Source organism: Candidatus Paracaedibacter symbiosus, from assembly GCF_000757605.1.
Classification (GTDB): domain Bacteria; phylum Pseudomonadota; class Alphaproteobacteria; order Paracaedibacterales; family Paracaedibacteraceae; genus Paracaedibacter_A; species Paracaedibacter_A symbiosus.
The window spans coordinates 227,396-285,066 of sequence record NZ_JQAK01000001.1 but is presented as its reverse complement, the minus strand read 5'-3'; the positions used below and the strand labels follow the sequence as shown (position 1 = coordinate 285,066).

The window sequence follows — 57,671 nt, the reverse complement described above, 5'->3', positions numbered from 1 at the left end:
ACGCCTCGGCCTTGCAAGAAACAAAGTGACGTACTAATATGGAGACTTTCCTCCAATTTTATAATGAAATACTCCTGTAAAAAGTGTCTATCTATTTTAAATTAAAATGGCTGTGTCTTGTAGCCTTTATCGTTTTTGCCTTGAAGACCTATCACGATGTCCAGCCGGTAGAGGAATTGTACCGAGCGGTGATACAAGATGCACAAAATTTGAGAATTACGGATCGTCACGGCCAAGCACTCTTTGTGGATTTTCATCAACGTTGGAATCATCACGACCAACAACCACTTCACAAAATTCCTAATTTTTTACAACAAAGCTTGATATTTTCGGAAGATAAAAACTTTTTTTCACACCATGGGGTTGATTGGCAAGCAAAGGTAAGCGCTCTCTGGCAAAATATCAAAGCCAGACATGTTGTGCGTGGGGCTAGTACCATTACAGAACAGGTTGTGCATCTTTTGACTGCTCGACCACGCACAATATGGTCCAAATGGCTAGAGGTGATTGAGGCCACTTTGCTGGAGCGAAAAGTTTCAAAAAACCATATTTTAGAGTTTTATATAAATCAAGTTCCCTTTGCTTCTAATCGTCATGGCATGATTCAAGCGGCGCGTTATTATTTTGATCGCGATCTTTCCACTTTAACCAAACAAGAAATTTTAGCGCTCATACTTTTGATAAAGGCGCCTTCTAGCTATGATTTAAAAAAATCGGTGACACGGATGGAACAAAAACTTCAACCCTTTGCCCAAAAGCTTGGTACGGCTGGAATTTTATCACCTTCCGAGCAAGAGCAAATTACGACACATTCGCTTACCCTTGAAAAAACAAAAACACCAATCAATGCTACTCATTTTGTGCGTTATTTGCAAAAATATCATCAAACAGATCTGCATCTGCAACGCAATCAAACGATTCGCACAACCCTTGATGCGCCTTTACAAGACTATGCGCAGCGTGTGCTTGATCAGAGGTTGAGATTTTTGAAGCCGCGTCAAGTAAACAATGGATCGGTGTTGGTGTTGGATCATACCTCAGGTGAGGTCCTTGCTTGGGTGGTAGGTGGTGCCAGTCTTGCAAAAGACCAGACCCCAGGAGCCATGATTGATGCCGTGACAGCCCTTCGGCAACCCGGATCAGCCCTCAAGCCATTCGTTTATGCCTTAGCCTTGATAAAAGGATGGAACTCGACGACCATGATTGACGATGCGCCACTCAGTGGTCCGGTTGGCTGCGGCATGCATAAGTTTAAGAACTATAGCAATATTCACTACGGGCCTGTGACAGTACGAGAGGCGTTAGCCAATTCGCTCAATGTTCCAGCAGTAAAGGCGATTCAATACGTGGGAGTGGATTGTTTCTTAGATCTATTGAAAAAACTAGGGTTTACAAAACTGCAGCGCGGCGCTGATATTTACGAAGAAGGGTTAGCTTTAGGGAACGGGGAAGTCAGCCTGTTGGAGTTGGCCCGGGCTTATGCAACTCTGGCCGATAAAGGAGCGACGCAAGAACTGAAATTTTTTCTAAATTATGGTCAACATCATCCCCCAGTTCAAGTTTTTTCCCATGCCGTTGCCTCTATTATTGGCGACATTTTATCGGATCCTTGGGCTCGACGCTTAGAGTTTGGCAATGCCAGTGTGATGAATCTCCCCATTCAAACTGCAGTGAAAACAGGCACATCCTCAGACTACCGAGATGCGTGGATTGTTGGCTATAATCATAAATATGTAGTCGCGACTTGGATGGGAAATCTTGATAATACGCCAATGGATGGTATCACTGGATCTATTGGGCCTGCGCTTACTCTGCGTAGCATTTTTGCCTTCCTCAATCGTTCTGAAGACTCAAGCGGTCTTCCATTAAGTCCTGATCTTATTCAGCGCGATGTCTGTATTAAACGCACTCAAATGGGAGAGTGTATTTGGCATTCAGAGCTTTTATTACCTGACGATATAATAGGCGATGCTTTAATCAAAAGAGAAGGGGAAGAGGTTAAAATTCTCAAACCCACACCGGGTTTAAAGATGGCAATTGATCCCCGTGTGCCCGATGAAAAGCAAAAATTTGAGTTTAAACTAACAAGTCTTTCCGATGGAGACCGCGTTGAATGGATTGTTGATGAAAATTTTGTGGCTACGACCTATCAAGCCACTTATTTGTGGCCATTAATTATAGGAAAACATCGTGTTAAAGCCTGTATCTACAAGGGGGATCAAATAATTTATCAAACGCCAGAGGTGGGGTTTTTGGTAAAATAGGATTGTAAAAAAACTTAAGTGATTTTTGTGAAAATTAACGCTATACTTACCATGACGTTTCGTAGGTAGTTTTAGGTATAAATAATGCAAAATAAAGTTGTCACAGTATTAGGTGGTTCAGGATTCATTGGCCGACATGTGGTGCAACGATTGGCCGCGCAAGGGGCGTTGATTAAGGTTGGCTGCCGCGATATAAATCAAGCCATGCATCTTCTTCCCATGGGAACTGTCGGCCAAATCAAACTTATTCCCACCAATGTACGAGACACTCCAAGTTTACATAACATTATCAAAGGTTCCGATTGCGTCATTAATCTTGTCGGAATTTTGTATGAAAGTGGCAAACAAAGTTTTCAGGCAATTCACGTAGAGGCAGCCCAAAAAATTGCCGAAATCTGTGAGCAAGAGGGTGTCCAAAAACTCCTTCATTTTTCTGCGTTAGGAGCAAAAAAAGAATCGTCTTCTGTTTACGCAAGAACTAAAGCCGAAGGGGAGGTTGCAGTCAGAGCCGCATTTGAGGATGCTATAATTTTTAGGCCGAGCGTAGTTTATGGTGCGGAAGACCGTTTTTTCAACCTTTTTGCTGAAATGGCTACCCTCTCTCCTATTTTGCCGCTTATGAGCGGCGGGCATACAAAATTTCAACCCGTTTTTGTGGGGGATGTGGCTGAAGCTGTGGTAGCAGCGATTTTCTCTGATATTGCCGAAAAAACTTATGAGCTTGGTGGCCCAACTATTTATACTCTTAGACAATTGATACAGTTGTTGCTCAAAACAATTAACCGCTCTAAAATACTCCTTCCTATCCCTCGAATGATGGGATATGGAATTGGTCTCGCTGCCCAACTTTTGCCAAATCCACTTATCACTGTAGATCAAGTGCGTCTGTTAAAATCTGATAATGTGCTAATGAATTCAGAAGCAGGGTTTGCCGCTTTTGGGATTAAACCTAAGGCAATTGAAGCAATTCTGCCCACATATCTGCGGAGATTTCACAAAGATTAGGTATTCCCTTATGGTAACTGTCTGCGACCTTTACTCTTCTCTATGGACGTGTACTGAGAGCGAAACTACTTCGGCTAAAAATGCCTCTCAAACTCATCTTTTACTGAATGTGGAGTGAGAGAAGCTAGCGTATCATAACTATCTGTGGATCAAAAATAAGGACTTTCATGACTGAAAACCCTGTAAAAAGGGAGAGGGTATTATCCCCTTCGACCCTATAAACTTATCTTTATAGAATCTCAGGGGATTTTTATTAAGAACTAATCTTCGCCATGGGATTTTGTATAACCCGCAACGCCGTCAAATTCGTTTAACTTTTCAATATGAGACCAACGGAAATGTGGTTCAACTTTTTCAAGAAGCTGGATAATTTCTGCATCTTTCACATCTTGATGTGATTCTTTGGAGACAAAACGACAACTAAAACAATCAGTTAGATCCGAAGCTGTATTTCCTTCACTTGGATAAACCTTAACACCACGATTAGAAATCATTTTTAATTTCATCTGGCTATTTGCCGCTGCAGCCTCAAGCTCTTTAGCAAACTGAATAACAGGCTTACCTGTCTCGATAAAAAGGTCGATCCCATTAACAACCCGCTTGTGCACGCGGACGAAATCTTGATCGTTGCGAACGTGTGGCAGTTTAATCGGATGATAGTCACGATCTTTATATCCAGGATATGTTTTATCAAGGTTGCGGATGATGGCATCAGTAAATTCGGTAGTGGAAGCTGCTCCTTTATCACCCAAGATATCACGGGTCAAAATTTTATCAACAGCGAGAGTTGTTAATAATGCATTTTCGATCATTTTGGCAGCTTCAAATTCACCCAGATGGCGCAACATCATGACACCTGAAAGCAAAACAGCTGTTGGGTTGATAGAGTTTTTGCCGGCGTACTTAGGGGCAGACCCATGAACTGCTTCAAAAATTGAGAATTTATCGCCGATGTTGGCGCCCGGAGCAAATCCAAGCCCCCCAATCAAAGCCGACCCCAGGTCACTTAAAATATCGCCGTTCATATTGGTTGTCACAATGACGTTAAATTGTTCTGGTTTCTTAACAAGTTGATGGGCACAATTGTCAACAATAATATGATGGGATTCAATATCAGGATATTCTTTAGCAATATCTTCGAAGGTGCGCTTCATCAAACCTTCGGTTTCTTTCATAATATTGGCTTTAGTTGCGCAATGAACGAGTTTACGACCTTCCGATTTGGCAAATTCAAAAGCAAGACGGACAATCTTTTCGCAACCTTTGCGGGAAATCAGCTTTAAACATTGCGCAACACCTGGGCTTTGCATGTGTTCGATGCCAGCATAAAGATCCTCAACGTTTTCACGCACGATCACAATATCAATACCGCGACCGGAATAGGGGGTTTGAACACCTGGAAATTCAGTAATTGGGCGGATATTTCCGTAAGTATCAAACATTTTGCGCAAGGTGACGTTCGCACTTTTCTCACCAAAACCAATCGGCGTTTCAAGTGGGCCTTTGAGAGCAACCTTATTTTTAATAATCGAGTCAACGGTTTCTTTTGGAACGCCTGTCCCTAAGCCCTTTTTAAAAACCTCAGCACCTGCTTCACAAATTTCCCAATCAATCTTAACGCCAGTTGCATCAATAATTTTGCGGGTTGCTGTTGTAACTTCTGGACCAATACCATCACCAGGGATCAAAGATACAGTGTGCTTACGAGACATTCTAAAACTCCGTTACCTAAACTATAATTACTTATGAGTATAGATGTAATTGGGCTTCATAAATAGAAAAATTTAATAAACTTAAAATAGTTTTTTATTCGTAAATTTTTTTGGTGTACAGTTTCTATTAAGTGAAAATTAATCATCTAAGATTACATTAGTAGTATCACCAAATGTAAGCATTAATAGTATGGGGGAATAGTTATGTTAAAAGCGTTATTTTTAGGATTAGCCATTGGTACAATGTCCATGATATCCGTATCGGCTAATGAGACAACCAATCCAATGGGGCCAATGTCATCTGCCAATGATATGCAGCCAAACATGGGTGATACACCAATTGAAAATAGGGCCATGCCAGCCGAGCAAGAATACATGATTGAACACGAAAGTAATGATGACAATGCGGCCATGTCAATACCTGGTAATGATGACATGAACAGCGCTATGAATAATGATATGGCAAATAACGGCGTGGATCCTGAGATATCTCAGATGCCAAATCCAGGCAATTAAGCCTTAATCTCATCGGCTAATTAATAAAAAGGAGAGAATGTATCTCTCTTTTTTGTTATGGACGACTCGCAATTTGGTTTTATCTTTAGAATTACACCCGTTTTGACAGCCATATAGCTGTTTTACAAATAAATTTTACTGTTGCAGTGATCGTCTCATAAGCAGGCGCTTGAAGACCTCCCTCATCAATTGCATGGTCTTTGTGGGCGATTTCTTCTTCACGAATTCTAGCAATTGTTGCTTTTAACTCCCCATTTTGTGCGTCAGATAACTCATCCAGCTGCTTTTGATAATGATCTGCGATCACTTCTTCAACGGCAATGGTACAGGCATGGGCAGCTTTTTCACCAAGAAGAGCGGTTGCTGTGCCCAATAAATAGCCCCCAACATGCCAAATTGGCTGAAAAATGGTGGGAGAAATAGAGTGCTCCACCGCCAATTCATTAAAAACTTTAAGGTGTTCTATCTCTTGGGCTTCCATTTCCTTCAAGGTAGACCGAATTGTGCTGTTTTTAAGAACAGCCAATTGACCAGCATAAATACGAGTAGCTCCATGCTCTCCCGCCTGATTGACACGAATGATGCGATCAATATTAGGCTGGGTGAGCATCTTTTCGGACCGCGTCACTTACGTTCTCCCAAACAATCGCTCAAGGGCGTGTTTATCTAACTTTACAAAGGTAGGGCGGCCGTGATTACATTGGGAAGAAGAAGGTGTGGCCTCCATTTGCCTCAATAATGCATTCATTTCTTCTCCGGAGAGCTTACGCCCGGCCCGAATGCTATTTTTGCAGGCTTTATCTGCCAAAATCTCATGAATCGTCTGTTTCATTGAGAGCGCCGTATCTTGATCTTTCAATTCAGAAACCATGTCGTGGATTAATTGTTTAAGATCAGATTTATTGAGTAACATCGGAATTTCACGAAGCACAAGCCCTGTTTTTCCAGCCACTTCAATGGTAAAACCGAGAGAGTTAAAGTTAGCTAGATGTGGCTGAAGCAGACTCATATGTAACTCAGACAATTCAATAATTTCTGGAATTAACAGAGCCTGACGTTTAATCAGACCACTTGCAAAATCTTGTTTCATCTTTTCATAAACCAGACGTTCATGCGCGGCATGCTGGTCAACAATCACCAGGTGATCTTTTGTTTCAGCAACAATATAGGTCTCATGAATTTGAGCCTTGGCATGCCCGAGGTAGCTGGCATTATCCTGTTCTGCAACCTGGTCCATCTGAGGCTGCGGCATAGCAGCAATAACTGTGGGCGCTTGTAAAGGTGCAAGTAATTGCTCACTAAAAGAATCAAAATCCTGTATTTTTTCTGGAATTGATAGGCGCGCTTGGTTAGGTGAGGAAGACCCAGCGGTGGGTCGAATAAATCCACCGCCATCACGTCGTGGCATGGGAGACGTCGCCGCTGGCACTGAGCTTGGTACTACGGGGGCCGTAAATGCCTGGATAATACCAGAAGACAAAACGGTTGAACTTTGATTTGAGGTGCCTCGCAAGACTTCGCGAATCGCGCTGATCACAAAGCTACGCACTGAATTCGGATCGCGGAATCTGACTTCTGCTTTAGCGGGGTGGACGTTGATGTCGACTTCGTCAGGGGGACAAATCAAGAATAAACATAAGGAAGGATAGCGATTCCCAGCCAATACATCCTGGTAGGCAACTCGAATCGCTGTTGCTAGAAGCTTGTCCTTGACTGGCCGGCCATTGACAAAGAAATATTGGTTGCTGGCAGAGCTATGGTTATAAGTTGGGATGCTGACCCACCCTTTAAGGGTAAGATCCTGACGTTGCGCCCCAATGGGGCAACAGTTAGCGTGAAAATCTTTGCCGAGCACGCCTTCAATACGGTTAATTCCCTTTATAAAGGATAACACGCGACGTTCCCCATCCGTGACAGTGAAGTCAATTTCCGGATTAATAAGGGCTAACCGTTCAATGATATCAACGATGTGGGAAAGTTCTGTTGCGGCTGCTTTAAGGAATTTTAATCGTGCTGGGGTTGCATAAAACAGGTCACGTACCTCAATTTTTGTGCCCACATCGCCGGCTGCTGGCGCCGCTTCAGATTTGGCGCCACCTTCAACCACAAGCTCCCAAGCTGTCTCACTTCCTTGTTGGCGAGAGGTGATTTTGAGGCGACTTACAGACCCGATGGAAGGGAGTGCTTCGCCGCGAAAACCTAAAGTTTGAATGTTAAATAAATCATTATCAGGAATTTTTGATGTTGCATGGCGTTCCACACATAATGCCAAATCTTCGGCTGACATACCACCGCCATTATCAATGATACAAATATAAGTTTTACCACCGTCCCGCAAAATGATATCAATTTTGGTAGCGCCAGCATCGATTGAATTTTCGACTAACTCTTTAATAGCCGAAGCAGGCCGTTCAATGACTTCCCCAGCAGCGATCTGGTTGATTAAGGTTGGATCAAGAAAACGCACCTTCATTGAGATACCTCTTTATTTAAAATAGCCATGTCGTCCTTATGGCGAGGAGCATTACTCCATGGCGATCTCCTTGCAAAACTCTAGGCGATTGCCACGGATTTTTCAAGGGGTCGTAATGAGGAATGAAGAAGCAGGCCATTTCTTATCCCTGTTGCAGATAATGACGAGTAAGGAGTTTACTTTCCTCAACCGCTGGTTGATCGAAAGGATTCACTTCCAGTAAGTGAGCCATAGCCAAGGTTTCAACAACATAGTGCATCATCAAGGCTCCCATCACTTCTTCATCCAGCTTGTTTAGATGCAACACCCGCGTCGGGCAATTATTATTCACAAGCGTGTCAATGGTTGCTTGTTGTTCCGCCTGCATCAATTGGCCCATGGTTTTGCTCTTAAAAATGGTAAGCGTGCTGTGTTCAAAATCATGGTCACCCACCTTAAGTTGATTATCCGAATGCTCCATAGTGACCACAGTGAAAAATTTATCTTTTGGACCATCTAAATAAAGTTGCAGCTGAGAATGTTGATCCACTGTGCCAATGGCGCGGATAGGGGTTGTGCCTTTACCATCTTTGCCGATGCTTTCAGCCCATAATTGTCGATACCACATGGCAAAAACTGCCAATCGATCCACATAAGGCATCAAAACCGATTGATTAATATCATGACTTAATAATGCTTTTTGGAGGAGGGCACCCAACAATGGTTTGCAATCTTCAGGCTCTGTGGTGTTGGAAATTTCATCCAAAACATAACGGGCGCCGGCGCGAATTTTATGAGCATCCAAGCCGCAAATGATAGCAGGAAGCAGCCCAACCAGGCTAAACACAGCAAAACGCCCGCCCACATCCGTCGGATGATCCAAAGTTTGACATTCATGGCGCACCGCCACTTCACGAATTGCATTCTCGTGTGGCTCAGTAATAATCAAAAAATGATTTTTAATTTCAAGCTCTTGTTGTTGCCAGTGCTGTAAACAAACAAGCAATTGCATTAGCGTTTCTGCGGTATTACCAGACTTTGAAATCGCAATCACCTTAGCGGTTTTTGGATCAATTGCCGTAAAAAGCTTGAGGAATGTATCGGGATCCACATTATCATGAAAATGAAGACGCGGTGCCCCTGCGGTGGTCAATGCATAAAGTGATTGCCCCCCCAAGCTTGAGCCACCCGTTCCCAAAATAATGACGTCTTTAAAGTTGCTTTTGATCTCAGCAGCTAGGGACGCAATAGTCGCAATATCATTATCTTGATCAACGAGTTTGAACAGGGGCAATTCACCACGCAATTTTTTTAAGTAATTAAGCGTATTGAGGCCAATATTATTGCTGCTTTTTTGCGCCTGCAAGTTAATAAGTTTTTGATAATACATTTAATTGACTTTCTTATCAGGAAACACAGTAGTTGTAACTGCTGACCCTTTGCCTAAAACCGCTTGAGCGGCCTTATTGACTTGATCTAAGGTAACAGATTGAATATAGCTTGGCCATGATTCAATTGCTTCAATATCAAAGCCAAAAGCAAGCCCAGAAAAAGCCTGAATCGCGCCATCATTGCCATCACGGGCAAACGCAAGGTCAGCTAGAAGATCACGCTTTGCGGCTTTTAACTCGTCCTCAGTCACACCATTTTTCAAAACGTCGGCGATAATTTCGGCAGTTGCTTGCTTTAACTCTTCGAGAGCTCTCGTCGGATTTAAGGTCGCACTCACGGAAAAGTACATCGGATCAAGGCTACGCGCTGTATAGCTGGCATCAGCATCAATACAAACTTTCTTTTCATCGACAAGCACGCGATAAAGACGACTAATTTCATTGCCGCCAAGGATTTGTGCCAAGACTATTAACGGATAATAATGTTCTTTGCCAAGGCTAGTATGATTCGGAGCTCTGTAATTCCAGTCAACATTAGTATAGCTAACACGCGGATTTTGCACGCTTATATTTTGTTCAATGCCAGAAAAATCGGGTTCTTGCACACGCTTTCTCTCTGGAATTGTACCCTTTTTAAGAGGCCCAAAATGTTGTTTGATGATCGGCAAAATCTTTTCCATGGTGACATCCCCAGAAATAACCAAAATCGCATTATTAGGTTTATACCAAGTTTGGTAATGCTGTCTGGCCGCTTCATTGGTATAAGCCTCAATATGGTGGGGATAGCCAATAGGGGGTATGCCATAAGGATGATAGCGATACATAGCGCGCCAAATCACTTCAGTGGCATTCCCCACCGGATTATTGTCCATGCGCATTCGGCGTTCTTCCATGACGACTTTTTTCTCTGCCTTGGTTTCTACCTCATCAAAAATGAGATTCTCCATGCGGTCAGCCTCATACTTAAGGACCTCCGGCAAATGTTCACCGGCAATACTGCAGGTAAAAGCAGTAGCGTCAAAGGAAGTATAGGCATTAATAATCCCACCCTTGCTGGTGATTTTTTTTTAAATTCACCAGTGGGAACATTCTTAGTTCCCTTAAACATTAAATGTTCAAGAAAGTGAGAAAGTCCAACCATTTCAACAGGATCGTCTGCAGTGCCAACCTTATAGTAAATGCTAAGTGAGACAATTGGAGCTAGGTGATTTTCCACAATTACCACTTGCAACCCATTATCTAATGTTGTCGTTTTGGGCTTGTAAATTGCCGCCATTGAAGCGTCACTACTCAAACTTGCCATCATTAAGACTGCCGTAATAAACTTGCTCATTGGGATTCTCCTGCTTTTAATCCTTCTGGTTTCCCAACGACGATAAAACTAAGTTTTTCAGGATTTAATAATTTTTTGGCCACGCGATTGACGTCTTCTAAAGTTACCTTTCGAATTATATCATTGCGTTCGTTAATAAAATTCGGTCTCATCCCATCCAGTTGATGCATGCGCAACATCGCTACAATTTGAGCTGTGCTCCCAAAGGCAAGGGGGTAAGAGCCAATCATTCTTTCTTTGACGAAGCTAAGCTCCGCCGCGGTGACACCCTCTTTTTTAACTTTTTCCCATTGTTCTCTAATAATACTAATAACTTTTTCCACAGAAGCGTTTTGCGTGGCCGTGCTCCCGATGATATAGGCTGTGTGATCATTCCAGGAAAGAGTCGCACTCACCCCATAGGCAAGGCCACGTTTTTCACGGACTTCGTTCCATAATCGTGACTCAAAACCACCATCACCTAAAATTCGCATCAAGACCATGGCGGCGTAAAAATCTGGATCATGTCGACCAATACTCGGCTGGTAGAACAAAATCGCACTTTGCGGAATATCCATTTCTTTGATAAATACGTCGCCTGGTGAGATGGGCTCTAGATTTGCGATGGTCTCAGGCACTGCTTTTTCAGGCAAGTTGGTAAAGGTTGAATCGAGAATTTCGGAGAGTTCTTGTTGATTAATCGCCCCAGCTACCGTCAGCGTCAATTCGTCTTTAGTAAAACGATCAGCCATGTATTTCTTAAGGTCTGCCGGCATGATTGTCATCAAATCACGCAAATTTTCTTCAATAGAATGGCCATAGGGGTGGTTGGGAAAAGCCCTTTTATTCATGAGATCACCACCAATGGCGCGTTCAGAATGGAGAGATTGATTCAGAATTGTCAATAATTGTTGTTTTACACGTTCCATTGGCTCGGACGCAAAACCAGGCTCCGTCAGCATTAGCTCAATAATCCGAAAAGCTTGCTGGATGGAGGTTTTAGGGGCCCTGAATGCAATGATAAAGTCATCGCTTGATTGATCAACACTCAAGTTAATATTGTGTTCCAGAAGATACTTTTTAAAGGTGGCAGAATCATACGGACCGCATCCTTCATTAATGATACCTGAGAGGAAATTAGCAAGCCCAATTTTGTCCTTGGGATCTGATTTACTGCCTGCGTTTTTGAAGCAAATGGAAACACTAAGCACAGGAATATCTTGATTTTCAACCAGCCACACCGCAAGGCCTTTTGCCGTTTTAAAATCAGTCACTTTAATTTGACTTGGCTGAAGGGTTTGATTTTCCTGAACCTGCGCGGGTTTTTGCGTCATAGAGTAAGCCTCTGTCATTCCTGTTGAAATTCCAAGTGCAATTAAAGAAGTTTTTACAAGCATTAATGCTAGACCTTTGGGTAAAGAGTTGATCGTTATACTAAGCGCCGCTCAAAGCCTAGACTCATTATCGCGAACCTTCCTTAGAAGGTATGGCAATCTCCTCGAGCATAAAGCAAAGAGTTGCCACGTTACTTGCGCTTCGCGATAACGAGTCTGAGTGGTAATGAAAGGCCACAAAAAACCGAGTCTAAAAATTAATCCTTTGATTCTGTAGCCTTTTGTTCCTTTTCATAGGTTTTGGGGGCAGCAACCTCCTCGCGATAATCTTCCGCCTTGGTTCCCTGAGATAGGTTAGAAGAAGCCTTATTACCAATATTTTTTAACTTGCCAAGTAATGTTTGCTCTTCTTCAGCTTCCTTGTTGACTTCAGAGCGAATGTTTGGATCTGCCTTTGACGTTTTTGAAGCCTTTTCTAAAATAGATTTCTCAGCATCATTCGCAGTTTTTGTCAAGGTAACCTTTTGCCCCACAACTTTTTCTTGAGCATATTCACGATGATTTACGGCCCCTGGGTTTTCAGCACCAGGCTTTGGTACCGGCAGATTAAAATTTGGTGGCATGCTCAACGGTGGGTTTGTTGGGACCCTAAACTCATCGGCCTGATAATGATCTAGACCAAAGGTATTGCGTACACGGTCACATCCACCTAAAGCTGTGCCTGCAACTAAAAGAGTTAGGCTTAATATAATCTGTTTATTTTTTGTCATGAGTTTTTCCATAACTAAGCTTCATTGTTATTGTCAGTTTTTATGCTAAAAAGCATCTGACAGACTAATAATACTGCGCCAATCACGATTCCACAATCGGCAATGTTAAACGTATACCAGTGGTAACCAAAGGCATGAAAATCAAGAAAATCAATAACCGCTCCATAAAAAAAGCGGTCAATGACATTTCCCAAGGCACCGCCAAGGACAAGGCCAAAACAAATGCTAGAAAATTTGGAGTCAGCTTGCCAAATCCATAATCCCAGCAAAAAGCTAATACAGCCAGCAACGGCGATCAATGCCCAAACTTCGGAAGAAGAGCCAGCGGCAAATAGGCCGAAACTAACTCCTCTGTTAGCGGCAAGAATAATATTAAAGAAGGAAGTCACCTCAATTTGGTGGTTCCCACTCAAAAACCAAGACAGCACTACTTGTTTGCTGAGTTGATCAAGAATGAGCGTTAAAAGGGTCCCGCTAAAGCCAAGGAATTTAAAGTATTTCATGCGGCGACAACTTCTTCACAGCGATTGCAAACGTGATATTCACTATCCTGAACTTCCGGCAAGACTTTCCAACATCGCTGGCATTTCATACCTTCCGCAGCATTAACGATGACACCAATATCAAGCCCATCTTCCACTGTAAAAGCGGCGGCAGGTGGTTGGGCAATCACTAAATGAGCTGTTGAGGTGATAGTAACTTCCGCCAAATCCACGCCTTGTAACTCTTTTGCCAGATCACTGGGGAGGTAAATTGCGACGGATGCTTGAAGACTAGAACCAATTGTTTTGGCAGCTCTTTCAATTTCAATGGCACCTGTGACAACACTTCGTACTTTGCGAATAGTTTCCCAATACTGGACGATTTCTGGGTTGAGCCACTCTGTCGGAATGGAGGGAAACTGTTGCAAATGAATACTGTCATTCTCCAACTGGTGACGCATAGACCAAGCTTCTTCCGCAGTAAAGCTTAAAACAGGTGCTAACCAATGGGTTAAACATTCAAAAATATGATGCATGACAGTTCGAGTAGCCCGACGTTTATGCGATAACTCATCATCACAATACAAGCAATCTTTACGAATATCGAAATAGAAGGCTGATAAATCCATGGCGCAGAAGGTATGCAGCTGGGTATAAAAACTCATAAAATCAAAGTCTTCTGCTGCTTGATGGAGTTGTTGATTCAACTCAGCCAGACGATTTAATACCCACTTTTCAAGAGGCGGCATGCCCTCATAGCCAATCATTTCTTTATTGCTATAACCGTCCAGCGCACCCAAGAGATATCTCAAAGTATTTCTAAAACGTCGATAAGTATCTTCTTGTTGTTTCAGGATCTCTGGGCCGATGCGCATGTCTTCGGCATAGTTAGCAGAGACAATCCATAGACGTAAAATGTCGGCGCCAAGGGTCTCGATCAATGTTTCTGGAGCAACCCCATTCACCTGGGATTTGGACATTTTGTAGCCTTTTTCATCCAACACAAAACCATGGGTTAAGACTTGTTTGTAGGGTGCTTTCCCATGAACACCACAAGACTCCAACAAGGATGCCTGGAACCAACCTCGGTGTTGATCCGAGCCTTCAAGATAAAGATCTGCTGGCCATTGTTGATCTTCACGACCGCCCAAGACAAACTCATGGCTACAGCCACTGTCAAACCATACATCGAGAATATCCGTCACTTTTTCATAGTCGTTCGGATTGAAATCAGGGCCTAAGAAATGACTATTATCTTCGCTAAACCAAACATCACCACCTTCCTGGCGAATGGCATCTACAATGCGGGCGTGCACACCGGCGTCCCGTAAAACTTCACCGGTTTTTTTGTTGACAAACAAAGTGATAGGCGTGCCCCAAGCGCGTTGACGTGAAACACACCAATCTGGTCTGGTTTCAACCATGGACTTGATGCGGTTTTTTCCTTGGGCTGGGAACCATTTAACTTCCTCAATTGCCTCCAAAGCTTTCTTACGCAAGGATGTTTTTTCCATACTAATGAACCACTGCGCGGTGGTGCGATAGATGAGAGGAGCTTTTGAGCGCCAGGAATGTGGATAGCTGTGAATTAATTTTGCTGCGGCCAACAGGTTGCCATTTTCCTTCAAAACCTCCATGACCTTGGGGGCTGCTTTAAAGATATGAATGCCTGCAAAGTAGGGGACATGATCATAATAGTGACCATCATCAGCCACCGTTTCTGGCACTTCCAAGCCAAATTCGCGGCCCACAGCGAAGTCTTCTAACCCATGACCCGGGGCAGTGTGAACCAAACCGGTTCCTGCATCAGCAGTGACATGCTCACCAGGCAAAAGTGGGACATCAAAAGTATAGCCCTGCGCTGCCATTGGATGGTGACAAATGGTACCTTTAAGTTCAGTGCCCGGCAATTCCGTAACGATTGAATAATCCGTTAAACTAAGATCCTTGATGATATTTTCAAGCAAATCTTTCGCCACAACATAAGATTTTCCTGTTTCATTATTTTTGACCACCACATAAGTAAACTCACCATTATAGGCAATGGCGCGGTTGCCAGGTAATGTCCAAGGAGTCGTTGTCCAGATAACCATAGAGACGCCTTCAAGGGACGTATGACTCGTGCTTTTTACCGGAAAAGCGACATAAATTGAATCGGATGTATGATCCTTATACTCAACTTCAGCGTCGGCGAGGGCTGTTTTTTCCACAACTGACCACATCACCGGTCGTAGGCCACGATAAAGGCTGCCATTTAATAAAAAATGACCTAATTGCTCAACGATTTTGGCCTCGGTTTCAAAATTCATTGTGGAATAATAGTTATCCCAGTCAGCAACGATTCCCAGACGCATAAATTCTTTACGTTGAATATCGATCCATTTCCGCGCAAAATTGCGGCATTCTTCCCGAAATTCAAGAATATGCACATCATCTTTGTTAAGGCCACTCGCGCGATAACCTTCTTCCACTTTCCATTCAATCGGCAGACCATGACAATCCCACCCTGGAACCATAGGGGCGTCATAGCCTTTCATTTGATAGACTTTGTTGATAACATCTTTCAATGTTTCACTTAAAGCGTGACCAATATGAATGTGACCATTGGCGTAGGGTGGACCAAAATGCAAAATAAATTTCTTGTGCTGCTTGGACTTTTCTCTAAGCTTTGGATACAGGTTAATCTTATCCCAATGCGCCAATAGTTCTGGTTCGCGCTTTGCTAAACCAGCTTTCATTGGAAAGTCAGTCTTGGGAAGAAACACAGTATTTTTATAGTCCATCGTTGGTTCCAGTATCACTCTTATTTATTTCATTTACATGTACCTGTAGTTTTACTTGACGCGGGAGGACGGTGTCAAATTTCTTTTCATCATTTCACACAGAAATAAAAAAACCTGACCGACGCCAGGACAAAGATTAACATGTTATCCCGTTTTTCTGAAAAACACATAAAAAAGTAAAATTTAGAAATGATCAGAGATGGGTAGGGAAGGGTAAAGCCAAACAATTGCGGAATCTTGCCTGTAAAACTTAAAGTATTACCTCAGAAAGACTCACATTCTCATCCTTCCCTTTAAGGGGCCTTCTGGTCGCTCGCGTAAATACTCGTAAAGCCCTGCAATCACTTTATTTTCTGCTAATGTTTTTGGATACATGTAATAGATGTCAATCGACTGGCTCAGGACAGCGGGCAGAATAGGAACTAAAGGGACTCTGCTTGTCTGGACGGCCGCATGAGAAAGAGGGCCGATTCCAATCCCATTTTCGATTGCTCGGAAAATGTCGGTGGGGCACTCAATGATCGTTAACTGCTTCCACTGCGGAATATGAGTCAGATACCAATTGATAGGGGCATAAGGAAAAAGACAATCTTTGGTATAAGAGATAAGGTGATGATCGTGAAAATCGGTGACTCTTTCTAAAAATCCTTTTTTCTGAAGATAATCTCGACTGGCATAGAGGCCTATGTCATAGGTTGTCAAATATTTGTAGTCAATATTTTCTTCTTTCTTCGTCACTGGCCTAATATCAATATTTATTTCTCCTAAAGTAAAGTCTGGTGCCTCATTCAAATTTTTAAAAGAGAACGTTAGTTGAGGGTGAGTCTCAATAAAATTGCTCATATCCTCAAAGAACCATAAATTGCTAATAAAAGAGGGAAGAGATAAACCGAAATGTCCTTCCATCTTATCAGAAGCATCATTTAACTTTTTTAGAGAAAGTTCATATTGAAAAAGGATATTTTTGGCAGACTGGAGAAAAATTTCTCCCTTCTTATTAAGAGTAAGTCGTTGCTGCACAACAGAAAATAGCTCGTGCCCTATTTCTTCTTCCAGTTTTTTAATCGATCGAGTGACAGCAGATCCCGTCATGCCGAGTTTTTCAGAAGCTTTTCGAGTAGAGCCTAAAGTCGCCGTGTAATAGAAAGCCAGAAGCCTATCCCAATTCATACCTGATCCATTTTTACTAATACCTGAGAGCAAATGTAGCCTTTGCTTTGAGAATTTACAAGAATATCTGAGGGTTAGAGCGAGGAAACCTTACAAATGCTCAAGAATTTTCCTTCCTTCCCTTCCCTTTATATGAGGAGGTGCTTAGAAAAAATTCCATTGACGACATCCCCACTACTTCCTATGTAAGGGAGTAGTAGAATAATTAAGTAGTAAATATTATGAAGATAAGAAAATTTCTGCCTCTCGCGATTCTCCTGAGCACTCACGCTGGCTTTTCTATGGACGTTGGCCCGCAACTTGTTCTACCCGATGGATTTAGAGTATCGTTGTTGCGTGATACCCAAATTGAAAGAGAGATTCAACAGGACGTACAAAATCATCCATCCAATACTTTGCTAGGTTTGCCATCTGAGGTTCTGCTGCATACTTTATCGTTTTTACCTACGCAAGATTATATGCAAACAAGTCAAACTTCAAGGAAGCTTTATTGGGCAAGCTGTGATAAATATGGTGTCATTGCCCATTTGAAAATGGCTGTTAATGCTATTGATCCCTATGGAACAAAAGCTCAAGAAATCTCACAAGATTTCAATAACTTGTGGAGAACTGATATACAAACAAGTACAGATGAAGGAGATATACAAGAAATAGAAACTTTTGTAGACAAGCATAAAAATCACATTGAAAAACTTCGCCAGGAAGTTGACTATCATTCCAACAGACTTAAAGGAAAGCCCCGCCTATCAACCATTAATATGGCAACATCGCTAAACTTTGATTTTATTATAAGATATGATTTACCTTCACTCTCCCAAACAGGTAATAAAATTATTATAAAGCTCATCCGTTTATTTAAAGAATATTATTTACCCAATCAAGAAGCAGCTGAACCTCATCTTTTACAGGTTGCAGAGTATGTAAAACCAATAATTCCCAACCTTTCTGAGGGCAAGCTAACACAACTTACAAGCGGCAGACATTTGAGAAAAGCAGTGAGACAAGTAAATCAGTACCCCCTCCATCTTAAGCCTTTTTATATGCCAACAACGATTAACGTTTCAACATATACAATTACAACTCAACAATTACAGACCTTTCTCCTGCCTGGATCTATACAGACTATTGACGAAGATGAGGTCCCCAACCTTCCCCCTCCAGTAGAAGACGATGAAGGCTCTCAATAGGGGCTTCCCTATTCAACTGTATAATCATGAGGTTAATATACTATAATAATGCCAGCCCCGTACAAGAGAGGCTCCATACATTATCCTCTACTGCCTAGGTAGATGAAAAAAAATCATTACTCAGTTGTGTTGTCTTTTAATTCAGCGTAGGTAGTAAGAGGCATACGGGGCTGAAAATCTTCGCCTCTTCCAGCGAGCACAGCTTGAGTGCCGGTCAAATTTCATTCGGGTTTTATCCGCTCATTTTTAATATTCCAGGGACTGAGAGAAGTTGTGCCCTTAAGCCCTGATCCATATGACATGATTTTATGTTCCGTATAGATACGTAGACAGAATCCGTGAGTTTCAAGTCAATTTTTATGACGGTTTTTCCCTCTGATGCATTTTGCAGTATACGTTTGAGATGGTTTACATTCAATGCAGGTTCAGCATAAAGGGTTAAGTTGGCTGTGCTGGATTGGATAACTGTGTCAAGAATATCAATGGACTGAGCAATGAGGCGAAAATTATCCCCCTCCACTCGAACCATAGCAGTGATACTAAAGGCTGTTCCGGGGATTAATAGATCTCTATTTTTAGCAAAAACTTCAGAAAACACAGCAACTTCAAAAACGCCATAAGGATCTGATATTTGAAGGAAGGCAAATTTCTGGCCCGTTTTAGAGGTTCTTTCTTGCTTGACAAGGAGGACACCAGCCAGACGCACGTTAGAGCCGTCTTTGCTTTCTCCAATTTCTGTACTTTTCAGAATGGATAGGCGACCTAAAGCATCCCCATAAATATTTAAAGGATGGGATGATAAATAAAACCCTAGCGCATCAAATTCCTTTTGTAGTTTTTCTAAAGTTGACCAAGGATCCGTTGGTGGCAGGCCACTTTTATGATGAGTCATCTTTGTGGTGGCGGCGCCAAAGAGGCTTGCCTGTTGCGTTTTTTTCTCTGCTTGAATCAATTGCGCCTGTTTGAGCAAAAACTCAATACTGGTATATAATTGCGCGCGGTTATCACTCAAACAATCAAAAGCGCCGGCAGAAATCAAATTTTCAAGTAACCGCTTGTTAATGACTTTTCCATCTACGCGGCTGATAAAATCAAAAATATCGGTAAATTCACCATTTTGAGCCCGCTCAGACGCCAACAGCTTCATTGCTTGCTCGCCAACGTTTTTAACCGCCGACAATGCATAGCGCACCCCGTCATTTTCCACCACGAATTCAGCGTCTGATTTATTAACATCGGGCTGATACAAAGGAATCTCAGCGCGCTCAATGTCTTGGCGAAATACGTTGAGTTTGTCTGTATTCTGCATTTCGTAGGTCATGGAGGCAGCATAAAATTCTTTAGGATAGTTTGCCTTCAGATATGCAGTTTGGTAGGTGAGGAGGGCATAAGGGGCCGAGTGTGACTTGTTAAACCCATATCCTGCAAACTTTGCCATCTGCTCAAAGATTTGGCTGGCAATTGCTCGGTCCACGCCGCGCTCAACGGCCCCTTGAACAAATAAGGCCTCTTGCGCATCCATTTCTGATTTAATCTTCTTCCCCATGGCGCGGCGCAGTAAGTCCGCAGCTCCAAGGGTATAGCCACCCAGGACCTGGGCGATCTGCATCACCTGCTCCTGATAGACCATCACCCCGTAAGTTCCCTCCAAAATAGGAACAAGGTCAGGGTGAAGATAGGTCACTTCTTCCTGACCATGTTTACACGCAAGATAACGCGGGATGTCATCCATCGGTCCTGGACGGTAAAGGGCGACAAGAGCAATTAAATCTTCAAAACGATCTGGGCGTAGTTTCTTCATTACGTCGCGCATACCAGCACTTTCAACCTGGAAGATACCCACAGTTTCAACACGGCCCAAAAGCTCAAAGGTGATAGGGTCATCCAGGGGAATTTGCGAAATATTGATATCAATGCCATTTTGACGCACAAGGTCGCAGCATTTTTGAATAACTGTTAACGTTTTGAGACCTAAAAAGTCGAACTTAACCAATCCAGCCATTTCAACATATTTCATACTGAATTGAGTCGCCGGGAGCTCTGAGCGTTCATCTTTATAAACCGCTACCAATTCCGAGAGAGGACGGTCACCGATCACAACGCCTGCAGCGTGGGTGGAGGCATGGCGATAGAGCCCCTCAAGCTTCATGCCCATATCGATTAATTTGGCAACAGCAATGTCTGCTTTTCTTGCATCTTCAAGCGCTGGTTCAATGACCAAGGCTTGTTCCAAAGTCGTCGGGTTAGCTGGATTGTTGGGGATGAGTTTGGAAATACGATCAACCTGGCTATAGGGCATTTGCAAGACACGACCAACGTCCCGCAATACCGCCCGTGCCTGTAATTTACCAAAGGTGATGATCTGCGCTACCCGATCATCACCATACTTTTGACATACATATCGAATAACTTCATCACGGCGATCCTGACAAAAGTCGATATCAAAGTCTGGCATGGAGACGCGTTCTGGGTTCAAAAACCGCTCAAACAATAAACTAAAGCGAATCGGGTCGATGTCCGTAATAGTGAGAGACCAAGCAACCAGTGACCCAGCTCCCGACCCACGGCCTGGCCCGACAGGGATCAACTGACCTTTCGCCCATTGAATGAAGTCTGAAACAATCAAGAAGTAGCCAGGAAATCCCATGGTCTCGATAATCGACAGCTCATGGGCCAGGCGCTTATAGTAAATATCACGCTTTGTTTTTTTGTCGTCTTCCGAATCGGAAGCTAGATAGACCTGAGCTTCCAACCGTGCTTCAAGTCCAACTTCCGCTTTATAACAGAGTTCTTCTGCCTCTGTGCGCCCAGATGAACAAGGAAAGGCCGGTAAGATTGGTTTGTGGGGGAGGGGACGATAGCTGCATCGTTGAGCTATGAGACACGTATTTTCGATCGCTTCAGGAATATCACTAAATAAATCAGCCATTTGCGTGGCTGTTTTAAAGTAATGGTGCGGTGTTAATCGGCGCCTATTGATCTCACTGACAAAAGTACTGGCGGAAATACATAAGAGGGCATCATGCGCTTCATACATATCTTCGGTCGGAAAATAAACATCATTTGTGGCAACAAGGGGAATTTCAAATTCATCAGCAAACTTTAAGAGATCTCCCTCAATTTTTTCTTCTTCTTCCAGACCGTGGCGCATCAATTCTAGATAAAGCCGATCCCCAAAAACATCTTTTAGTTGGCGAAGTTCTGCTATGGCTTGATCGTGCTGCTCTTCATACAATAGCCGCCCCACTGCAGACTTCGGAGAACCAGTAAAAAGAAGTAAGCCAGCATTATGATCAATCAATTTTTGCAGCTGGATTTGCGGATCTTGACCACTTGCAATTTCAAGGTAGGAGATGGAAATGAGATGGAGAAGGTTGCGATAGCCAACCTCGGTTTGAACAATCACCAAGAGCTCATCCATAGGAATTGACGCCGTTTGCGAAGAGCCTTCCCGGGTGATTCGCAAGAGAGCGCCACAAATGGGCTGAATTCCCGAATCAGCGGCTGCTGTTGAGAATTCTAAGGCGCCAAAGAGATTGACTGTATCTGTCACTGCCACGGCCGGCATCTTATTTTTTTGGCAGATCTTTATCAAATCTTTTATTTTTACAGCCCCTTCAGCAAGGGAGTAGGCGCTATGAACGCGAAGGTGAATAAAGTTCATTTAAGTCAAATATATAATTGTCAGTGTTAGAATAGTTTTACTCTGATTGGAGCTCTCGAGTCAAATAGAGTCTATAAAGGTGGCCGTTGCCCATTATATTTTAGGTGCTATTTCTCTTAGAAAATAGCTGCTCAGGCATTATACTCAATCGAACGATAAAATGATGAGATAGAAAAAATATTAGGTGCACAGAATCACCTTGATATTCGGAATTTCTATCATCCCATCTGTGGGCTCCTTTTTCCACTTGACCTCCATAGGGAGAGCCAACTCGCTTTGCCGGCCAAGCAATCCGCAAGCTAACTTTCACGCTCAAAGGAAATGAGGTTGGGAGTGACAGGGTAGGGGCCCATGCCACTTCCAGAAAGACTGGTGTTGTGGATGAAGAATTGATGGGCGTCAAAGTCGTCCAGCTCCCTGAAGAGGGGGGTATAAGTGCCGTCAGGCATCAGTTTCCAGCTGTTGGCCGTGTCATTTAAATTGGCAAACATGATCTGTTGTAGGATTTGTTGGTGCACCGTTTGATTGCTGATGTTAACCATCAACTCCAGCCTGGTGTCAAGGTTGCGTGGCATCCAGTCAGCAGAAGAAATAAAGACTTTGGCAGTGGTTGAGGGCAATAAATCACCGTTACCGAAACAAAAAATACGCGCATGTTCTAGGAATCTACCAACGATACTTTTAACAGAAATATTTTCGGAAAATTTTGGAATTCCTGGGCGTAAACAGCACATGCCACGAACAATCAGAAAAATTTTTACCCCGGCATTGGATGCTTTGTAGAGAGCATCAATAAGAGTCGGATCGGTTAACGAATTCATTTTGGCCCAGACCACAGCTGGCATACCATTTTTAGCGAATTTAATTTCATTTTCGATCAGTTCTAACAGATTTGCCCGCAGGGTGAAGGGGGCAACCCCCACATCATCAAATTTGTCAATGCGAGAATAACCGGTCATGTAGTTAAAAATACAGGCGGCTTCATAACAAAGTTTGGGATCAGCCGTAAGAAGCGACAGGTCCGTATAAACGCGGGCGGTTTTGGCATTATAATTACCGGTGCCAAAATGAGTATACGTTTTAAGTCCGCCGGCCTCTTTGCGGACGATCAGGCATAACTTCGCATGGGTTTTTAAGCCAACAATGCCATAAATAACATGAACACCAGCCTGCTCCAGGTCCTTGGTCCATTTAATATTGGCTTCCTCATCAAATCGTGCCCTAATTTCCACAAGAGCGGTTACCGATTTCCCCGCCTTAGCCGCATCAATAAGAGCGGCAACCACCGGTGAGTTGTCACCAGTTCGATACAAAGTTTGCTTGATGGAGATGACGTTTTTGTCTTTAGCTGCTTGTTTGAGGAACATCAAGATCACTTCAAAGCTTTCATAGGGATGATGGACGACGATATCCTTGATTTTGACCGCCTCAAAAATATCATCGTTATTGTTGCGAATACGCTGCGGCGTACGAGGAATAAAGTCAGGGAAGAGAAGTTCTTTTTTTCCGCAAATACTTACCAACTGTTGAACATCATTAATCCCCAGAACGCCATCAATTACCAACATATCATTGGGGTTCACATCAAATTGTTCGGTGACGTAAAGCCTTAAATGCTCAGGCATTCTCGCATTCACAGCAAGTTGAACAACCTCACCATTAAGACGTTGGGCGAGCGCCTCTTCAAAGTCCATCCGAAAGTCTGAGGTTGAGTATTGCAGCGACATTTCCGCATTGCGGATAAGACGAAATAATCCCTGTGCCAGGATAATGTGATTTGAGAAAAGCTTATGTAAGAAGAGGGTGATTACTTGTTCAATAAAGATATAGCGATCTTCTTCGCCGTGGAGCTGAATGAATCTATCTAATCCCATAGGCAGAGGGATAAAGGCATAGACGGGGCTCATCTGGTCTTTATCTTGTAATTGGACGACCATAGAGATTCCGCGGGAGGGAATCTGCGGTACTGGATGAGCAGGGTCGATTGCCATCGGAGTAAGAACAGGGAAAATGTTCTTAATAAAATAATCTTCGAGCCACTTTTTATCCTCCTCCGACAATTCTTTAGGCGAGATAATGTTGACGCTGTGGGTACCTAATTCTTTACGTAGACTACGCCACTGCTGCACATGGTGCGCAATTTGTTCCATCGCGCGATTCTTAACAATGGGCATCAGCTGATCCATTGCCAGACCATCCACGGATTTCCGATTTTGCTTTAGCTGATGCGTTTTATACAAACGACCTAGGCGTACCATGTAAAATTCATCTAAGTTATTGGCTGCGATGCCTAGAAACCTTGTTCGCTCTAAAATAGGATAGAGTGCGTTTTGAGAGGCTGCGTAAACGCGCTCATTGAATGCCAACCAAGACATTTCAGAATTAAAATAGAGTGATTCTTTCTTTTCGTGCTTCATAAACGTTAATTTTCTCGCCAGCATCCAATTATCAATTTTTAAAATATTAGATAAATTATCTTTAGTATGAGTGTAGGCCAGAAAAAGTTAAAAAATAGTGCAAATTGAGAAAGATTTATTAAGATTATGGTTATGGGTCTCGCGTGGTTAGGAAGTAGTTCCATTGATGCATCAATATTTCTTTAACTTTCTCTTAGTAAGGATCAGCTAAAGTATATATATTATAGTATACTAAAAATACCTGAAAAGTAGAATAGTAGTATTGCATCTTTGGGCTCACTTTTCCCCAGGGATTCCTTAAGGAATCGCCTTTTTTTGTGTCTTGCCCAACTAAAATTGACTACAAATTTACCGGATCTCATCACGCCTTTTCAGGTGTTTTGATTATATTAAAAAAAATAATTAAGAAATAAGTATAAAAAGGTATTGGAATGAGAAAATTATTTATCTTGCGTCATGCAGATACGATGTCAGGTTCTGACGATAAAATCCGCTCTTTATCAAAGGAGGGTTGGAAGGAACTTAAACATTTAAAATTAAAAGGAACGACCCTTTTCAATGGAGTTGACATGGTTTTATGCTCTAGTTCTACTCGGACCAGACAAACTTTGGAGGGGATTGCTGATATCTTGCCTGATCGTGTCTTGGTTAGCTATATTGATGCTCTTTATCACGCCTCCTCCAATACAATTCTTGAAGAAATTAGCTTGGTAGACGATAAATTTAAGAATGTTCTCGTTATTGGTCACAATTCAGGTGTCACAGATTTCATGTATCGTGTGTGCGACTCTGACTCGATCTTTATGGAAAAAACAATGCGTACGGCAAATATTGCAGAATACACTGTTAAAAGCGACACATGGCGCACCTTACGCTTTGGAGATCTCCAATTCATTCGTCTAACAAAGTGATGCTGGGGGGTAAACAGAGTAAACCAGCTTAGAAAATCTCAATTTTCCAACTAGATTAATATATAGTGAATCTAATTGGTGTGGGGGAATATTATAGCACTCAAATTTGAGGTGATTTTTTCGCTTGGCCGACAAAGCGAGTTGGCTCTCCCTGCGGAGACCAAGCGGGAAAGGGAGCCCAAAGATGGGGGATGATAGAAGTTCTCAATATCAATTGGATCCACTATACCTTCTGATTCTTTAATTCTTTTATTTTATCGGTGGCCTTTTTGATTTGATTTTTGTAAAGCTCTCGAGGGTTATTGTTTCCTTGCAATTTGTCGTCGGCAGAAGGAAGAGACAAGAGAAAATTTTGACAATCTCCCCTTGTTGCATTCGGATGCTCGATAATCCTAGCGCGCACCTGCCAGCTTTTTGGCATCATGCCCGCGATAACATAGATTGAAGCTGCTTGTTGGAGGAGCGGAAGGTGTGAAAATTCTGGTGAGGCTAAAATTTCATCATAATAGGTAACTTTGTCGTGGATATTCTGCGGATCAAAAGGACAGTAATAGCTATAATAGACAGCCGTGGATTGAAAAGATCTAGCGGGGTAATCCTCCTTAAAATCTGAAGCAATGCAAGGAGTGAGAGTCTGAAGACAAATAGCAGTAAGAATCCAGGAAAGTTTCATCATCTCTTTTTATAAGCAATTTTATTTTCATCTCATTTTTTATTATTTCAGATTTAAGACACAAATCAATGTTAATTTTTAATAAAATTATTAAAAAGTTCTTTATCTCTTTGCAAGAACAGGTTAAAACCATAAAAATTTAACTAAAAATAGTTTGGCTCTCTCCATTAATATTAAGGTGATTTAAATGAAAAGAAGCAGCGCTTTTGCTTTTCTTTTGCTAATATTTATACAAATCTTCAAGGTGACTTATGCAGAATCTCCAGCAGATATTATTGCCATTAATCAAGCTGTATATGATATATATGTCCAGCTTGATGATCAAAAATTGCGCGAGATTATCGCCCCGCTTGGAATTTCAAAGGGTGGATATAAACGGATCGAAACGCCAGAATTAAGATTAATATTACAAAATCTACCCGACATTTCTAAAAAGCATGCCGGTGGGGCTTCGGCCAATACTCTTGCGGGTGTTTCTAGCTTGGGAGGAAAAACCACATTTATTGGGATTATCGCTGATGATGATTTTGGTCATTCTTTTGTCAAGGATATGCATGAGGCAAAGGTTAAATCTAACTGTTTAGTCCGCAATGCGGCAGCAGATAAGGGAACAGCTCTTGTCATTCTGTTAATTACCCCTGATGGTGAGCGGACAATTCTCTCCTATCTTGGTGTCTCAGTTCCTATTACGCATAAGGATGTTGACCAAAATCTTCTCAATAATCACAAAATTTTGTTCAGCGATGCCTATGTTTGGGATCAGGGGGTAACCTCTAATATGCTCCAAAAAGCCTATGCTAGGGCCCGGAAAAACAAGATGATAACTGCTTTTGGTTTAGCCAATGCCAGTGTTGTTAAAATGCATCGTGACCAGTTGGTGGATTTTCTCAAAGAAGTTGATATTGTTTTCGGTAATCTTTCAGAATATCAGGCTTTGTATAATCAGGAGAGCATGGAAACAATCATTCAAACCCTCCAACAAAGCGGAATTATTGCAATTTTAACTAATGCTGAACATGGTGCATTGATTATTACTCCAGAGGTGGTCCTCCATAGTCCCCCAAAAAATGTTAAGCAAATAGTTGATACGACAGGGGCGGGAGACATGTTTGCCGCTGGATTCCTTTATGGTATGATCCACGGATACGATATTCAAGATTGCAGCAAACTCGCCAGCGAAATGGCAGGATATATTATTACTAAAGTTGGCGCCAGACCAGATGGTGATATGAGATATATTTTGAGTAGTAGGGAATGAGGGAGGGGCAATCTCTCGAATAGAGAACAAAGAGATTGCCACCTTAACTCACTATAATTGCTCCATAAACTCAGAAAAGCTTTTAGAAGAATTGATGGGGGTGAACTCAAAAACCTGATATTCAGCAAGTCTTTCAGTATAAAAGGGGTCGTGGTGTAAAATGGTCATCAAGGTTTCCCGGTTATTCGCGTGGGCCAAAATAACACCACCACTACCAGGGGTTTGCCGGCCAGAGGAGAAAAAGACACCTTCAGCATAATATTTTTTTAAAAAATCAATATGGGCCGGTCGTGCCGCATCAATTTTCTCAATGCCAGCTATGTAGCGTAGAACTACGACAAATATGTTTTTGCTCATTGAGCTATTCCTTTATCAAATCAAAAAAGGTGAAGGCAACTTTTTGGGCAAAATTTCCTTCTGAATTATTGAGTACAACGATACCGATTTTCTGAGACGGAATAAAGGCTAAAAAGTTGGTGAATCCCTTCAGCCAACCGCCATGAAAAACAATGTGCTCTTGCCCATAATCAAGACTGCGCCACCCTAGACCGTAATAGGATTTAATTGATTCTTTTGAATTTATACGTAGCCATTTTAAAGCATCCATTGTCTCTATCTGAGGGGCGTGAAACATCGAGAGATCTTCGGTACTTAAAAAATCGGGGAAATTACCTAATTGCAAACTCAAAAATATAGCCATATCTTTGACAGTTGAATTAATGCCGCCGGACGCACAAACCGATTTGTGATAGTTACAAGAATAAGTTTTAGAAGGATAAATAACCTGTTTGTCATTCTTTTGATGTGGCCAGGCAAAGTTTGCCATGTGAGCAAAATCACCATTGCCAATAGTTGTATTGGTCATACCAAGCGGCGTGAGAAGGGCTGTTTTCATCACCTCTGCGAAAGGAGTCTTTTCAATATTGGCGATGGCATCTTCCACCAGACTGAAGGCAAGATTATGATAGTCAAAAGTGAGGCCGGGCGCTGTTTTTTCTCCTTGTGCCAGTTCTTGTAAGAGAATGATCCGTGGGATTCCTGCCTCAATTTTTTGGTTCCACAAAGTGCGTCTATAACCTGTTGAGTGACTTAAGATGTGGCGTAGGGTTGCTTGATTAGGCATAGCAGGGAAAAAATTTGTTGCTGACATTTCAAGGTGAAGGCGTTGTAACTTAACGAGGCGTGCTACCAATGTTGCTGTCACTGGTTTTGAAATGGATCCCAGTTGAAAGAGGGTGCTGTTTGTGACAGGCGCTTTTTTCCCTTTTTCAAAACACCGTAAGATTTGATAAAAACAACTTTTCCCTGTTCTACAATAGCAATCGCACAGCCTACCACTTTTTGTTGGTGGAGTTGCTGTTGAATAAATTGGTCAATCTTAGAAATTGTACCTTTGCGGATGGTTTTGGGTGTTGTGCCCAGGCATTGGCTAGCAATCAAAAAAACATCACAAATAAATTAATTAACAGGCGCATGAGACGACTCCCTAATTGGACCCTATAGTAGTTGTGGTTTTGAAAGAGGTTTTATAGAGGAAAAAATCAAAGGACTCTCTAACTGTTATGCTTGGGGAGCGGCTGGGAACCATGGCAGTGGAAGGATAGTATAGTGAATCCGATTGATATTTGGAATTTTTATCATCCCTACTTTGGGCTCCTTTTCTGCTTGGCTTCCTCAGGGAGAGCCAACCAACTTTGTTGCCCAAGCGAAAAAATCACCTCAAATTTTTGGATTCACTACATTTAGTCGACAACCAGCCCTTTTTTGAGCTGATTTACATATCCTCAAAATAATCGTTGCCTTGATCAGATTAAAAGCCGATGAGGAGCGACGCACCAAAATAAAATTCGACCCAAATCTTCTGGCCATAATTCTACTTTTTCAAGTATTTTGAATGTAAGAAAGACGAAAATCATTTCTGATTTCCGCCATTTTTCTATGAGTCAATCATCAGGACTTAATTGTCATCAGTGTCGTTATTATCTTCAAGAATTCCCAGATGTGATTCTGCCTCAGCTTGCAAAAGCTGGGAGGAAACAACATCATTTTCATCCTCGTCATCCTCTTCATTCATATTAATGACGGTATTTGACAATGCATCTAGGAACTCATTTTCTAGATCTTCATCCGCTTCATCACGGAAGACAATACGTTGCATAGAGCGCACAACACTATCTCGTAAGTGATTGGAGGAAACTGTTTGCTCCGCAATTTCACGCAAGGCGACGACAGGATTTTTGTCATTGTCTTTGCTGATAGTAAGGGCAGCACCGGAAGAAAGTTCACGCGCCCTTCTTGCAGCAAGAAGAACGAGCTCAAAACGATTTGGGACAATTTCTACACAATCTTCAACTGTAACGCGGGCCATAATTGTGATTTCCTTAAGTTTATTTGAGTATATAAGTAAAGCAAATTTGGTTAAACGTCAACATATAGCGATCTTAGTATAAAAACTTATTTTCAACTCGCGCAAATAAATCATTAAAAACATTAAAAAAACCTAAATTTTCCTATTGAGAAAATACGTCTTTCCTTCTTACTTATTTTTTATATCGTTAACAGTTAATTCAAAACATTTAAAAACATTTAAAAATAAAAAATAATTAAAAATAAAAAACCTAAAATTAAGGGGAAGTGATTTGGACTATAATAAGAAACTTCAGGCGAGTCATTTTAAAATGCTACTTCTTCTGATGGTAGCTGCGTCCACCTTAACTCTATCAGAGGTTTTTGCAAAAAATTCTGAGCTCAAAGAAAAACATACCAATCCTAATACCAAAGAGCAAAAAAAGCGAGATCTCCTTCATGATAAGAAATGGCGTTCAGCAGTTCGGTTGGGTGGGAAATATGGCAATCAACGTCATCTAGGGCAGATAGCTTTATTTTCTCCGCTTATCCAGAGCGATACAGACCTTTTATACCTAGATCTTCGTTTTGCTGCGTATACAAATTCGTCAAAGGAAGGAAATTTTGGAATTGGAAAGCGTTGGATTACCGCTAACAACCAATTTATCCTAGGGATTTATGCTTTTTATGATTGTCGCTCTACGGAATTCAAGAATATTGTGAATCAGCTGAGTCTTGGCTTTGAAGCAATGAGTGAAACATGGGACTATCGAGCAAACTTTTATTATCCTCGACATACCACTAAAGAGAGGGACAAGAATCATCAAACGGTTGTTGAAAGATCGCGACCACAATCCCGAGGTGCAGATTTATATCATGTTGTTGATTGTTATACGTACGCGGATAGATTTCGAGAAGTTCCTCTAAAGGGATTTGACCTGGAAATAGGACGTTCCATACTTGGATTTGAGCCTCTTAGGATGTATGGGGCTTATTACCACTTCCAAGGAAAAGCAGAAGCACCGACTATTAATGGTTTTCGTCTTCGGGCTAATTTTCGTCTTAACGAGTATGTTTCCTTTCAGTTAGAAGGGAGCCGAGATAAAGTACGTAAAAATGTTGGTTTTATTGGGGTTCAGCTTACCATTCCATTGGGTGAGGTAAGTAAAAAAAGAGAGTTAACTTCTTTAGAAAAAAGAATGACCGAGTTACCGAGGCGGGATCTTGATATTGTCACAAGCACCAAACATCTTGGCCGCCATATAGTTTTACATAAACCAGAAGAACATCTTGTATCGTCAGGAGTAAGGGCACCACTTCCACCACCACCGCCACCACCGCCAGTGCCTGGAGTAGGGGCACCACTTCCACCACCGCCACCACCACTACCGCCGGGAGGAACGCGGGGGGTATTATCTTGGGATAAAATTCATAAAGAACTTCATAAAGGAGTACCATTAAAACCAGCTTCTGAAAGAGAATTGATGCCACGACCAGTTGCGCCTATTGAATTACGCGATGCATTGCTCAATCAGATCCGAGAAAGGAGACCACTGACAAATGTTTCTGAAGACCAGAAGAGATATAGGGAGGGGATGAGGACACAGCAAATCTTTGAGGATACACCTCAACAGGAAGCACACGCCGCGATGTTTAGAAAAATAACAGAGGAATTTAAAGATTTAAGTGGAAGTCAAATGAGCAATTCACTAACTGATAGCTGGCTGGTGGATAATGATAATTACTCCCCTAGCAGCCCTACTTATAACAACAACCAATTTGTCTCGCCCATCCCACCAGATAATGCCAATATTAATAGAGAGCCTTCCCCGCCACCACCACCGCAGCAACAAACTGAAAACATTCTTTCTGAAGATGATCGAAGTGCAGCTGATGCAGAGCGGGCAGGGGGCGACATATGGGAATTTTTTAGAAGGAGAGTGGTAGCAAGACGGGGTTCGATAGCTGAGAGTATATCTGAGAACGAATTATCCTCTTCTAGTGATTGGGGGAGCGATAGTGGTACCCTGCAAGAAGAATGAGGCGAGAAAGAGGCTGATAGAATGGGCTGAAGTTGTAGCAAGAGGAGGCAGTATTAATTTTTTCCTCAGAATTTGGACGGCCGTGATACCGAGGAATCCGATGCCATTGATGATGAAGAAGAACCCGGATAAAAAAAGAAGGGGAGTAAATCTTAAGTTATAAGATCCCCAGGTTGGGGGTAATGTCAGTATTTATAATAGTAAAATCAAATAATTAACTGGTTACCATTATGGAAAACTCGTAAGGTTCTGTGGCAACACTTTTATTATATCTCACAGAAATTGCCACGTCACGTTGTTCCTCGCAAGGACGCTCCGTATCTGTATCTTCATGTTTTTTGAATATAGTCAACATAAAACTACAAAATAAATTCTTTTCTTTAAGTGTTGACATTAAAATCACACCTTGGCAATCTAAGTTTATTAATAAAGTTTTAACTCTTCTTATTTTTTTAAAATATATTGTTCTGGGAGGTGTTGTTGTTTCAGGTTTCGCGCTCACGAATTGTTAGCTTGTCTTGTTTTGTTCTCGCTATAAGTATTACGCTTCATAGCCTTATGACAGACCGCCAGGGAATGGCCCCTGTTATTATTGAGCATGAGTCAACAAATGTGGTGGTTCCTGAAGAAAAGGCCGATCAAATCGTTGCGAGCGCCGTAACCCAGTACCCCATCGAAAAGCAATCAACCCTTGTTATTGGCAAGGGAGACACGGTGATGTCCGTTCTCAATTCCATCGGAATGACGAAAGATCGGGCACACTTGGCAGTAAATGCTTTAAGAAAAGTATACAATCCAAAAGCACTTAAAGTTGGTCAAGAACTACATGTAGTCTATAAGCCAGGCGATGAGACGACAGGTGTCACTTTGGTATCGGTTAATTTTAAAACCTCGACTGGCAATGAGATTGCTCTGAGTTATAAAGATGGAGAATTTTCTGCCGAAAAGTTTGAGGTACAGCTGACCAGAGTGCAGCAGAAAGTTGTTGGAAAGATTAATTCGAGCTTTTACTCTGCAGCTTTGAAAAAAGGGGTGCCCGCTCAAATTGTGAAAGAAGCAATTGCTGCGCTTAGTTATGATATTAACTGGCAGCATGATCCTCAATCAGGTGATGAATTTCAGATTTTATTTGATGTCTTCCAAGATCCAGAAGGCAACGTTATTAAAGTAGGTGAACTCAAGTTTGCTGCGTTTGCTCCCAAGGGTAACTGGCGCAAGGTTTATGCTTTTCAAACAGCGGCAGGATCAACTGGTTATTTTAATGCTCAGGGTGAAAGTGTTATAAAATCATTACTTCAAACGCCGCTTGACCCCACAAGAATGCGGGTAACCTCAAAGTTTGGAGTGAGAAACCATCCGATGTTAGGTTATTCCAAAATGCATAAAGGAGTAGATTTTGGCGCACCCACTGGGACACCAGTGATGTCTGCTGGTGAGGGAGTTGTCTTAAAATCTGGCTGGAACGGCGCCTATGGTAACTATATTCTGGTGCGTCACAGCGCTGACTACTGCACAGCTTATGCGCATTTGAGCAAGATTCACGTAAAGCCAGGAACAAAAGTGCGCCAACGCCAAGTGATTGGGGCTGTGGGATCAACTGGCAGGTCGACTGGCGCGCACCTTCATTATGAAGTTATCCACAAAGGCCGCCATGTGAATCCGCAATCAATTAAACAGCTGCCTTCCACTAAGTTGACTGGTAAAGAATTGGCTAAGTTCCACGCAGTTAAGGCTGTGTTTGATAATTATGCAATCAGTGATAACTTTGCCGAACTTGCTCTGAGGAAAGTACCGCTTGCGGGGTAGATATTGTTCTAAGGAAATAATTGAGAAAGAGGGGAGGGCTCCTCTTTTTTTGTTTTAAACCTTTCTCTTAACTGAAACTCACGTTATACTTCTCAAAAAATTTTATAAAAGGAATATAAAATAAATGTCTTTTTTCTGGCGTTTAACCTGTTCTGCAACCTTGGAAAATATTGAAATTTTTGCTGACGCAATTGAAGAACATGTTCTATCTGTTGGGTGGTTTGAAACGACAAATCCTGAGATTTGGATGGTGGAAGCCACTGTACGGAAAGAGCCTGAGATGGCATTCTTGCAGCAGCTTATTAGTGAAGCAGCCGCCCAGCACAAGGTACCTTCGCCTCATCTTCATGTGGAAAAACTCCCAGATGCAGATTGGTTAGAACAAACTTGGAAAAATTTCCCACCCCTAGAAATTGCTCGTTTTTATATTTACGGTAGCCATGCAAAAGGGGAGATTCCCGAAGGGTTGATCGGTATGGAGATTAATGCAGCAACCGCTTTTGGATCAGGAGAGCATCAAACAACGACTGGCTGCCTTGAGACACTTTGCGATTTTATGGACGCAGGAATTCAGGTCAAGAACCCCCTCGATATGGGCTGTGGATCGGGTGTTCTCGCTATGGCAGTTACTAAGTTATGGCAGATGCCTGTTTTAGCTGTCGATAACGATCCAGAATCGGTGCGTGTCGCCGCCCAAAATGCAGCGACAAATAAATGTGAGCAGCTAATGCATACTTTATGTAATGAAGGTTTTGAGGGCGATGTTGTTCAAAAATATGGTCCCTTTGACCTGATTGTTGCTAATATTCTTGCTGGGCCTTTGTGTGATATGGCACCTCAGATGGTTGCTAATACAATAAAAGGAGGGCGAATTGTCTTGTCCGGGCTTCTGACTCGCCAAATTGACGAAGTTGCCGCGGCTTATGAAGTGGCGGGAGCAACATTAGTAAGTGTTAAAAATGTGGGGGATTGGGCAACGCTTAGCCTTATAAAATAGAAAAATGTTTAATACAATTCTTCTCCTTGTCAAGAGAGTGCTGTGCAAGATATTCTCTAAGAAAAGAGAGGGTTTATGGTTGATCATTTTTTGAATCGGATAAGGTTACTTCAGAACTATGTGAAAGATGAGATTGACTGTCAGGCATTTTTTGTACCTCGCGTGGATCGCTATCAAGGCGAATATGTTGTTCCCGCCGATGAAAGATTAGCCTGGCTTACTGGTTTTACTGGTTCTGCTGGGATCGCAATTGTTATGCCAGATGAGGTGGTGTTGTTCGTTGATGGGCGTTACACCCTCCAGGCAAAGCAGCAGGTGCCTGCCGCAGTAAAAATCATCCACACCACTGATATGCAGCCATTTGCCTATCTAGAGGAAAAACTCTTAAAAGGTGCACGCATTGCCTTTGATCCTTGGTTGCATACAGTGCAAGAGCAGACGCAATGGCTGAAAAAATCTGACCAATTAGGATGGGTGTTTCATTCGCTTGACCACAATCCTATTGACCAATTATGGGTTGATCGACCGAACCGGCCTCTCAATCCTGTTTTTTTGCTCGAGGATAAGTTTACTGGTAAAAACAGCGATTTAAAGCGAGCAGATATAGCCACTGCTTTAAGAAAGTCAGGGGCAAATTTAACCTATATTAGTTCTCCCGATGCGTTATGCTGGCTTTTGAATATCCGAGGGAGCGATTTTCCTTACACCCCTCTTGTAGATGCTTTGGGGTTTATTGATTCTGAAGGGGTTGTTACACTGATAATTGATCCGGTTAAAATCCCTGATACGGTAGGGGAGGCTTTGGGTGATCAGGTAGAGATTATCCATGAAAAAAATCTTTTATCCTTTTTAAATAAGCAGGAGAAGCGAAAATTATTGATTCATGCGGCTTCAACTCCTGTGTTTATTGCGAATAAATTTTCAAATGATAAACTGATGCTGGGAGACGATTTATTGCAACTTCCCAAAGCCTGTAAAAACCTAGTTGAGCAAAATGGCATGCGCCAGGCGCATCTAAAAGATGGGCTTGCTGTTACGCGATTTCTTTATTGGTTAGCCAATAACACGGAGCCACTTACTGAATTAGATATTGTGGAGCGATTAGAAGAATTTCGCCAGATGGACTCAACTTATCGCGGTCCAAGTTTCCCAACAATTGCCGGGTTTGGCAGCAATGGCGCTATTGTTCATTACCGCCCAGAAACTAAAACCAATAAGTTGATTCAAGATGGGTCACTGTTGTTGCTTGATTCGGGGGCGCAGTATTTGGAAGGTACAACCGATATCACCCGTACCATTGCTATTGGTGCCCCGACTGAGGAACACCGTCATTATTTCACGCGTGTTTTGAAAGGACATATTGCGCTTGCAGTGATCCATTTCCCAAAAGGGACAAGTGGGAGGCAACTAGATATTTTGGCGCGGCAACCGCTATGGGAAGTGGGTGCTGATTTTGATCACGGGACGGGGCATGGGGTCGGGTGTTTTCTGAATGTGCATGAGGGGCCGCAGCGAATTAGTAAAACAGGATCAGGGATTGCCTTGCAGGTGGGGATGGTTTTATCGAACGAGCCTGGCTACTATAAGGCCGATAACTATGGTATTCGCGTCGAAAATCTTATTCTGGTGACGAAATCGGATCTTGAAACGGATCGACCTTTTTATTGCTTTGAAACGCAAACGCTTACACTCGCGCCAATTGATGTCCGTCTGCTGGTTAGGGAGTGGTTGACAGCGGCGGAGCGAGAATGGCTCAATGCTTATCATCAAAAAATTCGCGATCTTCTCTTACCCCAGCTTGAGCCAGAAACAGCTTCTTGGTTAATTGAGGTGACAGAGCCGATTTAGGGATAGGAAAACCAGTCTCGAGTTACGTGTTTTTAGCTGATTTTGCCAGACCTGCGCGGTCTTAAAAACTTTGAAGAGGACCTATATAACAAAAAACCGGCTAAAAAGCCGGTTTTTTGTTCTTGCAACTGACTTTTTTCATACTTATCGTAAGCTTAATCTTAAACAAATACAAAAGAAACTCATAGCTTATGCAGCAGCCGCATTACCCAAGGCATCTTGTGCTTGTGCAACAAGAGCTTTAATGGATTCGGGGTTGTGCATAGCTAAAACAGCTAAAGCTTTACGATCAAGCGTAATACCGGCTTTTGCAATACCGTTCATGAAACGGGAATAGGTCATACCGCATTCACGTACTGCTGCATTGATACGTTGAATCCACAAAGCGCGGAATTCACGTTTCTTGTTGCGACGGTCGCGGTAAGCATATTGCAAAGCTTTTTCAACACGTTGAATAGCAGGGCGGAAACATGTACTTGAGCGTCCACGGTACCCTTTCGCCATTTTTAATACTTTTTTATGGCGAGCGTGTGCTGTCACACCTCTTTTTACACGGGCCATTTTAAATTCTCCTGATTAGACGTGGAAGTAATATGTCAAAACTTTTTTAGCATCGCAATGATCCATAATGATCATCCCACGCGCATCGCGAACGAATTTATTGCTACGCTTACGCATACCATGGCGTTTGCCGGCTTGGCCCATTTTAACCTTACCGGAACCAGTAATACGAAAACGCTTTTTCGCACTGCTTTTTGTTTTTAGCTTGGGCATTTTTACTCTCTATTCATTAAGTTTGATCAAGGTGGATAGGCATGCCCTGTCTTTTGACTTTTCTGTCAAAGACAACGCCGGGCCACCGACTTTATACTTAGAAAACAAGTATAACTCACTATTTATAGACAATCAGATGACGTAAAACAAGTCAAAATTTTGGAAGAAGATCTTTAAGGACACGAAGAGATAAGATTAGAATAATATTAAAGAAATCGCGATTATAATATAATATTTACTGTAATAACTAAGGTAATTTGTTAAAGTCTGCATATGAAGCCTAGGTGCTTTCGGATTGGTTAATGTAAGTGAGACAGACAAGTGGGGTGGTTAAAAAGTGACAATAATAACAACAGCATCAGAATTTAACAAACTCTGCCAGCGTTTGGCGCACGGAACCCACGGTTTTATTGCTGTTGATACAGAATTTGTCCGCGAAAAAACCTACTGGCCTCAATGGTCATTATTGCAAATAGCTATCCCTGAAGATGTTTACATAGTGGATGTGACAAGTCTTGACCGGGAGAAAGATTTTGACGCTTTTAAAGATTTGCTCCTGCACAGTTCTATCCTAAAGGTCTTTCATGCCTGCCGACAGGATGTCGAAATATTTTTACACGAATTAGACATTATTCCAAATGCCATCTTTGATTGCCAGATTGCAGCCTATTTATGTGGTTTTTCTGAGGGGATGGGTTTGGCTAAGCTGGCCTATGAACTTTTGAGAGTTGAGGTTATTAAAACTCAGCAACATACAAATTGGATGTCACGTCCGTTATCTCCCAAACAATTAGCCTATGCAACTGTTGACGTGCAGGTGATTCAAAAGCTTTATCATGCGCTTGAAGCTAAGCTTGGGGAGCTCGGGCGTTGGGGGTGGTTGCATTATGAACAAGAGCATCTCTTTTCCTCCAGAACCTATATGCCTAATGTGGATGAGTTATGGCATCGCATTCGTACGCATCATAAAATGAAGGCATCAAAGCGGGCATTATTACAAGAGTTATGTCGCTGGCGTGAAGAAAAAGCGCGAGAGTTAAATTATAATCGTGCCCGAGTCATAAATGATGATGCTTTGGTCAAAATTATTAATCTTAATTCAGAAAACATTTTGGAATTAGCAGATCAGGTGCCAGGCATTGATGTTGATTATTTAGAAGAAATTTGGGCCCTGTTACTTGCCTTTAAAAGCCGTAGCCCCCATACATATCCAAGGCTTAAGCATCCCCCACGTCGCCCACCTTATTTGCTGGAAGCTTTTGAGAAGATTGCACAATTACGGCAGCAAATCGCTGTTAAGCTGCAGGTGTCAGAGCGCCTTCTCGCCAATGATGAAGCTATAAAGGACTTTGTTTCAGATTATGAAGTGCCTTTTACTCGTGGTTGGCGCTACGAGGTCTTTGGTGCTGAAGCCCAAGGAATATTAAAATTATATAAAACAACAAACTAATCTAAAAATGGAAGAAATATGAGCAAAGAGTAAAAATTGTTGTTGGCAAATCTTGTAAAAATATGGCATAAAGTAAATATATTCCAGTCGGGAAGTAGCGCAGCCTGGTAGCGCGCCTGCTTTGGGAGCAGGATGTCGGAGGTTCGAATCCTCTCTTCCCGACCATTTCGAAAAAGATGAGTAATAGTAGTGTCATATGCTCGCATCTTCAGTCCTTCCAAAACATCTATGCAATCTGGCAAAGCCAAGACTGGCTATTGGGTTTTACAGTTTAATGCCTGTGATGCCAAATATGCAGATCCAGTTATGGGATGGACAGGTTCTCATTCAACCTTAGAGCAAATCAATTTAAAGTTTAAAACGCTTAAAACAGCCATTGATTATGCGCAACACCATGGCTTAGCAGTAATTGTTGACCTCCAACAGACACCCCGCGTGCAGCGCAAAGCCTATGCTGATAATTTTCGCCATGACCGGCCATTAGGGTAAAATATAGTAATTTCAGCACACCTTTCTAACCTTATATAAAACTTCTTGATGGTAGTTAACAAGCATTCCTTAGCTCTTAATGCCTGTCTTTCAAAATTTTCCTCTTTTTTAGAGGAGCTCCTTAATAGGGGGCCGCATTGCAGCAGACCCCTAACAGCCTTAGAAGGCCTAGCTCCTTCAATATGAAGCGGTTTTTACTTCAGCAAGATCTATCCGCCTACTCTAAAGCTTAAAGCTTGACACATTGACCACGAAAATGCGCCCGTAAATTATATTTAGATTCCCAGTATTCAAGTATAAGTGTTTCCAAATGCTTTTGAGGTGCATCTTTTAAAGAGTAAAGTTCTCCCGTTTTAGCGTTAACAATTAAAACTCTTGAACCGGGAATGGGGAAGTATTGCTGGGCATCATTCTCTAAAACCATCGGATCGACATGTTTGTAGGCTGGCAAAAAAGTATTTAAGCTACTTGCCTTAACATAATCGTAAACTTCTTGGCCTTCTGGCAGATCGTATCTATAAATATAGGGCATTACATCGGCAGCGATGTTTTTAAAACCAGAATTTCGCAAGAATTTGTAAGCTTTAGAGAAATTTTTTGAATAACAACCGCTTACTAAGGCTACTTTTGCTATTCCTCGTTCGTGTGGGGGGATGTTCTGGATAAGCGAAAGCATCGTGTCATCATTGTCTGTATCCTTAACAGCTAGATGAGCAAAAACTGTTGCCTGGGAAGACCAAATAGCGACTCCCACACAATAATTCAAATAGTATGTAGAAAGAATATGATCATCAATCTGATTAGAAAATACACCACCCTCCGATGCGTCAAAGACCAACCACTTTGAAAGATTAAATAAAGGCTCATTGTTGTAGGATAGGGGGAGAGGTGTGTAGTTTATCTTCGGTAAGTTTTGAACATCAATACTTTCTTCTTTGCTGAGATCAAGATCTTGTAGATGTTGCGTAAAGGATGCATCTGTACATAAAACTGCGGGGTATGGGTCATCTTCATGGGTAGTAACACAACGGATCTTTAACCCCTCGTACCATTCGGTAGATAGACTATCGAAGGATAACGAGGGGCTATTCATAGCAAAAACGTACCCAAAACATACTATTGAAGCTAAGATTTTTTTCACAATTGTTTCTCCTTGTTAAGAAGCATATATGCATTATCAAAAGGGAATTCAAGTTAGTAGGCTGATACTGTCGAATTTATTGCGTAAATAAAAATGTAGGTATAAAAAACAGAAAAAAATTATCTGGAAGTGTGTAATATAAAAAGCGATTACAATGCTTTGAAATAATTTATGACGAGTATGATTGTACTTGCAGGGCAACACAATATCTAGAAAAACCGCTACTAATATTACACTTCATATGATGAAAATTGGTTATACATGCGTCTCAGTCTTGGAACAAACTTTAGATTTACAGATTGAGACATTGAAAAAAGAAGGATGTGAAAAAATTGTTCCAAACCTATTTTGTGTATGTATCTGGGGGCAATCCATAAACTCACTTAGAAATTTAATAACTATCTCAAACACAAGGATATTCTGGGTCTTAGAGAGCAGCACATTTCAGATTGAACATTTTTTGGGGCGCCGCAACACGACCCCTAATATTTAAGCAAAACTACCGACCAATATGTTTTTGGCCTTTTGCTTTGGCAAGGAGGATTTGTTTTTGTCGCTCAGCGGCGCGATTTTTGGTTTTTTCTGGTATACTGTCAAAACAATGAGGGCAGGTGATGCCTGCTGTGAATTTAGCAGACTCTTTGTCCTCTTGTGTAAGAGGATGGCGGCAAGAACGACAAAGCTCAAAACTGCCAAGTTCCAGTTGATGTTTAATGCCAACCCGTTCGTCAAAAACAAAGCATTCGCCCTCCCAAAGACTTTCTTCGGCTTTTACGTCTTCCAAATACTTAAGAATACCGCCTTTAAGATGATAAACTTCTTCAAAGCCTTGGTCCAGCATATAAGACGAAGCTTTTTCGCAGCGTATGCCCCCGGTGCAAAACATGGCAATTTTTTTATGCTTGGCCGGGTCAAGGTTTTCTGCCACGAATTCAGGAAAGGCACGGAAAGTCTTAGTGTTTGGGTCAACTGCACGCTTAAATGTACCCATCATGACTTCATAGTCGTTGCGAGTATCCAACACAACGATATCCTCTCTACTAATCAGATCGTTCCAATCTTGCGGCTCTACATAAGTTCCCACATTTTTAAGGGGGCTGACACCGGGCACGCCCAGTGTAACAATTTCCTTTTTCAGGCGCACTTTGAGGCGGTAGAAAGGCATTTTTTCAGCATGGGATTCTTTATACTCCATATCTTCTAACCCAGGGATAGACAGAATGAAGTTCTTGACAGCATCAATACCGGCACGCGGTCCGGCGATTGTGCCGTTAATCCCTTCTTCAGCAAGAAGAAGTGTTCCCATAACACCCCCTGCTTCACAAAGATCTTTCAGGGGTTGTTGAATATTCTTCACTTGAGGAAGAGGGGCGAATTTATAGAGTGCTGCAACAGTAATCATGATATTTCTTTAGTTAAATAACTTTAATTCTACCTACCATTGAAGGAGAACACTGAAATAAGAATCTCCTTGGGCATATCCTCGCGTTTCAAGAAAGGATGCGTTTCAATAACGGACAGGATATTTATCTTACTTAATAATTTATAGTATATAGGTTTAGCAATGAAAAGAATTATTGCAAGTATTTTCTTATCCACATGCTTGTCCTTTTCCAAGGGAAGGCCATTTATTTTTATCAATTCTCGGGTGAATTGCCCTTTCACTTCATGTTATTTTTTGCCAGGAAGCTGGCGGCATTTCCTTTAATAGATGCTGCGTGAGGTAATCAGGCATGCTTTCTTTATGAGCTTTCAGCATTGATAACGCCTGTTGCTTATCATGATGAAAAAGTTTGACCTTCTTTTTGTCTTGAATGAGAGAGAGGGCCGTTTCAAAAATAGTATGGGCGTTACACTTTTCTTGGATCAGCTCAGGGACAACCAATTTGTTCATCAAAATATTAATTAAACAAATATAGTTGACCTTAGCAATTAATTTGGCAATCCATAGGGTGATAGGGGACGTCTTGTAGGCGATAATAAATGGAAAATTAAATAAACCTAATTCAAGTGCGACGGTCCCACTGGCGGCAATTGCAAAATTCGTATTAGCAAAACATCCCAGCTTATCTTCTTGTGTGATAATTGAAATGGGAAAATCATACTCTTTACATTTTTCAGCAATTAGCCCCTCAAATTGTTCAAAAGTCGGGATAGCTACATGAATGTCTGGTACATAAGGCAAAAGCAGTTGGGCGCTTGCCAAAAATTCGTCCAGCAAACGACTTACTTCAGATTGTCTGCTGCCAGGGAGAATCGTGAGTACAAAAGCTTCCTCGCGGATACCATATTTATGACGGAAATGGGGGGTTGGTTGTTGTTTTTCAAAGCGCTGCAATACTGGATTGCCAACGTAGAGCGCTTGAAACCCTTCTTTTTCAAAATAGGGGGGTTCGAACGGAAGAAGACAATAAAGCGTATCATAATAACGCATCAACTTGGGGGCTCTGCCTGCTCCCCAGGCCCATACAGCAGGCGCCACCAGGTGAATTACTTTGCCGGTAAATCCTTTTTTTCGCAGGCGCTTGACAACTCGAATGTGAAAATCAAAGGCATCAATGGTTATAACTAGATCAGGATTTTGAGAAATAATATGATCAGCCGTTTGCCGAATACGCTTCAAAATCTGGAAAACCTTCGGCAATACCTCAACAATACCATGAACGGTAATGTCAGACATGGGGAAGAGGGATTTCAATCCTTGCTTTTCAGAGTACTGCCCACCGATTCCACTCATGTGCAATGGATATCCATTCAGACGGCTTTTCAATGAATTCAATACTTCAGCTGCAATAATATCACCTGATGGTTCGGCGCTTGAGATAAATAGTTTCATTTGTTTTTCTCTGTACCCATCATGACTGGAAATTTAGAGATGACATCGAAATTTGGTATCATTTTCAACTAAAAATGCCTCAAAATTATTTTTAATTCAACTCTCCCAGGGGAAGTGAGCTGAAACTCAGTTCGTGTTAAAAACGTAAATAAAGAGACCCAACTCATTTGCAAGCTTAATGACAGCCTCTTGATCAATGATTTGTGAACGATCAGCCTCAATTGCAACTCCATTTAATTGAGAAGCATGTAATTGATGCAAGGTTTGGATGCCAATGGTGGGTAAATCAATTTTAAGGTTTTGCTGAATTTTTGGCGTTTTCACCAATAGACCACCTTCAGTCGCCAACTTATAGTCACGAACGCGTCGGATCAGTTGTTCTGTTCCTTCTATCGCCTCAATACCCAGCACTTGTCCCATTTGTATAATAATTGCCTGGCCAACATCACCGCTACTTAACAAGTCAAGAATTCTAATACCTTTATTAATATCGGCAATCTCTTCTTCAGTTGGTGATTTTAAGGTTAGAACCCCAGCTTTTGGACGTATATCATGTAAAATGTCCGCAGGTGCGAGAATGCGAAAACCTTTTGATTCCAATAAGTCAGTAATCGCCGTTAAAATTGCATCATCCCCCAATGTTTTATAACTAATAGCAGCAGCTAATTTTACACCTTCCCAGTCAAGGGAAATATTGCTGAAATTTGGCCGTTTAATGCCGCCGGCGAAAACCACCTCTTTAATTTTATGTTTATTAAACGCCTCAATAAACGAACCAATTTTACCGATTTTTAGCCAAATGTGATCAATATCCTTCACCGTTTCAGGAGGGGTTTGACCTTCTATTGCGGCTACAAAAATAGGGCGATTTTGCATCGCACATTTTTTAATAATGAGGCGAGGAAGATCTCCCTGTCCGGCAATTAATCCAAGGGGTTTGTTATCTGACAAGTTATTAGCCATATTTGGGCATACAAATGTTGCGTTTGGAGTCATTTTTGATGAAGTTAACAACGTGCATCACTTCTTCAGAGTCTTTGTATTGTGATATTACTTTTTCAATTCGTTCCAAAAGCGTAGAGTTTTCAAAATCCTTGATGTTTTTATCAAATAAAATTTTATAAGCATCACGTAACTGGTTAATAGCCCCTGGTGAAAAATTACGACGTTTGAGGCCAATAAGATTTAGACCTGAAAGATGAGCTCGTTCCCCTACAATTACGCCATAGGGAATTACATCTTGTTCAGCACCCGACATACCCCCAATCATGGCGTGCTCGCCAATGCGGACAAATTGGTGAATTGCTGACAGCCCACCGATAATTGCGTGATCACCAACATGGACATGCCCTGCAAGGGTGGCATGATTTGCAAAAATAACATGATTACCTATATGACAATCATGGGCGATGTGTACACCAATCATGAAGAGCCCATCATTCCCCACTTTTGTCAGACTGCCGCCCCCTTCAGTGCCAGGATTAATAGTCACATATTCGCGAATAATGTTACGCTTACCAATTTCAAGAGATGAGTGTTCACCTTGAAATTTTTTATCTTGAGGTACATGCCCAAGGCTAGCGAAAGGAAATACGACAGTGTGTTCCTCAATCGTCGTATGACCTGCAACGACAACATGTGACTTTAGATCAACGTTATCACCCAGCTTTACCTGGGGACCAACATGGCAAAAGGGACCAATATGGACATTGTTTCCAATCTCGGCGCCTTCTTCCACAATAGCTAAAGGATGTATAGTTACTACTGTCATGCTTATTTGTCCGTAATCATTGCTGTAAAGGTTGCTTCGTCCATCAATTGCTCACCCACCCAAGCTTGACCAGAAAACTTCCAAACAGGGCCTTTACTCTTAACAAAAGTAACTTTGAGAAGTAAGGTATCACCAGGGAAAACAGGTTTACGGAACTTGGCTTCTTCGATGGACATAAAGAAGACACTTCGCTTCTTTTGGGGTTGATGTCCTTGTTGCTGTTCGAGTGTTTTAATAACCAGAGCACCTGCTGCTTGTGCCATAGCTTCAACAATTAAAACGCCTGGCATGATTGGTTTTTCTGGGAAATGCCCTTGAAAAAACCATTCATTCATCGTAACGTTTTTTATGCCAGTGGCTTTCAAGCCAAGCTGTATGTCAACAAGTTTATCAATCAACAAAAATGGATATCGATGGGGAATAAGGCGTTGAATTTCATCGATATTAATCTCTGAGATGTATCCTTCAGATTCAGTCATAAATTCCTCTAATTGCCTGTTTTTTCTTTTATAGTTATTATTCAACTTAAAATTAAAAATGTTTTTCTTCAACGCATACTGGCAAAGATTAACTAAATTATCAATATGTTCTTGCACATTTTGGGTGAGAGACAAGTTATTTTTCTGACAAGATATCTATATCTCGCTTATTAAAATTTTTTGTACAAGAAATCAAAACACGCAACTCCATTCACATAGTTTTTTTACACTATTGTAAGCTGTCTGTCATGCTAGGAAATCGGCGGAGATTTATAAAAACTTGCTCATTTTTAAACTAAAAGTCCCAGTTTCTTCTTCCCTGACGCCTTAGCGGCAATGGGCATGTTCGCTTCACCGGTTAGGGTCTGGCCCCGCCAAATTAATTGGCCACTACTGCTGACATGATGGCCTAAATTATTATGAACGCGTAACCTTTGCTAATCGATTAAGGTGAATTTGTTGTTTTAAAAAATCTCGATGCTTTATTGCAGGAGATCCCATCATGGCAACATTTGGCTCAACATCAGTCATAATGCCAGATTGAGCAGCTATACGCGCATTATCGCCAATTTTAAGGTGGCCCGTAAAACCTGACTGTCCGCCGGCAATAACATTTTTCCCAAATTTTGTGCTACCCGAGATGCCGGTTTGAGAGATAATAATACTATGGTCGCCCAGCTCAACGTTATGGGCAATCTGGCAAAGATTATCAATACGAACGCCTTTGTGAATAATGGTATCACCAGAGGCTCCCCGATCAACGGTGGTATTGGCCCCAATTTCAACATTATCTTCAATAATTACACGACCAAGTTGAGGGACAGAAAAATGACCATCCGGACCAATGTCAAAACCAAATCCCTTTTGCCCAATTTTAGCACCACACTTTACATAAACATTGTCGCCAATGAGGGCGTGGCTGACAACAGTCTGGGAGCCAAAATAACAATTAGTGCCAATTTTTACCCCATTATGAATAACAGTGTGAGCTTCAAGAGTGCAGTCATCGCCTATTTCAACCTCCTCACCGATAACGCAAAATGCTCCAATAGAACAATTGATTCCAATTTTAGCGGATAAAGCAATCACTGCATTGGGATGGGTACCACTTGGCTGTGACGGTTTTTGTTGATAGAAAATGCCAGCAATTTCAGCATAGGTTCGGTAAGGAGTTTTGCTTAAGAGTAAACCAACATGGGAGGGAGCATGATCTTTATTATCAGGGTGAATAATACAAATCCCAGCCTCTGTCACTTGCAAAACATCTTTATATTTGGGATTGTGATAAAAAGTGAGGTCTGAGCCATTTGCCAAATGCAAAGGTGCTACGCCGTTTATTTCTTTCTTTAAGTCACAATTGACTATTTCGAGTTTCATCATCTCAGCTAATTGGGCGGCAGTGTAAGGACCTGTATTTCTATAAAATTTTGAATCAATCATGAGTAACTCTTATTTTTTAGTGTAAATGGGCTATTGGTAGTCGTTGATCTAATGCCTCTAATATATCGGGGGTGATATCAAGCTCTTTTCCGCCATAAAGTAAGACGGGAGCATCTAAAATTGTGGCGTTAAAGACAAGATTGAGACCACGATTTTTTGCAATCTCAACAACAATTTCATGAATTGTTTGCTCAATTTCATTGGTAGCAGCGGCTAAACTTGCATTTAATTTTTCTTTTTTATCACGAATATTTTTTTCAAGTTCAATTACTTTTTGATCAAGCTGTGATCGCCGTTGTTGCAGCTCTGCTGCTGGCTTTTTAGCTGTGCTTTCTAGGCGTTTAATCTCATCAAAACTTGCTCGAAGTTCATTTTCCTGCGCCAGTATTTCAGAATGAAACCTTTTATATTGCTCGGCAATCAATTCTTGAAAACTTTTAAAAACAAGACCTTCATTGCGAATCACCGATAAATTAACAATCCCTACAGCAACCTGGGGAGGAGGAGAGATTATGGGCGCTTTATAATAGTATTTTACGAGACAAAACAGCATAGTGATGAAAAAGATGCCTGTGATAGCACTCATAATGATTTTGGTTTTAGGAACTTGCTTCATACAAAAAACTTCTTAATTCATCAATGTGTTATGTGCAAATAACTGCTCGTCTCTCAAACTCCCGACACATCATTTCAGATATGCCCTTACGAAGAACGCAGTGACGTGATAATCCCTCTCGTGAAGATAGGAATGAGATTGCCCCCTCGCGCTTGCTCTCCTCGTTTGCAATGACGAGGCTTGGGCGGAGAAGGCAATCAGCATAAGTTTAAAACCGGCTCGATACCCCAAACAAGAATCTTTCTGGTTGGTCGAAGGATTGTTTTTTAAGTGGAATCGCGTAGTCTAGGCGCAATGGGCCAAGAGGCGATTTCCAAGCAATCCCAACACCGACGGAAATACGAGCTGATTTACTATCATTTACACTCACTCCTGGCATATTTTGGGCTGTTTTCCAAACCGACCCAATATCAGTGAAGACAGCGCCTTTAACCCCAAATTCGTTGGGCAGCCCAATTGGAAACATAGCCTCTAAGCTCGTGACCCAATACAATGTCCCCCCAAGTGGATCGTTGGTGCGAGCGTCACGCGGGCCTAAACCGCCATAGCTAAATCCACGGAAGCTTTCGTTACCCAAAAAGATACTGTCAACCAAACGAACAGGCTTTGAGGAAACTCTGTTTACATTCCCAATGGTAGCCCGTGCGTTAATTGTGACCTCCTCAATTGGGGTATAGTAAGCCGACGCGCCTAATGAGTTCTTTAAATAGTTAACGTTACCGCCAAGACCGGAATAGCTATTGCTCAACGTCACATTGTATCCAGCTGTTGGTTCGCGCCGACTATTACGTCTGTCGTAGGTAAGCGCCTGCGCAATAGAGGAGTCCAGATATTTGCCCGCCTGTTGTTTGAGGTAAAGTGAGGCTATATCAGGTACATCTAGTAATTTATCTTGGCGTAAACCATAAGAAAGTGTTTGATACCAATTTTCTGCCAACGTATAGCCAACATGTAATCGCGTACCCGTTGATTCTTGAGTAAAGTGACTCAGACGAGTTGAACGTGTGTGGAATATGTTGGCACCACCTTCCAGGTTATAACCAAGAAAGTAAGGATCACTAATCCCAATATCAAAGTCCTGACGACGAGAAGCAATCGTTGCATCGATCGAAACAGAACGTCCCGTTCCCATAAGGTTGCGCTCCGTGAAATGAACGTTACCAAGGGCGCGGTCAAGGCTTGAGAATCCTCCCGCGATACCAAGTTCACCAGTTGGTTGTTCTTCAACTTTTATGATGATTTTTGCTTTATCAGGAGCGCTGCCAGGTTCGGTGACGATTTCTACTTTTTTGAAATAACCAAGGTCATTCAAATTTTGTTCTGCACGTTTGACATACACACTATTATAGGCATCGCCCTCATGGAGGCGAATTTCACGACGAATTACGGCGTCTTTGGTTCGGTCATTACCGCGAATCTCAACCCGCTCAACATAAACGCGGGGACCTTCTTTTATTTCAAAGGTGATATCAACGGTTTTCTTTTCTCTATTTTTTTCAATAATAGGGTCTACTTGAGCAAAGGCAAAACCGGCAGCACTTGCTGCTTCTGTCATATCCGTCATGCTTTTTTCAATATTGCGCCCAGAATACCAATCCCCTGCAGAAAAGTTAATCTTGCCTTTGAGAGCTTCGGGAGGTAGACGTTTAATATCTGATTTCACAGTTACTTTATCAAAAGTATATCGTTCACCTTCTTCAATGGTAAAGGTGAGATACAAGTCTTTCTGGTCAACAGAAAGCTCAGCTACTGCAGAGACAATACGGAAATCAGGATACCCATTGTCATAGTAATATTGACGCAAGAAATGTTGGTCAGCCACAAAACGTTCTGGATCATAAGTATCATCCGCTGCAAAGAAACGATACCAGCGTGTCCGCTTTGTGAGCAAGATTTTTTCTAGTTTGTCAGAGTCGATGTGCTTATTGCCGATGAAATTGACTTTTCGGACATACGTGACTTCACCTTCATTGATTTCAAAAACCAAATCAACCCGATTTTCATCAAGTTTAATGATCTTTGGCTCAACAGTGGCACCATAACGGCCCATGCGGCGATAAAGGTCAAGAATGCGTTGTTGAGCTGCTTGGATTTTTGTGCGAGACAAGACTTCACGTGGACGCAATTGAACTTCTTCTTGAAGTTTATCGTCTTTAATCTTGTCATTTCCCTCAAAAGCAACTTTGTTGATAATGGCATTTTCAATGATATCAACGACAATGGTACCCTGGTGATGTTTAATCTGCACATCGGAAAAATAACCCGTTGCATAAAGATCTTTTAGCGCCTGGTCAATGGTTACCTGATCATAAGAGGATCCAGCTTTTAAGGGGATATAAGAAAGAACCGTTTCTGATTCAATACGTTTATTACCTGTAATTTCAATTGAGCGAATTGTTTCAGCAAAAGCGCTGGGAGCCAACAAAAAAGAGGTTAGTAATAATCCAGTAATATATTTCTTTGTCATAACTTCGGCGAGCCTTTATTAATTTAAAACTTGAACCAGCTAAGGATGTTAAAACGAACTAAATCGTTTTTTGTTGATAAAAACATGGCAAATAGGACGATGACTAAGCCAACGGTAAATGCAATTTCTTGGGCTCTCACGCTTACTGGCTTGCCGCGAATACCCTCTATGGCATAGAATACCAAGTGGCCTCCGTCAAGGACGGGGATAGGTAAAAGATTGACCATACCGAGATTCACGGACAAAATAGCCATGAACCAGAATAGAGAAACCAAACCACTTTTGGCGCTTTCTCCAGCCATTTCACCCATGCCAAGAATACCAACGAGTTCGCTAGAAGATCGATTAAAGGTAAGCATTTGTCCAATGCTGGCGAGAGTATCCACTGTCATTTTATAACAAGTTTTTGCCGCTTGCCCAATGGCAGCAAGCAGTCCTAACTGTTGGTAATCCATCCCGCCAGGACGAACACCTAAGTGTTGAGTTGGTTTAAATTCTTTAGTCTCGGCATCAAGTTGTGCCATTTTACCAGTTGCAATTACTGTTGCTTTTTCCGCTTTTCCTTCTTCTGGACGCTCCACTGTTACTCGTATATCTTGTCCTTTTAAAGGTGGAATAAGGGCACGAATATCATCAAAAGTACTAACAGGTGTTTCATTAATCTTGATGATGCGATCATCTTTTTGAAGCCCCAAATGTTCAGCAACGCTCCCCGCAATGACACCACCGATTTGATTGTTGATGATCGGTTCACCCTTAATAGCAAAGATTCCTGTCATCAAAATCATCGCTAAAAGATAGTTAGCAATAGGACCAGCGGCGACAACCGCCATGCGTTGACCTACGGTTTTACCATGAAGGGTTTTGGCTTTTTCCGCCTCATCCATGGCAGAGAGTGATTGGGAGTCAGCTCTACTGCTGCTATCGGCATCGCCATACATACGCACATAGCCGCCAAGCGGTATGAGACTGAATTTCCAGCGTGTTTGAGCTTTATCAGTCCAGCCAAAGATCTCTGGGCCAAAGCCGATTGAAAACACATCAATTTTAACGCCATTCCACCGCGCCACCAAATAGTGACCAAGCTCATGAATAAAAACTAAAACGGTTAGAACGATCAGAAAAGGAATGACATATTCGGTGATGTTTCCAAGTAAGTACGACATAAAAAGCCTCGTTTGGCAGTTAAGGTTAGCAACACATTAACCGATTGTTAATCAGTTTAAAATGGGGATTTTTATCAAAATTGAAATTGTTGAATAATTTGTTGCGTGTGATGGCGCAAATATCTATCAAAATCAATAACATCCGCTACACAATTTAGTTTGGGCGGTGTGGTTTTTTCAAGCATCATCTCGATGATTTTAGGAATCTCTATAAAAGAAAGACGATGGTTTAAGAAGTTTTCTACGGCTATTTCATTAGCTGTATTAAAAATAATCCGTTGTCCTTGACAGTTTTTCAAAGCTTGCCGTGCCAATCTTAAGGCCGGAAAGCGGGTAAGGTCAGGAGCTTCAAAGGTTAGTTTACCCATCTCAATAAGATTGAGTGGTTTGACCAACGTCTTATGACGGTAAGGCCAGCCAAGGGCATAGGAAATGGCTGTGCGCATATCAGGCATTCCCAATTGGGCAAGAGTTGAACCATCTTGATAGGCAACTAGGGAATGTATAATAGATTCAGGATGTACAATCACATCAATTTGGTGTTCTGGTACGTTGAAAAGGAGTGCTGCTTCAATAAGTTCCAATCCTTTATTGGCAAGAGTAGCGCAATCAATGGTGATTTTTGCCCCCATATCCCAATTTGGATGTTTTAATGCTTTTTCAACGGTAATATTGGCAAATTCTGCGCTAGCTAAACAACGAAAGGGCCCCCCTGAAGCGGTAAGGATAAGTTTATTAAGCTGCGCTCGGTTCTGTTCCTCAAATACTTGGAAAATAGCACTGTGCTCTGAGTCAACTGGAACTATTTTGGTACTATGCTCAGTAGCCAGTGCCAGGATTTGTTCACCCGCGGCAACGATGGATTCCTTATTGGCAAGCGCTAGCTTACGACAGTAAGGAATAGCAGCATAGGTCATCTCTAAGCCAGCCAGACCCACAACGGCAGAGATGACTGTATCCACCTCTATCTGGGCAACTTCTAAAAGCCCTTCTTTGCCGCAAAGAACTGTTGTCTTTGTTCCTACAAGTAAATTGTTTAATGTTTCATATTGAGAGGAGTCGGCAATAACGGCGTATTGTGCACCAGTTTGAATGGCAGCATCGGCTAGTTTGGTGACATTTTTTTGGGCCGTAAGAGCAATAACCTTAAAAGCGTCGGGGGTTGCCCCTACAAGGTCAAGAGTGCTTTGGCCAATAGAGCCCGTAGCGCCAAAAATAGAAATTTTTTGTGGGGCAGACATTTTTTATCCTATATGACTATCTATACTCAGATAACCTGAAGATGCCGGTTTCTGGCTTCGCATTGGATGTGGCTTTAGTCCCATAAAAACGCATCCGCCTGGATTTTGAAAACCAATGAATACATAACTATATTCCTAGAACAAGCAGTAATCCTGCGGCAAAAGAGGCAAGGAGAGTGCTATCCAACCGGTCTAAAAGGCCACCATGACCAGGAAGTATCCCCCCAGAATCTTTGACATTGAAGTAACGTTTGACAATGGATTCAAGTAAATCACCCAAATGACTCATCAAGGAAAGGTAAAAGGAAACGGCAGCCATCTGCCACCAGGTGATATAAAGGTCTTGCAAATAACAACCCAGGCAACTACCAACAATCATTGAGGCGACAATACCACCGATAAACCCAGACCATGTTTTGTTAGGGCTAACGCGAGGTGCAAGTTTTGGGCCACCTATATTTTTTCCTGCAAAATAAGCCCCAGAGTCAGAGGCCCACACAACAGTTAAGATCCATAAGAAATAGAGAGTGAGACCTTCATGGACAAAATAAATGATCAAATAAACTGATGCAGAAATATAAAGTGTTCCAATAATATGGAAAATAAAATCTTTAATCGTACGCTTTTGCGCAATGTGGGGGATAATAAATAGGCCAAGAGATAACATCATATATTGCAAATATTTTTTAGCTGAAAAATCAAGGTAAATTAGCCCTAATGTTAAAAAACATATCAAATAAGGAAAGGGATTCGTAGAAGTACCAAGCGACATCCTCGACCATTCATGCAGCAACATGAAAGATGCTGCAATAATAAAGATGTCAAAGTAGGGTGATCCCAACCAAATAACCGCCACAACTGCTGGAATTAAACATGCAGCCGTCATGATGCGTAAGGTTTGATTAGAAAATTGTTTATGAACCAACTGTTGTACCATAGCGACGCTCTCTATTTTGATACTCTTCTATGGCTGCTTTTAAATCATCCTCGCTGAATTCTGGCCATAATTTATTGGTAAAATAAAGTTCAGCATAGGCTAGCTGCCATAAAAGAAAATTACTAATTCGCATTTCACCACTGGTACGGATTAATAAATCGGGGTCTGGGAACTTACTGGTATAGAGGTGTTTTGCAAACATCTCTTCATCGATGTTGTCGAATGTTAACTTGTCCTCTTTTACCTTTTCAGCAATCGCTTTAGCTGCATGAACAATTTCATTACGCCCTCCATAACTGAGAGCAATAATTAAATTGATTCCATCATTCTTTTTTGTTTTTTCCACCGCATCATCAACAAGCTGCCTCAGATCACCAGAAAGACGTGTCTGATCCCCAATCACATGAAGACGAATATTATTTTTAATAAGATCTTTTAGTTCAAATTTCAGATAGTACTTTAACAGATCCATTAGCTCCACGATCCAAGATGAGGGGCGGCGCCAATTTTCTGTAGAAAAAGCATAGACAGTGAGGTGAGTGACGCCGAGGTTGGCAGCAGCTTGACAAATTTTTTTTAATGCCTCAGCTCCTGCTTTGTGACCAGCAATAGTAGGCAACCCACGTCGCAATGCCCATCGGCCATTCCCATCCATAACAATTGCGATATGATGAGGGATTTCCTTTGGAATTTGATTTTTCGCTTGGTCTTCAATCATAAGTCTGTTGTATCAAAAAGTTAAAATTTTATTAATAATCCTGTTTTAAGTTCTAAATGGTTTACCAGCAAAAAGCTAGTAAAAAACAAATTTATAAAACCAAATACCCTGAGGCTCAATTTAAGTTGAAATCTCTTTCTAGAAATGATCAAGGCACTATAAAATCCCTTTAAAACACAACTCTATCGGTAATACTTGAGGGAGCAAATATGGATTTCTGCCATTCTAACTCACTGGTTGTGAATTTAAAGTCGTCCCCTGCCTGCTCGCTCTAATTGCCTACCTTCCAGTTAGAGGGATAGTTTTAAAATTCATTCAACTCCGATAAATTTTGCTTGCGCTCGGGAGTGGTTTTTCGTTAATAATAAGCTCATGTGCGCCCATAGCTCAGCTGGATAGAGCGACGGCCTTCTAAGCCGCAGGTCGGGGGTTCGAATCCTCCTGGGCGCGCCATCTCCACCAAATTTCCTTCAGGATAAAGGTCTGGCTTGCATGTTTCAGTCACTCTCAACAAAACTCACTGGCATTCTTGATAAAATAAGGAATAGAGGCGCTCTGACTGAGGCAGACGTGAATGCGGCATTGCGTGAAGTCAGAATTGCGCTTTTAGAAGCCGACGTCGCATTGCCCGTTGTGAAGCAGTTTATTGAATCTGTTCGCGAAAAGGCAATCGGCCAAGACATTATAAAAAGCATCAGCCCAGGCCAAATGGTGGTGAAAATTGTCCATGACCACCTTCAGGAAATGCTGGGACAAGAGACAGAAAAGCTCAATCTCGCCGCGGTGCCACCTGCCGTTATTTTGATGGTAGGGTTGCAAGGATCGGGAAAAACAACATCTTCTGGTAAACTTGCCAAGTACATTACAGATCATCACAAGAAAAAAGTGCTGCTGGCGTCCTTAGACATTTATCGCCCAGCGGCGCAACAGCAATTGGAGACTTTAGGACAGCAGCTGAGTGTCGCCACAGTGCCAATTGTGGCATCAGAAAAGCCTTTAGAAATTACAAAACGGGCATTACAGCTAGCTAAGGCCCAGGGTATAGACGTACTGATTCTGGACACAGCTGGGCGTCTTCATATTGATGAAGGTCTAATGGAAGAAGTGACTGCGGTCAAAAATCTTGCCAATCCAGTGGAGACGTTTTTGGTAGCCGATGCCATGACTGGTCAAGATGCGGTAACGATCGCTAAAGAATTTAATGAAAAGGTTGGGATTACTGGGATTATCCTAACACGCTTGGATGGTGATGCACGGGGAGGTGCGGCTCTGTCGATGCGTGCTGTGACTGGTCGACCAATTAAATTTATGGGAATGGGAGAAAAGCTGGATCAGCTGGAGCTGTTTCAACCTGAGCGGATTGCTGGTCGCATTTTAGATATGGGGGATATCGTCAGTCTGGTAGAGCGTGCCGCATCCGTCGTGGACCAGGATGAAGCTGAGCGCATGGCTAAAAAAATGCAAAAAGGCACCTTTGATCTCGATGATATGGTCAAGCAAATTGAAGGCATGATGAAGATGGGAGGTATGTCCGGTCTTTTGGGCATGTTGCCTGGCGTGAGCCGGGTGAAGGATCAGCTGGATAAAGCTGGTATGGATGATAGCATTTTAAAACGGCAAATTGCCATTATTCGATCGATGACAAAAAAAGAACGAAAAGATCCCAAGTTGTTGAACGGATCCAGGCGCAAGCGTATCGCCAGTGGGTCAGGGGTTCAAGTACAGGATGTGAATCGCTTAATTAAACAGTTTGAACAAATGCAGCAAATGATGAAAAAATTTGGCAAAATGGGCCAAAAAGGGATGATGCGCAATGGATTGAAAGGCTTGCTTGGTCGTTAAGGCTTTTCTTATTTTTTATAGTGAATCCGACAGTATTAGGTAAGTTGCATCTATCCCCGAACCTCTAAGAGTTATTGAGAGGTGATAGTAATTTTTTTTGTTTCTGAAATATTTTCAGCAGGTTTTTTAACGGAAATTGATAAAACTCCGTTAGAAAATGATGCTTTTATTTTTTCTACATCCAACTCAAAAGGAAAAAACACTGTTCGAGAAAAGCTTCCATAGGAGATTTCTTGCATCCAATAATTTCCTTCTTTCTCTTTTTCCTCAGTGGTATTTTTTTTCTCACCTTTAATTGTCAATTGGTTCTGGTTAACTTCTATTTTGATGTTATTTTCCTCGACTCCAGGAAGCTCTGCTTTCAATGTAATTTCTTCATTCGTTTCTGAAATATTTAAAGTAGGAAAACGACTAACAGAAGAAAGGGGAGGAAATACATCTAAATCACCTAAAAAGCGGTTAAAAAGCGTGTCTATTTCTTGTCTAAAGTTGGTTAAAGAGGGCTGATTAGTTCTCTTTCTAAAAGGTAATATCTCTTTCCACAACATCACATCACTCCTACTTTAAAAAAACAGATGTTACTACTAGCGACGAATTAGTTGAATCGTCCTAATCTATCCTCTCAACATTTATATGATTTTAAGGAGTGAGAAGAGGGGAATAATAAAAATAATTTGAACTAGAATGAATTCTTCTTAAAAAAGTAAAATTAAATAACAATTCTGTGGGGGGAATTTAAACCTGCTGAACGGTATGTTCCACGCTCTCTCGACTGCTCAGAGAACCTACTAAAATAGGAGAATAATTTCTTTAATTTATCGATTTAAAATCCATTAATTTTTGGCATTAATGGAGCTATAAAATTCACGAAAACTTCTTCTTAAAGTACATGACTAAAATAAATAGAAAGCACTTTGAAAAAGTGGTTAATCGGCAAGCTGACGGCACTTTTAATAAAAGACCTCCCCTGTCTTTAATCAGATATATGCAATTTATTGCTATCTTGGGGCAAGTTCCAAACCTTTTGCAAATCATCAGGACAGTAAAACGCCAAAGTTCGGGGGATATTTCTTTGTTTGGCCTTGGGGTCGCATTGTTTTGTGCAGTGAGTTGGTTTGTTTACAGTATGGTACTGCGGGATAAGCCCCTTATTCTTTCTAACATTCTGGGGTGTCTTTTGGTTAGCATCAATTTCGCAGTCACCTATATTTATCGGTGAGAGAGTAATCTTCTGGCTCACTTTCGTCATTTTGCTGGAAATTAATACATTTTTTTAAAAAATATGGTGATTAAGACAGTTTTTTATTGATGAAATTTGAATTCTGCGTTAGATGATATACAATTGATATTTTTATTGGAGACAATTAATAATGGCTTTGAAAATTCGTTTGGCTCGTGGCGGTTCTAAAAAGCGTCCATTTTATCGTGTTGTTGTTGCTGATGCAGCCAGCCCCCGTGATGGTCGTTTTGTTGAGAAAATCGGTACTTACAATCCTTTATTGGAACAAGGACATGCAGACCGCCTGGTGATCGACAAAGAACGCGCTCAATACTGGCTTTCCGTAGGGGCGCAGCCAACAGATCGTGTTACTGGTTTCTTGGCAAATCTTGGGTTGGTTGGTGCTGCTGAACGCCGCGAGCAAACAAAACAGAATCTTCCAAAGAAGAAAGCTCAAGAACGCTTGAAAGCTGAAGAAGCTGCAAAAGCAGCAGCAGCCGAAGCATAAGCTTTAAGGGGAGGGCCCTTTTTTAGGTGCTCTTGAACTATGCAAAATAAAAATAATAAAGGTTCACAAGAGAGCTCTCCCTCAGATCTTATCTGTATGGCTGAAATTACGTCATCGTATAACTTCGTATAATGTATGCTATACGAAGTTATTACGAAAGGCACCTTTGATCTCGATGATATGGTCAAGCAAATTGAAGGCATGATGAAGATGGGAGGTATGTCCGGTCTTTTGGGC

51 protein-coding genes, 2 tRNA genes and 1 pseudogene (1 of these 54 cut by a window edge) are annotated in these 57,671 nt (G+C 41.8%); 18 read left to right on the top strand and 36 right to left on the bottom strand.

Annotation, left to right across the window (positions count from 1 at the left end):
- The 3 genes from IG80_RS0101385 to IG80_RS0101375 form a co-directional block, all read left to right on the top strand.
- On the top strand, positions 1 to 29 hold the end of the coding sequence (locus IG80_RS0101385; RefSeq protein ID WP_052045857.1) for an Ig-like domain-containing alpha-2-macroglobulin family protein. The gene continues 5,893 nt to the left of window position 1, outside the view; the window shows 29 of its 5,922 coding nt (coding positions 5,894-5,922); its start codon lies beyond the left edge, outside the window; its stop codon occupies positions 27 to 29.
- Between the two features lie 54 nt (positions 30 to 83).
- Entirely contained in the window at positions 84 to 2,264 is a 2,181-nt protein-coding gene (locus IG80_RS0101380; RefSeq protein WP_052045855.1) for a transglycosylase domain-containing protein, read from the top strand.
- Positions 2,265 to 2,348: 84 nt separating this feature from the next.
- The gene (locus tag IG80_RS0101375; protein WP_032112277.1) at positions 2,349 to 3,269 is read left to right on the top strand and encodes a complex I NDUFA9 subunit family protein; all 921 of its coding nucleotides are present in this window, start codon (positions 2,349 to 2,351) and stop codon (positions 3,267 to 3,269) included.
- Positions 3,270 to 3,529: 260 nt separating this feature from the next.
- Here IG80_RS0101375 and IG80_RS0101370 read toward each other — a convergent pair whose 3' ends face one another.
- Positions 3,530 to 4,981: an NADP-dependent isocitrate dehydrogenase gene (locus IG80_RS0101370; RefSeq protein WP_032112276.1), complete on the bottom strand. Its 1,452-nt coding sequence runs from the start codon at positions 4,979 to 4,981 to the stop codon at positions 3,530 to 3,532.
- 204 nt (positions 4,982 to 5,185) lie between these two features.
- On the opposite strand from IG80_RS0101370, the gene IG80_RS0101365 reads away from it, so the two are divergent.
- Entirely contained in the window at positions 5,186 to 5,497 is a 312-nt protein-coding gene (locus IG80_RS0101365; protein ID WP_032112275.1) for a hypothetical protein, read from the top strand.
- Positions 5,498 to 5,588: 91 nt separating this feature from the next.
- Here the strand turns inward: IG80_RS0101365 and IG80_RS0101360 are convergent, their stop codons facing one another.
- The 10 genes and pseudogenes from IG80_RS0101360 to IG80_RS0101320 all read right to left on the bottom strand — a co-directional run bounded on the left by IG80_RS0101360 (position 5,589) and on the right by IG80_RS0101320 (position 17,224).
- Entirely contained in the window at positions 5,589 to 6,125 is a 537-nt protein-coding gene (locus IG80_RS0101360) for a demethoxyubiquinone hydroxylase family protein (protein WP_232224302.1), read from the bottom strand.
- Positions 6,126 to 7,970 (bottom strand): DNA mismatch repair endonuclease MutL, encoded by a 1,845-nt coding sequence (mutL, locus tag IG80_RS0101355; RefSeq protein WP_032112274.1) that lies wholly within the window; start codon positions 7,968 to 7,970, stop codon positions 6,126 to 6,128.
- A gap of 142 nt (positions 7,971 to 8,112) precedes the next feature.
- Positions 8,113 to 9,339, bottom strand: coding sequence for a hypothetical protein (locus IG80_RS0101350; RefSeq protein WP_052045853.1), 1,227 nt, complete (start codon positions 9,337 to 9,339; stop codon positions 8,113 to 8,115).
- Entirely contained in the window at positions 9,340 to 10,380 is a 1,041-nt protein-coding gene (locus IG80_RS12260; protein WP_269517175.1) for a M16 family metallopeptidase, read from the bottom strand.
- A gap of 35 nt (positions 10,381 to 10,415) precedes the next feature.
- Positions 10,416 to 10,616: pseudogene (locus IG80_RS16460) on the bottom strand (M16 family metallopeptidase); the annotation flags it as partial.
- Positions 10,617 to 10,669: 53 nt separating this feature from the next.
- Complete coding sequence (locus IG80_RS0101340) at positions 10,670 to 12,049, bottom strand: M16 family metallopeptidase (protein WP_052045848.1); 1,380 nt, start codon at positions 12,047 to 12,049, stop codon at positions 10,670 to 10,672.
- Positions 12,050 to 12,243: 194 nt separating this feature from the next.
- Positions 12,244 to 12,756: a DUF3035 domain-containing protein gene (locus IG80_RS13015; RefSeq protein ID WP_198027068.1), complete on the bottom strand. Its 513-nt coding sequence runs from the start codon at positions 12,754 to 12,756 to the stop codon at positions 12,244 to 12,246.
- 14 nt (positions 12,757 to 12,770) lie between these two features.
- Positions 12,771 to 13,259, bottom strand: coding sequence for a signal peptidase II (gene lspA / locus IG80_RS0101330; RefSeq protein ID WP_032112273.1), 489 nt, complete (start codon positions 13,257 to 13,259; stop codon positions 12,771 to 12,773).
- A complete protein-coding gene (gene ileS / locus IG80_RS0101325; protein WP_032112272.1) occupies positions 13,256 to 16,021 on the bottom strand; it encodes an isoleucine--tRNA ligase in 2,766 nt (921 codons plus the stop codon). Before ileS ends, lspA begins: the two co-directional genes overlap by 4 nt.
- A 273-nt stretch (positions 16,022 to 16,294) precedes the next feature.
- Positions 16,295 to 17,224, bottom strand: coding sequence for a LysR family transcriptional regulator (locus IG80_RS0101320; RefSeq protein ID WP_198027066.1), 930 nt, complete (start codon positions 17,222 to 17,224; stop codon positions 16,295 to 16,297).
- Positions 17,225 to 17,412: 188 nt separating this feature from the next.
- Between IG80_RS0101320 and IG80_RS0101315 the strand changes: the two genes are divergently transcribed.
- Positions 17,413 to 18,378: an F-box protein gene (locus tag IG80_RS0101315; protein WP_032112270.1), complete on the top strand. Its 966-nt coding sequence runs from the start codon at positions 17,413 to 17,415 to the stop codon at positions 18,376 to 18,378.
- 232 nt (positions 18,379 to 18,610) lie between these two features.
- On the opposite strand, the gene dnaE is transcribed toward IG80_RS0101315, so the two are convergent.
- Entirely contained in the window at positions 18,611 to 22,042 is a 3,432-nt protein-coding gene (gene dnaE / locus IG80_RS0101310) for a DNA polymerase III subunit alpha (protein ID WP_032112269.1), read from the bottom strand.
- Positions 22,043 to 22,341: 299 nt separating this feature from the next.
- A complete protein-coding gene (locus tag IG80_RS0101305; protein WP_198027065.1) occupies positions 22,342 to 24,459 on the bottom strand; it encodes an RNA degradosome polyphosphate kinase in 2,118 nt (705 codons plus the stop codon).
- A gap of 431 nt (positions 24,460 to 24,890) precedes the next feature.
- Here IG80_RS0101305 and IG80_RS0101300 point away from each other — a divergent pair, with 431 nt between their 5' ends.
- A complete protein-coding gene (locus tag IG80_RS0101300; RefSeq protein WP_052045843.1) occupies positions 24,891 to 25,370 on the top strand; it encodes a SixA phosphatase family protein in 480 nt (159 codons plus the stop codon).
- Positions 25,371 to 25,593: 223 nt separating this feature from the next.
- Here IG80_RS0101300 and IG80_RS0101295 read toward each other — a convergent pair whose 3' ends face one another.
- Positions 25,594 to 26,046, bottom strand: a complete 453-nt coding sequence (locus IG80_RS0101295) for a hypothetical protein (RefSeq protein ID WP_156961989.1) — start codon at positions 26,044 to 26,046, stop codon at positions 25,594 to 25,596.
- A 184-nt stretch (positions 26,047 to 26,230) separates the two neighbouring features.
- Here IG80_RS0101295 and IG80_RS0101290 point away from each other — a divergent pair, with 184 nt between their 5' ends.
- Positions 26,231 to 27,301 carry an adenosine kinase gene (locus IG80_RS0101290; RefSeq protein WP_032112267.1) on the top strand — a complete coding sequence of 357 codons (1,071 nt, stop codon included), beginning with the start codon at positions 26,231 to 26,233 and terminating at the stop codon, positions 27,299 to 27,301.
- A gap of 51 nt (positions 27,302 to 27,352) precedes the next feature.
- Here IG80_RS0101290 and IG80_RS0101285 read toward each other — a convergent pair whose 3' ends face one another.
- From IG80_RS0101285 to rpoZ, 5 genes are all read right to left on the bottom strand, one after another.
- Positions 27,353 to 27,658 carry a YciI family protein gene (locus tag IG80_RS0101285; RefSeq protein WP_032112266.1) on the bottom strand — a complete coding sequence of 102 codons (306 nt, stop codon included), beginning with the start codon at positions 27,656 to 27,658 and terminating at the stop codon, positions 27,353 to 27,355.
- A gap of 4 nt (positions 27,659 to 27,662) precedes the next feature.
- On the bottom strand, positions 27,663 to 28,586 hold the full coding sequence (locus IG80_RS0101280; RefSeq protein ID WP_232224354.1) for a serine hydrolase domain-containing protein: 924 nt from the start codon (positions 28,584 to 28,586) through the stop codon (positions 27,663 to 27,665).
- Positions 28,502 to 28,741: a hypothetical protein gene (locus IG80_RS16065; RefSeq protein ID WP_032112264.1), complete on the bottom strand. Its 240-nt coding sequence runs from the start codon at positions 28,739 to 28,741 to the stop codon at positions 28,502 to 28,504. Before IG80_RS16065 ends, IG80_RS0101280 begins: the two co-directional genes overlap by 85 nt.
- Positions 28,742 to 29,020: 279 nt before the next feature.
- Entirely contained in the window at positions 29,021 to 29,170 is a 150-nt protein-coding gene (locus tag IG80_RS15470) for a hypothetical protein (protein ID WP_198027062.1), read from the bottom strand.
- An 88-nt stretch (positions 29,171 to 29,258) separates the two neighbouring features.
- Positions 29,259 to 29,669 (bottom strand): DNA-directed RNA polymerase subunit omega, encoded by a 411-nt coding sequence (rpoZ, locus tag IG80_RS0101270; protein WP_032112263.1) that lies wholly within the window; start codon positions 29,667 to 29,669, stop codon positions 29,259 to 29,261.
- A gap of 271 nt (positions 29,670 to 29,940) precedes the next feature.
- Between rpoZ and IG80_RS0101265 the strand changes: the two genes are divergently transcribed.
- A complete protein-coding gene (locus IG80_RS0101265; protein WP_032112262.1) occupies positions 29,941 to 31,689 on the top strand; it encodes an inverse autotransporter beta domain-containing protein in 1,749 nt (582 codons plus the stop codon).
- Between the two features lie 214 nt (positions 31,690 to 31,903).
- Here IG80_RS0101265 and IG80_RS15465 read toward each other — a convergent pair whose 3' ends face one another.
- On the bottom strand, positions 31,904 to 32,083 hold the full coding sequence (locus IG80_RS15465; protein ID WP_198027061.1) for a hypothetical protein: 180 nt from the start codon (positions 32,081 to 32,083) through the stop codon (positions 31,904 to 31,906).
- A gap of 86 nt (positions 32,084 to 32,169) precedes the next feature.
- Here IG80_RS15465 and IG80_RS0101250 point away from each other — a divergent pair, with 86 nt between their 5' ends.
- The 3 genes from IG80_RS0101250 (at position 32,170) to IG80_RS0101240 (ending at position 36,340) form a co-directional block, all read left to right on the top strand.
- Positions 32,170 to 33,495: a M23 family metallopeptidase gene (locus IG80_RS0101250; protein WP_156961988.1), complete on the top strand. Its 1,326-nt coding sequence runs from the start codon at positions 32,170 to 32,172 to the stop codon at positions 33,493 to 33,495.
- Positions 33,496 to 33,619: 124 nt separating this feature from the next.
- Positions 33,620 to 34,492, top strand: a complete 873-nt coding sequence (locus tag IG80_RS0101245) for a 50S ribosomal protein L11 methyltransferase (RefSeq protein ID WP_052045839.1) — start codon at positions 33,620 to 33,622, stop codon at positions 34,490 to 34,492.
- Between the two features lie 75 nt (positions 34,493 to 34,567).
- On the top strand, positions 34,568 to 36,340 hold the full coding sequence (locus IG80_RS0101240; RefSeq protein WP_032112259.1) for an aminopeptidase P family protein: 1,773 nt from the start codon (positions 34,568 to 34,570) through the stop codon (positions 36,338 to 36,340).
- Between the two features lie 189 nt (positions 36,341 to 36,529).
- On the opposite strand, the gene rplT is transcribed toward IG80_RS0101240, so the two are convergent.
- Together rplT and rpmI are read right to left on the bottom strand one after the other, a co-directional pair.
- Positions 36,530 to 36,901 (bottom strand): 50S ribosomal protein L20, encoded by a 372-nt coding sequence (rplT, locus tag IG80_RS0101235; RefSeq protein ID WP_032112258.1) that lies wholly within the window; start codon positions 36,899 to 36,901, stop codon positions 36,530 to 36,532.
- Between the two features lie 15 nt (positions 36,902 to 36,916).
- Entirely contained in the window at positions 36,917 to 37,114 is a 198-nt protein-coding gene (gene rpmI / locus IG80_RS0101230; protein WP_032112257.1) for a 50S ribosomal protein L35, read from the bottom strand.
- A 337-nt stretch (positions 37,115 to 37,451) separates the two neighbouring features.
- Here rpmI and IG80_RS0101225 point away from each other — a divergent pair, with 337 nt between their 5' ends.
- From IG80_RS0101225 to IG80_RS0101215, 3 genes are all read left to right on the top strand, one after another.
- Positions 37,452 to 38,564 (top strand): ribonuclease D, encoded by a 1,113-nt coding sequence (locus tag IG80_RS0101225; RefSeq protein WP_032112256.1) that lies wholly within the window; start codon positions 37,452 to 37,454, stop codon positions 38,562 to 38,564.
- Between the two features lie 88 nt (positions 38,565 to 38,652).
- A tRNA-Pro gene (locus tag IG80_RS0101220) sits at positions 38,653 to 38,729 on the top strand.
- A gap of 24 nt (positions 38,730 to 38,753) precedes the next feature.
- Positions 38,754 to 39,053, top strand: a complete 300-nt coding sequence (locus tag IG80_RS0101215) for an ETC complex I subunit (RefSeq protein WP_032112255.1) — start codon at positions 38,754 to 38,756, stop codon at positions 39,051 to 39,053.
- A gap of 229 nt (positions 39,054 to 39,282) precedes the next feature.
- On the opposite strand, the gene IG80_RS0101210 is transcribed toward IG80_RS0101215, so the two are convergent.
- From IG80_RS0101210 to IG80_RS0101140, 13 genes are all read right to left on the bottom strand, one after another.
- Positions 39,283 to 40,194 (bottom strand): hypothetical protein, encoded by a 912-nt coding sequence (locus IG80_RS0101210; protein WP_032112254.1) that lies wholly within the window; start codon positions 40,192 to 40,194, stop codon positions 39,283 to 39,285.
- Positions 40,195 to 40,693: 499 nt separating this feature from the next.
- On the bottom strand, positions 40,694 to 41,596 hold the full coding sequence (trhO, locus tag IG80_RS0101200; RefSeq protein ID WP_032112252.1) for an oxygen-dependent tRNA uridine(34) hydroxylase TrhO: 903 nt from the start codon (positions 41,594 to 41,596) through the stop codon (positions 40,694 to 40,696).
- A 264-nt stretch (positions 41,597 to 41,860) separates the two neighbouring features.
- Positions 41,861 to 43,030, bottom strand: coding sequence for a lipid-A-disaccharide synthase (gene lpxB, locus IG80_RS0101190; protein WP_052045837.1), 1,170 nt, complete (start codon positions 43,028 to 43,030; stop codon positions 41,861 to 41,863).
- A 126-nt stretch (positions 43,031 to 43,156) separates the two neighbouring features.
- Positions 43,157 to 43,981 carry an LpxI family protein gene (locus IG80_RS0101185; RefSeq protein WP_198027059.1) on the bottom strand — a complete coding sequence of 275 codons (825 nt, stop codon included), beginning with the start codon at positions 43,979 to 43,981 and terminating at the stop codon, positions 43,157 to 43,159.
- Between the two features lie 4 nt (positions 43,982 to 43,985).
- A complete protein-coding gene (gene lpxA, locus IG80_RS0101180) occupies positions 43,986 to 44,801 on the bottom strand; it encodes an acyl-ACP--UDP-N-acetylglucosamine O-acyltransferase (RefSeq protein ID WP_032112250.1) in 816 nt (271 codons plus the stop codon).
- Positions 44,802 to 44,803: 2 nt separating this feature from the next.
- Complete coding sequence (fabZ, locus tag IG80_RS0101175) at positions 44,804 to 45,280, bottom strand: 3-hydroxyacyl-ACP dehydratase FabZ (protein WP_032113239.1); 477 nt, start codon at positions 45,278 to 45,280, stop codon at positions 44,804 to 44,806.
- 417 nt (positions 45,281 to 45,697) lie between these two features.
- A complete protein-coding gene (lpxD, locus tag IG80_RS0101170; protein ID WP_032112249.1) occupies positions 45,698 to 46,720 on the bottom strand; it encodes a UDP-3-O-(3-hydroxymyristoyl)glucosamine N-acyltransferase in 1,023 nt (340 codons plus the stop codon).
- Between the two features lie 16 nt (positions 46,721 to 46,736).
- Complete coding sequence (locus IG80_RS0101165) at positions 46,737 to 47,336, bottom strand: OmpH/Skp family outer membrane protein (RefSeq protein ID WP_032112248.1); 600 nt, start codon at positions 47,334 to 47,336, stop codon at positions 46,737 to 46,739.
- Between the two features lie 208 nt (positions 47,337 to 47,544).
- Positions 47,545 to 49,803, bottom strand: a complete 2,259-nt coding sequence (bamA, locus tag IG80_RS0101160; protein WP_032112247.1) for an outer membrane protein assembly factor BamA — start codon at positions 49,801 to 49,803, stop codon at positions 47,545 to 47,547.
- Between the two features lie 23 nt (positions 49,804 to 49,826).
- Positions 49,827 to 50,969 (bottom strand): RIP metalloprotease RseP, encoded by a 1,143-nt coding sequence (gene rseP, locus IG80_RS0101155; protein ID WP_032112246.1) that lies wholly within the window; start codon positions 50,967 to 50,969, stop codon positions 49,827 to 49,829.
- A gap of 74 nt (positions 50,970 to 51,043) precedes the next feature.
- Positions 51,044 to 52,210, bottom strand: coding sequence for a 1-deoxy-D-xylulose-5-phosphate reductoisomerase (gene dxr / locus IG80_RS0101150; RefSeq protein ID WP_032112245.1), 1,167 nt, complete (start codon positions 52,208 to 52,210; stop codon positions 51,044 to 51,046).
- Between the two features lie 127 nt (positions 52,211 to 52,337).
- Positions 52,338 to 53,147 (bottom strand): phosphatidate cytidylyltransferase, encoded by an 810-nt coding sequence (locus IG80_RS13010; protein ID WP_052045833.1) that lies wholly within the window; start codon positions 53,145 to 53,147, stop codon positions 52,338 to 52,340.
- Positions 53,125 to 53,865, bottom strand: a complete 741-nt coding sequence (locus IG80_RS0101140; RefSeq protein WP_052045832.1) for an isoprenyl transferase — start codon at positions 53,863 to 53,865, stop codon at positions 53,125 to 53,127. Before IG80_RS0101140 ends, IG80_RS13010 begins: the two co-directional genes overlap by 23 nt.
- A gap of 376 nt (positions 53,866 to 54,241) precedes the next feature.
- On the opposite strand from IG80_RS0101140, the gene IG80_RS0101135 reads away from it, so the two are divergent.
- Together IG80_RS0101135 and ffh are read left to right on the top strand one after the other, a co-directional pair.
- A tRNA-Arg gene (locus IG80_RS0101135) sits at positions 54,242 to 54,318 on the top strand.
- A 39-nt stretch (positions 54,319 to 54,357) separates the two neighbouring features.
- Positions 54,358 to 55,707, top strand: coding sequence for a signal recognition particle protein (gene ffh / locus IG80_RS0101130; RefSeq protein WP_032113236.1), 1,350 nt, complete (start codon positions 54,358 to 54,360; stop codon positions 55,705 to 55,707).
- A gap of 71 nt (positions 55,708 to 55,778) precedes the next feature.
- On the opposite strand, the gene IG80_RS0101125 is transcribed toward ffh, so the two are convergent.
- Positions 55,779 to 56,255, bottom strand: coding sequence for an Hsp20/alpha crystallin family protein (locus IG80_RS0101125; RefSeq protein ID WP_032112244.1), 477 nt, complete (start codon positions 56,253 to 56,255; stop codon positions 55,779 to 55,781).
- A 341-nt stretch (positions 56,256 to 56,596) separates the two neighbouring features.
- Here IG80_RS0101125 and IG80_RS0101120 point away from each other — a divergent pair, with 341 nt between their 5' ends.
- Both IG80_RS0101120 and rpsP read left to right on the top strand, forming a co-directional pair.
- Positions 56,597 to 56,926: a SemiSWEET family sugar transporter gene (locus IG80_RS0101120; protein ID WP_032112243.1), complete on the top strand. Its 330-nt coding sequence runs from the start codon at positions 56,597 to 56,599 to the stop codon at positions 56,924 to 56,926.
- Positions 56,927 to 57,077: 151 nt separating this feature from the next.
- Complete coding sequence (rpsP, locus tag IG80_RS0101115) at positions 57,078 to 57,434, top strand: 30S ribosomal protein S16 (RefSeq protein ID WP_032112242.1); 357 nt, start codon at positions 57,078 to 57,080, stop codon at positions 57,432 to 57,434.
- The last annotated feature ends 237 nt before the right edge of the window (positions 57,435 to 57,671 follow it).

Bases quoted from the DNA above. Each gene is read 5' to 3' on its own strand.
- IG80_RS0101375 (WP_032112277.1), top strand. From the start codon at position 2,349: ATGCAAAATAAAGTTGTCACAGTATTAGGTGGTTCAGGATTCATTGGC.
- IG80_RS0101370 (WP_032112276.1), bottom strand. From the start codon at position 4,981: ATGTCTCGTAAGCACACTGTATCTTTGATCCCTGGTGATGGTATTGGT.
- IG80_RS0101365 (WP_032112275.1), top strand. From the start codon at position 5,186: ATGTTAAAAGCGTTATTTTTAGGATTAGCCATTGGTACAATGTCCATG.
- mutL (WP_032112274.1), bottom strand. From the start codon at position 7,970: ATGAAGGTGCGTTTTCTTGATCCAACCTTAATCAACCAGATCGCTGCT.
- IG80_RS0101350 (WP_052045853.1), bottom strand. From the start codon at position 9,339: ATGTATTATCAAAAACTTATTAACTTGCAGGCGCAAAAAAGCAGCAAT.
- IG80_RS0101340 (WP_052045848.1), bottom strand. From the start codon at position 12,049: ATGCTTGTAAAAACTTCTTTAATTGCACTTGGAATTTCAACAGGAATG.
- IG80_RS13015 (WP_198027068.1), bottom strand. From the start codon at position 12,756: ATGACAAAAAATAAACAGATTATATTAAGCCTAACTCTTTTAGTTGCA.
- lspA (WP_032112273.1), bottom strand. From the start codon at position 13,259: ATGAAATACTTTAAATTCCTTGGCTTTAGCGGGACCCTTTTAACGCTC.
- ileS (WP_032112272.1), bottom strand. From the start codon at position 16,021: ATGGACTATAAAAATACTGTGTTTCTTCCCAAGACTGACTTTCCAATG.
- IG80_RS0101315 (WP_032112270.1), top strand. From the start codon at position 17,413: ATGAAGATAAGAAAATTTCTGCCTCTCGCGATTCTCCTGAGCACTCAC.
- dnaE (WP_032112269.1), bottom strand. From the start codon at position 22,042: ATGAACTTTATTCACCTTCGCGTTCATAGCGCCTACTCCCTTGCTGAA.
- IG80_RS0101305 (WP_198027065.1), bottom strand. From the start codon at position 24,459: ATGAAGCACGAAAAGAAAGAATCACTCTATTTTAATTCTGAAATGTCT.
- IG80_RS0101300 (WP_052045843.1), top strand. From the start codon at position 24,891: ATGAGAAAATTATTTATCTTGCGTCATGCAGATACGATGTCAGGTTCT.
- IG80_RS0101295 (WP_156961989.1), bottom strand. From the start codon at position 26,046: ATGATGAAACTTTCCTGGATTCTTACTGCTATTTGTCTTCAGACTCTC.
- IG80_RS0101290 (WP_032112267.1), top strand. From the start codon at position 26,231: ATGAAAAGAAGCAGCGCTTTTGCTTTTCTTTTGCTAATATTTATACAA.
- IG80_RS0101285 (WP_032112266.1), bottom strand. From the start codon at position 27,658: ATGAGCAAAAACATATTTGTCGTAGTTCTACGCTACATAGCTGGCATT.
- IG80_RS15470 (WP_198027062.1), bottom strand. From the start codon at position 29,170: ATGGCCAGAAGATTTGGGTCGAATTTTATTTTGGTGCGTCGCTCCTCA.
- rpoZ (WP_032112263.1), bottom strand. From the start codon at position 29,669: ATGGCCCGCGTTACAGTTGAAGATTGTGTAGAAATTGTCCCAAATCGT.
- IG80_RS15465 (WP_198027061.1), bottom strand. From the start codon at position 32,083: ATGTCAACACTTAAAGAAAAGAATTTATTTTGTAGTTTTATGTTGACT.
- IG80_RS0101245 (WP_052045839.1), top strand. From the start codon at position 33,620: ATGTCTTTTTTCTGGCGTTTAACCTGTTCTGCAACCTTGGAAAATATT.
- IG80_RS0101240 (WP_032112259.1), top strand. From the start codon at position 34,568: ATGGTTGATCATTTTTTGAATCGGATAAGGTTACTTCAGAACTATGTG.
- rplT (WP_032112258.1), bottom strand. From the start codon at position 36,901: ATGGCCCGTGTAAAAAGAGGTGTGACAGCACACGCTCGCCATAAAAAA.
- rpmI (WP_032112257.1), bottom strand. From the start codon at position 37,114: ATGCCCAAGCTAAAAACAAAAAGCAGTGCGAAAAAGCGTTTTCGTATT.
- trhO (WP_032112252.1), bottom strand. From the start codon at position 41,596: ATGATTACTGTTGCAGCACTCTATAAATTCGCCCCTCTTCCTCAAGTG.
- lpxB (WP_052045837.1), bottom strand. From the start codon at position 43,030: ATGAAACTATTTATCTCAAGCGCCGAACCATCAGGTGATATTATTGCA.
- lpxA (WP_032112250.1), bottom strand. From the start codon at position 44,801: ATGACAGTAGTAACTATACATCCTTTAGCTATTGTGGAAGAAGGCGCC.
- fabZ (WP_032113239.1), bottom strand. From the start codon at position 45,280: ATGACTGAATCTGAAGGATACATCTCAGAGATTAATATCGATGAAATT.
- lpxD (WP_032112249.1), bottom strand. From the start codon at position 46,720: ATGATTGATTCAAAATTTTATAGAAATACAGGTCCTTACACTGCCGCC.
- IG80_RS0101165 (WP_032112248.1), bottom strand. From the start codon at position 47,336: ATGAAGCAAGTTCCTAAAACCAAAATCATTATGAGTGCTATCACAGGC.
- bamA (WP_032112247.1), bottom strand. From the start codon at position 49,803: ATGACAAAGAAATATATTACTGGATTATTACTAACCTCTTTTTTGTTG.
- rseP (WP_032112246.1), bottom strand. From the start codon at position 50,969: ATGTCGTACTTACTTGGAAACATCACCGAATATGTCATTCCTTTTCTG.
- dxr (WP_032112245.1), bottom strand. From the start codon at position 52,210: ATGTCTGCCCCACAAAAAATTTCTATTTTTGGCGCTACGGGCTCTATT.
- IG80_RS13010 (WP_052045833.1), bottom strand. From the start codon at position 53,147: ATGGTACAACAGTTGGTTCATAAACAATTTTCTAATCAAACCTTACGC.
- IG80_RS0101140 (WP_052045832.1), bottom strand. From the start codon at position 53,865: ATGATTGAAGACCAAGCGAAAAATCAAATTCCAAAGGAAATCCCTCAT.
- ffh (WP_032113236.1), top strand. From the start codon at position 54,358: ATGTTTCAGTCACTCTCAACAAAACTCACTGGCATTCTTGATAAAATA.
- IG80_RS0101125 (WP_032112244.1), bottom strand. From the start codon at position 56,255: ATGTTGTGGAAAGAGATATTACCTTTTAGAAAGAGAACTAATCAGCCC.
- IG80_RS0101120 (WP_032112243.1), top strand. From the start codon at position 56,597: ATGACTAAAATAAATAGAAAGCACTTTGAAAAAGTGGTTAATCGGCAA.
- rpsP (WP_032112242.1), top strand. From the start codon at position 57,078: ATGGCTTTGAAAATTCGTTTGGCTCGTGGCGGTTCTAAAAAGCGTCCA.